The 57,671-nt window shown below is 59.2% G+C and carries 37 protein-coding genes and 10 pseudogenes (1 of these 47 only partly in view); 30 read left to right on the plus strand and 17 right to left on the minus strand.

Features of this window, described 5'->3' with window-relative positions; all coding sequences use genetic code 11:
- Positions 1–67 precede the first annotated feature (67 nt).
- Positions 68–289 (minus strand): annotated as a pseudogene (locus AC5V87_RS07795) (transposase); the annotation flags it as partial.
- Positions 290–547: 258 nt separating this feature from the next.
- Between AC5V87_RS07795 and AC5V87_RS07800 the strand changes: the two are divergent.
- Positions 548–1,765 (plus strand): IS110 family RNA-guided transposase, encoded by a 1,218-nt coding sequence (locus tag AC5V87_RS07800; RefSeq protein ID WP_495371849.1) that lies wholly within the window; start codon positions 548–550, stop codon positions 1,763–1,765.
- A gap of 308 nt (positions 1,766–2,073) precedes the next feature.
- Here AC5V87_RS07800 and AC5V87_RS07805 read toward each other — a convergent pair.
- Positions 2,074–3,075 (minus strand): annotated as a pseudogene (locus AC5V87_RS07805) (IS256 family transposase); the annotation flags it as partial.
- A 935-nt stretch (positions 3,076–4,010) separates the two neighbouring features.
- Here AC5V87_RS07805 and AC5V87_RS07810 point away from each other — a divergent pair.
- Entirely contained in the window at positions 4,011–5,033 is a 1,023-nt protein-coding gene (locus tag AC5V87_RS07810) for a reverse transcriptase domain-containing protein (protein ID WP_495370532.1), read from the plus strand.
- A 133-nt stretch (positions 5,034–5,166) separates the two neighbouring features.
- Here the strand turns inward: AC5V87_RS07810 and AC5V87_RS07815 are convergent.
- Positions 5,167–5,930 (minus strand): IS5 family transposase gene (locus tag AC5V87_RS07815; protein ID WP_495370533.1). Its coding sequence is split into 2 segments (ribosomal slippage): positions 5,167–5,592 and positions 5,595–5,930, totalling 762 coding nucleotides; the frame shifts between segments, so codons are not numbered across the junction.
- Between the two features lie 996 nt (positions 5,931–6,926).
- Here AC5V87_RS07815 and AC5V87_RS07820 point away from each other — a divergent pair.
- Positions 6,927–7,010, plus strand: a pseudogene (locus AC5V87_RS07820) (SEC-C metal-binding domain-containing protein); the annotation flags it as partial.
- A 171-nt stretch (positions 7,011–7,181) separates the two neighbouring features.
- Here AC5V87_RS07820 and AC5V87_RS07825 read toward each other — a convergent pair.
- The 3 genes from AC5V87_RS07825 to AC5V87_RS07835 form a co-directional block, all read right to left on the minus strand.
- A complete protein-coding gene (locus AC5V87_RS07825; protein WP_495370534.1) occupies positions 7,182–7,547 on the minus strand; it encodes a hypothetical protein in 366 nt (121 codons plus the stop codon).
- 237 nt (positions 7,548–7,784) lie between these two features.
- Positions 7,785–9,452, minus strand: coding sequence for an MFS transporter (locus AC5V87_RS07830; RefSeq protein ID WP_495371850.1), 1,668 nt, complete (start codon positions 9,450–9,452; stop codon positions 7,785–7,787).
- Positions 9,453–10,061: 609 nt separating this feature from the next.
- The gene (locus AC5V87_RS07835; protein WP_456840653.1) at positions 10,062–10,535 is read right to left on the minus strand and encodes an Lrp/AsnC family transcriptional regulator; all 474 of its coding nucleotides are present in this window, start codon (positions 10,533–10,535) and stop codon (positions 10,062–10,064) included.
- 566 nt (positions 10,536–11,101) lie between these two features.
- Between AC5V87_RS07835 and AC5V87_RS07840 the strand changes: the two genes are divergently transcribed.
- The 14 genes from AC5V87_RS07840 (at position 11,102) to leuB (ending at position 30,000) form a co-directional block, all read left to right on the plus strand.
- A complete protein-coding gene (locus tag AC5V87_RS07840; protein WP_495370535.1) occupies positions 11,102–12,505 on the plus strand; it encodes an aspartate aminotransferase family protein in 1,404 nt (467 codons plus the stop codon).
- Between the two features lie 229 nt (positions 12,506–12,734).
- Complete coding sequence (locus AC5V87_RS07845) at positions 12,735–14,174, plus strand: aldehyde dehydrogenase family protein (RefSeq protein WP_495370536.1); 1,440 nt, start codon at positions 12,735–12,737, stop codon at positions 14,172–14,174.
- Between the two features lie 240 nt (positions 14,175–14,414).
- Positions 14,415–15,698 carry a methylaspartate ammonia-lyase gene (locus AC5V87_RS07850; RefSeq protein WP_495370537.1) on the plus strand — a complete coding sequence of 428 codons (1,284 nt, stop codon included), beginning with the start codon at positions 14,415–14,417 and terminating at the stop codon, positions 15,696–15,698.
- Positions 15,695–16,828, plus strand: a complete 1,134-nt coding sequence (locus AC5V87_RS07855; protein WP_495370538.1) for a CaiB/BaiF CoA transferase family protein — start codon at positions 15,695–15,697, stop codon at positions 16,826–16,828. The genes AC5V87_RS07850 and AC5V87_RS07855 overlap by 4 nt, the downstream gene beginning before the upstream one ends.
- Before the next feature lie 95 nt (positions 16,829–16,923).
- Positions 16,924–17,184: an aminopeptidase P family N-terminal domain-containing protein gene (locus tag AC5V87_RS07860; protein ID WP_495370539.1), complete on the plus strand. Its 261-nt coding sequence runs from the start codon at positions 16,924–16,926 to the stop codon at positions 17,182–17,184.
- 2 nt (positions 17,185–17,186) lie between these two features.
- A complete protein-coding gene (locus AC5V87_RS07865) occupies positions 17,187–17,957 on the plus strand; it encodes a M24 family metallopeptidase (RefSeq protein WP_495370540.1) in 771 nt (256 codons plus the stop codon).
- A gap of 199 nt (positions 17,958–18,156) precedes the next feature.
- Complete coding sequence (locus AC5V87_RS07870) at positions 18,157–18,663, plus strand: aspartate/glutamate racemase family protein (RefSeq protein ID WP_495370541.1); 507 nt, start codon at positions 18,157–18,159, stop codon at positions 18,661–18,663.
- 456 nt (positions 18,664–19,119) lie between these two features.
- The gene (locus AC5V87_RS07875; protein WP_495371851.1) at positions 19,120–19,776 is read left to right on the plus strand and encodes a M20/M25/M40 family metallo-hydrolase; all 657 of its coding nucleotides are present in this window, start codon (positions 19,120–19,122) and stop codon (positions 19,774–19,776) included.
- Between the two features lie 24 nt (positions 19,777–19,800).
- Complete coding sequence (locus AC5V87_RS07880) at positions 19,801–20,478, plus strand: peptidase dimerization domain-containing protein (RefSeq protein WP_495370542.1); 678 nt, start codon at positions 19,801–19,803, stop codon at positions 20,476–20,478.
- A gap of 302 nt (positions 20,479–20,780) precedes the next feature.
- Positions 20,781–21,974 (plus strand): M24 family metallopeptidase, encoded by a 1,194-nt coding sequence (locus AC5V87_RS07885; protein ID WP_495370543.1) that lies wholly within the window; start codon positions 20,781–20,783, stop codon positions 21,972–21,974.
- An 812-nt stretch (positions 21,975–22,786) separates the two neighbouring features.
- A complete protein-coding gene (pyc, locus tag AC5V87_RS07890) occupies positions 22,787–26,269 on the plus strand; it encodes a pyruvate carboxylase (RefSeq protein ID WP_495370544.1) in 3,483 nt (1,160 codons plus the stop codon).
- Positions 26,270–26,447: 178 nt separating this feature from the next.
- Positions 26,448–26,969 (plus strand): DUF1993 domain-containing protein, encoded by a 522-nt coding sequence (locus AC5V87_RS07895; RefSeq protein ID WP_495370545.1) that lies wholly within the window; start codon positions 26,448–26,450, stop codon positions 26,967–26,969.
- 538 nt (positions 26,970–27,507) lie between these two features.
- Positions 27,508–28,464 (plus strand): bifunctional methylenetetrahydrofolate dehydrogenase/methenyltetrahydrofolate cyclohydrolase FolD, encoded by a 957-nt coding sequence (gene folD / locus AC5V87_RS07900; protein ID WP_495370546.1) that lies wholly within the window; start codon positions 27,508–27,510, stop codon positions 28,462–28,464.
- 423 nt (positions 28,465–28,887) lie between these two features.
- Positions 28,888–30,000 (plus strand): 3-isopropylmalate dehydrogenase, encoded by a 1,113-nt coding sequence (leuB, locus tag AC5V87_RS07905; protein ID WP_495370547.1) that lies wholly within the window; start codon positions 28,888–28,890, stop codon positions 29,998–30,000.
- A 222-nt stretch (positions 30,001–30,222) separates the two neighbouring features.
- Here the strand turns inward: leuB and AC5V87_RS07910 are convergent, their stop codons facing one another.
- Entirely contained in the window at positions 30,223–30,522 is a 300-nt protein-coding gene (locus tag AC5V87_RS07910; protein ID WP_495370548.1) for a hypothetical protein, read from the minus strand.
- 129 nt (positions 30,523–30,651) lie between these two features.
- On the opposite strand from AC5V87_RS07910, the gene AC5V87_RS07915 reads away from it, so the two are divergent.
- The 4 genes from AC5V87_RS07915 (at position 30,652) to AC5V87_RS07930 (ending at position 35,893) form a co-directional block, all read left to right on the plus strand.
- The gene (locus AC5V87_RS07915; protein WP_495370549.1) at positions 30,652–33,159 is read left to right on the plus strand and encodes a GcvT family protein; all 2,508 of its coding nucleotides are present in this window, start codon (positions 30,652–30,654) and stop codon (positions 33,157–33,159) included.
- A gap of 57 nt (positions 33,160–33,216) precedes the next feature.
- Positions 33,217–34,080, plus strand: coding sequence for a formyltetrahydrofolate deformylase (gene purU / locus AC5V87_RS07920; protein WP_495370550.1), 864 nt, complete (start codon positions 33,217–33,219; stop codon positions 34,078–34,080).
- Between the two features lie 128 nt (positions 34,081–34,208).
- The gene (locus AC5V87_RS07925) at positions 34,209–34,958 is read left to right on the plus strand and encodes an electron transfer flavoprotein subunit beta/FixA family protein (protein WP_495370551.1); all 750 of its coding nucleotides are present in this window, start codon (positions 34,209–34,211) and stop codon (positions 34,956–34,958) included.
- Positions 34,958–35,893, plus strand: a complete 936-nt coding sequence (locus AC5V87_RS07930) for an electron transfer flavoprotein subunit alpha/FixB family protein (protein ID WP_495370552.1) — start codon at positions 34,958–34,960, stop codon at positions 35,891–35,893. Before AC5V87_RS07925 ends, AC5V87_RS07930 begins: the two co-directional genes overlap by 1 nt.
- Before the next feature lie 523 nt (positions 35,894–36,416).
- Here the strand turns inward: AC5V87_RS07930 and AC5V87_RS07935 are convergent.
- Positions 36,417–37,334 (minus strand): DMT family transporter, encoded by a 918-nt coding sequence (locus AC5V87_RS07935; protein ID WP_495370553.1) that lies wholly within the window; start codon positions 37,332–37,334, stop codon positions 36,417–36,419.
- Positions 37,335–38,068: 734 nt separating this feature from the next.
- Between AC5V87_RS07935 and AC5V87_RS07940 the strand changes: the two are divergent.
- A pseudogene (locus AC5V87_RS07940) lies at positions 38,069–38,434 on the plus strand (M20/M25/M40 family metallo-hydrolase); the annotation flags it as partial.
- Positions 38,435–38,841: 407 nt separating this feature from the next.
- On the opposite strand, the gene AC5V87_RS07945 reads toward AC5V87_RS07940, so the two are convergent.
- Together AC5V87_RS07945 and AC5V87_RS07950 are read right to left on the minus strand one after the other, a co-directional pair.
- A complete protein-coding gene (locus AC5V87_RS07945; protein WP_495370554.1) occupies positions 38,842–39,582 on the minus strand; it encodes an amidase family protein in 741 nt (246 codons plus the stop codon).
- Positions 39,583–39,723: 141 nt separating this feature from the next.
- Positions 39,724–40,005: a hypothetical protein gene (locus AC5V87_RS07950; RefSeq protein ID WP_495370555.1), complete on the minus strand. Its 282-nt coding sequence runs from the start codon at positions 40,003–40,005 to the stop codon at positions 39,724–39,726.
- A 753-nt stretch (positions 40,006–40,758) separates the two neighbouring features.
- Here AC5V87_RS07950 and AC5V87_RS07955 point away from each other — a divergent pair.
- Complete coding sequence (locus tag AC5V87_RS07955; RefSeq protein WP_495370556.1) at positions 40,759–41,637, plus strand: Crp/Fnr family transcriptional regulator; 879 nt, start codon at positions 40,759–40,761, stop codon at positions 41,635–41,637.
- A gap of 583 nt (positions 41,638–42,220) precedes the next feature.
- A pseudogene (locus AC5V87_RS07960) lies at positions 42,221–42,382 on the plus strand (transposase); the annotation flags it as partial.
- Between the two features lie 96 nt (positions 42,383–42,478).
- Here AC5V87_RS07960 and tnpC read toward each other — a convergent pair.
- From tnpC to AC5V87_RS07975, 3 genes and pseudogenes are all read right to left on the minus strand, one after another.
- Positions 42,479–44,067, minus strand: a pseudogene (gene tnpC / locus AC5V87_RS07965) (IS66 family transposase).
- Positions 44,068–44,139: 72 nt separating this feature from the next.
- On the minus strand, positions 44,140–44,493 hold the full coding sequence (gene tnpB / locus AC5V87_RS07970) for an IS66 family insertion sequence element accessory protein TnpB (protein ID WP_495370557.1): 354 nt from the start codon (positions 44,491–44,493) through the stop codon (positions 44,140–44,142).
- Complete coding sequence (locus AC5V87_RS07975; protein ID WP_495370558.1) at positions 44,490–44,801, minus strand: transposase; 312 nt, start codon at positions 44,799–44,801, stop codon at positions 44,490–44,492. Before AC5V87_RS07975 ends, tnpB begins: the two co-directional genes overlap by 4 nt.
- Before the next feature lie 359 nt (positions 44,802–45,160).
- Here AC5V87_RS07975 and AC5V87_RS07980 point away from each other — a divergent pair.
- From AC5V87_RS07980 to AC5V87_RS08000, 5 genes and pseudogenes are all read left to right on the plus strand, one after another.
- Positions 45,161–46,007 (plus strand): annotated as a pseudogene (locus AC5V87_RS07980) (IS630 family transposase); the annotation flags it as partial.
- Between the two features lie 201 nt (positions 46,008–46,208).
- Positions 46,209–47,723, plus strand: a complete 1,515-nt coding sequence (gene istA, locus AC5V87_RS07985; RefSeq protein WP_495367624.1) for an IS21 family transposase — start codon at positions 46,209–46,211, stop codon at positions 47,721–47,723.
- The gene (istB, locus tag AC5V87_RS07990; RefSeq protein ID WP_495367623.1) at positions 47,720–48,532 is read left to right on the plus strand and encodes an IS21-like element helper ATPase IstB; all 813 of its coding nucleotides are present in this window, start codon (positions 47,720–47,722) and stop codon (positions 48,530–48,532) included. The genes istA and istB overlap by 4 nt, the downstream gene beginning before the upstream one ends.
- A gap of 128 nt (positions 48,533–48,660) precedes the next feature.
- Positions 48,661–48,923: pseudogene (locus AC5V87_RS07995) on the plus strand (IS630 family transposase); the annotation flags it as partial.
- A gap of 429 nt (positions 48,924–49,352) precedes the next feature.
- Positions 49,353–50,864, plus strand: coding sequence for a porin (locus tag AC5V87_RS08000; protein ID WP_495370559.1), 1,512 nt, complete (start codon positions 49,353–49,355; stop codon positions 50,862–50,864).
- An 895-nt stretch (positions 50,865–51,759) separates the two neighbouring features.
- On the opposite strand, the pseudogene AC5V87_RS08005 reads toward AC5V87_RS08000, so the two are convergent.
- The 4 genes and pseudogenes from AC5V87_RS08005 to AC5V87_RS08020 form a co-directional block, all read right to left on the minus strand.
- A pseudogene (locus AC5V87_RS08005) lies at positions 51,760–52,245 on the minus strand (IS5/IS1182 family transposase); the annotation flags it as partial.
- A 289-nt stretch (positions 52,246–52,534) separates the two neighbouring features.
- On the minus strand, positions 52,535–53,587 hold the full coding sequence (locus tag AC5V87_RS08010) for an IS110 family RNA-guided transposase (protein WP_456840445.1): 1,053 nt from the start codon (positions 53,585–53,587) through the stop codon (positions 52,535–52,537).
- 14 nt (positions 53,588–53,601) lie between these two features.
- Positions 53,602–54,507 (minus strand): annotated as a pseudogene (locus AC5V87_RS08015) (IS5 family transposase); the annotation flags it as partial.
- A gap of 699 nt (positions 54,508–55,206) precedes the next feature.
- Positions 55,207–56,376 (minus strand): M24 family metallopeptidase, encoded by a 1,170-nt coding sequence (locus AC5V87_RS08020; protein ID WP_495370560.1) that lies wholly within the window; start codon positions 56,374–56,376, stop codon positions 55,207–55,209.
- Between the two features lie 833 nt (positions 56,377–57,209).
- Here AC5V87_RS08020 and AC5V87_RS08025 point away from each other — a divergent pair.
- Positions 57,210–57,671, plus strand: partial view of a DUF2817 domain-containing protein gene (locus AC5V87_RS08025; protein ID WP_495370561.1) — the 5' portion only. It continues 651 nt past the right edge of the window; the window shows 462 of its 1,113 coding nt (coding positions 1–462); its start codon is at positions 57,210–57,212; its stop codon lies beyond the right edge, outside the window.

Consider the following 57,671-nt stretch of genomic DNA (forward strand, 5'->3'; position numbering starts at 1 on the left):
ACGTACTCCCATGGCGTGGTGTAGCTGACGGCAGGTCACCGCCGATTTTCCGGCGGGTCGGAAGGCATCAGCCTGCCACGGCGGGCAAGCCGACGATGGGATCATCGCTCAACGGCGCGATGGTTTCCAGCGTCATGTAGCGGGCCCGCTGAACCGCCCACTCGTCGTTCTGCTCGAGCAGGATCGCGCCGACCAGGCGAACGATGGCGTCTTCATTTGGGAAGATGCCAACCACCTCGGTCCGCCGCTTGATCTCGCCGTTGAGGCGCTCGATCGGATTGTGTAACCGGTATGAGATGTCTCGGTGCCAACGTTCCCGCTGCGGTGTTCTACATCGTGGCGTATGGTGCGACCATCGGGACAGAGGCACCGGGAGCACGAAGTGCGGGCAGGCCGATGTTATTCGATGAGCCGAGAGCTCGAGTTAGTAGCTGGCCGCCTCTGCGACTCGCCCGGTTGCGCTGGGAGCGCGAATCCGTAGTTGTCGTGTCGCCCGCAGCTCCCGTCATATGTCTGACAGGAGGTGCGAATGCGACGGGTGATTGGCATCGACGTCCACCGAACTTTCGGCGAGGTGGTGTTTTGGGAGGACGGCAGGCTCCGACATGCGGGCCGCATCGATATGACGCGGACTGCGCTGGAGGGATTTGGCAAGACCCTGCTGGCCAGTGCTGAGGTGGTGGTCGAAGCGACTGCCAACAGCATGGCGGTGTCGCGGGTTCTGGCGCCGTTCGTGGCACGGGTGATTATCGCCAATCCGCTGCAGGCGAAGGCGATCGCCCAGGCTCACGTTAAGACCGACAAGATCGATGCCGGCACGCTCGCCAGTCTGCAGGCGGCCGGGTACCTGCCGCAGATCTGGACGCCTGACGCGGAGACCGAACGCAAGCGTCGGCTGGTGGCGCGGCGCTACCAGGTCGTGCGGCATCGCACGCGGCTCAAGAACGAGGTGCATTCGATCCTGCACGCGCACCTAATCCCGAAGTGTCCGCATGCCGATCTTTTCAACGCCCGCGGCCGGGCGTGGTTGGGGGCCCAACAGCTGCCGCACGATGAGCGCGCGGCCATCGATCGGCATGTCCGTGAGCTTGACCGGCTGGCGGAAGACCTGGCTCTGCTCGACCGTGAGATCGCGCAGGACGCCATCGACGATCTCGCGGTCAACAGATTGATGACGATCACCGGCGTCAATCTGGCGGTCGCCGCCGGCATCGTGGCGGCGATCGGCGACATCAGCCGGTTCAACAGCCCGCAGAAGCTGGTGAGCTATTTCGGGCTGAACCCGCGGGTGCGGCAGTCGGGACTGGGAGCCGCCCATCACGGTCGCATCAGCAAGATCGGCCGCAGTCACGCGCGCGCCATGCTGGTCGAGGCCGCCTGGGCCGCGGCCAAGGCGCCCGGTCCACTGCATGCTTTTTTCGTGCGGATTCGCGCCCGGCGTGGCCATCAGGTCGCCGCGGTGGCCGTGGCTCGCAAGCTCACGGTGCTCTGCTGGCATTTGTTGACGAAGGGCGAGGATTACCTGTGGGCGCGTCCGGCGCTGGTCGCCAACAAGACCCGCGCAATGCAACTTCAAGCTGGACATCCGCAACAGAAGGGCAGCCGGCGCGGACCAGCCTATGCCTACAACATCGCGGCGCTGCGCAACCGTGAGATGTTGATTGCCGCCCAGGCGGAGCGAAACTACGAACGAATGGTGTCGCAATGGAAACCGCGGCGGCCAAAACCCGGCGCGCGGGCGCCTCAGCTCGGCAGGACAAAATAGGCAGTCCGGTGACGCTTTCAGCCGATGCGTCACGCTTCGCCACGAGGTCGCCCGCGCCCGACAACCATAACCGCCGCTGACGGCAAGTGCCAGCCAGGAATGCAGTCCCGTTCCACGCCAGCATGCCGCCGTGCTCGGGCCGGTCAAGGCCAAGCCGTGCGGTGGCCGCAAACGCGGCCAGCCTTGACCGACCCTGCGCGCGGCGGCCGCGAGATCGGTGGCCGGGACGGAAGAATGCCCCCGCCGCGGCCGAACAAAAGAATGGACGCGATTTCCCCAATCGTCATCGGGGCGATCATTAAAAATCGCTTGTCCATCTCATCCGTCGAATGCAGCTTGGCACGGTGCTGAGGTGGGAAGCTCATATAGGCGAGCACGTCTGGCTCGGCCTCATCCATGAAGACGGCGAGCTTTGGCAGTTTGGGACGGAGCTGGTCGGCGACCTTGCGCCACTGAGCCCTGGCCGCTTCGGCATCGTCCTGGGCAAAGGCGGTGGCGATGAAGGCGGAGACGACGCGTCTTCCGCTCTTGCCGGCATGGGCCAGGACGTTGCGCATGAAGTGGACGCGGCAGCGCTGCCAGGCGGTGTTGAGCACCTTGCTGACGGCGGCCTTGATGCCCTCATGCGCATCGGAGATCACGAGCTTGAGGCCACGAAGCCCGCGCCGAGCGAGCTTGCGCAAGAACGCGGTCCAGAACGTCTCGGCCTCCGAGGGACCGATGTCCATGCCGAGAACTTCACGCCGGCCGTCGCTATTGACGCCGACCGCGATGATCACCGCGACCGAGACGATCCGGCCATTCTGGCGCACCTTCACGTAGGTGGCGTCGATCCACAGATACAGCCAGTCACCCTCGATCGGGCGGGCGAGGAAGGCCTTCACCTTGTCGTCGATCTCGGCACATAGTCGGCTCACCTGGCTCTTGGAGATGCCAGTCATGCCCATGGCCTGGACCAGATCATCGACGGATCGGGTCGAGACGCCCTGCACATAGGCTTCCTGCACCACCGCGGTGAGCGCCTTTTCGGCCATCCGACGCGGCTCCAGGAAGCCCGGGAAGTAGCTTCCTTTGCGCAGCTTGGGAATGCGCAGCTCGACCGCGCCGGCGCGCGTCTCCCAGGTCCGGTCACGGTAGCCGTTACGCTGGGCAAGGCGCTCGGCATTCTTCTCGCCGTAGGCCGCTCCGGTCAGCCCGGCGACCTCCAGCTCCATCAATCGCTGGGCGGCAAAGCCAATCATCTCGCGAAGCAGATCGGCGTCTGGGGCCTTCTCCACGAGCGCGCGAAGGTTCATCATCTCGTCGGTCATCGGTGGTTCCTCGAATCAGGTTGGTGTCAGCAACCCGACCCTACCGGCGAATTGCCGGTGACCACCGCAAAGCCGTCCACCCGCTACGGCGCTATCTGAGGGCGCGCGTGCGGACGGCTTCGCTCTACCGAGCTACACCATCACTGGGGAGTACGTCATGCCAAGCTGATGATTGCTTGTGGGTGCAAGTCCCATCCGGCCAAAGCCGTAGCAGGCAAGCCGGGACCGAGTCTTGCGGGCGTCGCGGCAACGCTGGGGTCCGAGGTGTAGACAGGAGTCGTGCGGGGTGCGGGAATGAGCCTCGAAAGGTGGATGTTCGCGGAGGCCGAGTGTGTTCCCTAAGCACGAAGGCTGCATGAGCATCGTCGATACGCGAGACGATGCCGCTCCGTCGGGGTCGATGGCCGCATCACGCACGGAAGGTAATCATCGGAACATGAGAGGCCCGACCGGATCCGCTGGATTGGTCTCCAGCGGGGGACAGCGGCAAGGCACTGCCAGAGCCGTTGTTCGAGCTGAGGTCGGGAGTCGGACTGGTCCATACTACCTGTGAAGTCGTCGAAGGTAACGAGACGCATGGAGGGAAGGGACCAGCCCGAGGGGAGCCTGCGCGAGGAGGCCAGGGTCCGGACACAGAGCCGGGTTACCTTGCCGCCGAACCTCAAGCGGGTGAACGCGGCAGCCAAGCAGGCTGCCCAAACCCGGTTCACGGCTCTGCTGCACCATGTCGATGAAGCCGCTCTGCTTCGGGCGTTTCGACGACAGAAGCGGCAGGCCAGCGCGGGGGTCGATGGGGTGACGGTGGCGAAGTACGAAGAGGGGCTGACGGATAACCTCCGCGACCTCTGCGGACGAGTCCACACCGGTCGTTACCGGCCACAGCCGGTGCGGCGCGTCTACATCCCCAAAGCCGATGGCGGCAAGCGGCCTCTCGCGTGCCGGCGCTCGAGGACAAGATTGTCCAAAGCGCGGTGGCCGAGGTGCTGAGCGCCGTCTACGAGGCCGACTTCCTCGGGTTCTCCTATGGCTTCCGGCCGGGGCGGAATCCTCACATGGCGCTTGATGCTCTGCATACGGCGATCATGAGCCAGCACGTGAACTGGGTGCTCGATGCCGACATACGTAGCTTCTTCGACTCGGTCGACCACGAGTGGCTGTTGCGGATGGTGGCGCACAGGATCGCCGATCCTCGCATCTTGCAGCTCATCGGACTGTGGCTGCGAGCCGGCGTTCTTGAGAGCGGCGAGAAGCAAGAGACGGACAGGGGCACGCCGCAAGGGGCGGGCATCAGCCCGCTCCTTGCCAACATCTTCCTGCACTACATCCTCGATCTCTGGACCCAGAAATGGCGTCATCGCCACGCACGCGGTCGTATCGTGATCGTGCGCTACGCGGACGACTTCGTCATGGGCTTCGAGAGCAAGGCCGATGCGCAGGAAATGCTCTTGGCCCTCAAGGCGCGGCTGGCCGGCTTCGGCCTGATGCTTCATGAGGACAAGACGCGGCTGATCGAGTTTGGCCGGTTCGCGGCCCCCTCGCGTCAGCGGCGGGGCGAGCGGCGGCCAGAGACCTTCGCCTTCCTCGGCTTTACCCACTACTGCGGGCGGACCCGAGATGGCCGGTTCATCGTGAAGCACAAGACGGAAGGGAAACGCCTGACGCGCAAGCTGACGGCGTTGCGCCAGGAGGCCTGGCGGTTCATGCACGCGCCACTGGCCACGCAGTACGAGTGGTTCGCCGCCGTTCTGCGCGGGCACTACGGCTACTATGGCAGGCCGCACAACTATCCAGCGCTCAACGGCTTCTACCGCGAAGTGCGTCGAACCTGGCTGCGTTGTCTGAGACGGCGCAGCCAGAAAAGTCGGCGCATGAGCTGGCCGGAGTTCGAGACCCTGACGGCACGCTTCCGCCTGCCAACTCCACGCATCACTCGCACATGGGCGCAGGCGCGGATATGACGCGGGTTACCCTCGGGAAGAGCCGGGTGCGGGAAAGCCGCCTGCCCGGATCTGTGAGGGCAAAGCCAAATGGCCGAGCTACTCGACCACGACCGTCCCTTTTGTCTCGTTAGGCGCTAGGCGGTGTGGACACTTATCGCATCCATAAGACGATGGCTGCGAGGGTGACGACGGCGAGGTAGTTTCGTGCGGTTTTTTCGAAGCGGGTTGCGACGCGGCGGAATTGCTTGAGCTTTGAGAAGCAGCATTCGATGAGATGGCGCTGGGCATAGACATGCTTGTCGAGCGGATGCTTGAGGGCTCGTGACGGGTTGTTGGGAATGACAGCGAGCGCCCCTTTGGCTGCGATGGCTTGGCGCAGGTGATCGGCGTCATAAGCCGTATCGGCCATGAAAACCTCGGCAGGCAATCCCTCGATCAATTCGGCGGCTTGCGGTGCATCGCCCTTCTGGCCTGCGGTGATCGTGAACCGTACAGGACATCCCAAGCCGCGAACGGCCATATGTATCTTGGTGCTCAGGCCGCCGCGCGAACGGCCAATCGCCTGATCTTCAGACCCCCTTTTTTGGCCCCGGCAGCATGCTGATGGGCTCGAACAATGGTGGAATCGACAATCAGGTATTCGAAGTCCGGATCGTCGGACATCGCCTCGAAGATCCGCCACCAGACGCCTTTGGCACTCCATCGGCTGAAGCGCCGGAACACGCTGTTCCAGTCCCCAAACACTTCCGGAAGATCACGCCAGGGAGAGCCCGTACGAACGATCCACAGCACACCTTCCACGAACATCCGATTGTCGCGCCCAGTCGAGCCCTTCTGGTCAGGCCGACCTATGATCAGCGGCGCCATCCGCTCCCAAGCCGCGTCGCTCAACACCAGCCGATCCATCACACCCAAGACTGCCTCCCGAAAAGCAGCTTTGAATCTGATTTGCTCCTAAAAGGGAATCCTTAGAGTCCACACCGCCTAGACCGTGAGACAATGCCGTCTCAAAATTCCGAAGCCAACCCTATTGAGACGGTTTTTGGGTCTCAGGTGAATGTCTCGTGAGGGTCGACCCATGTGAGACCTTGGGGAAAAGGCGGGAAGAGTAGGGAACAACAAGGGGGAGGGAACTCGCGCATGGTACGATGGCTGCAACCGAGGCGAGGCGCTGGAAATGTCGAGCCAATTCGGAGGGGGCTCCCAATGACGAAGACGGCCATCACTCCTGCTGACCTGCAGGTGCACTTTGAAGAGCAGCTTGGATTTCTGAAGCGGTCGGCCGCTGCGTTCGATCAAGGTTACGAAGACGAAGCCAAAAGGTTGGCCGTCACCCTGCGCGTCCTTCTTCACGAGACGGCCCAATCGCACTCGCTGTTGGGACAACTCGGACGTCGGCATGGTGCGTTCGTTGATACCGCCCTGCCTGCCGATGCGGCGAACCTCATGACACACGGTGGTCTCGTATTCATCGCTATGGGGCCTCCTGAGACGCGGTATGTGGCCATGCTCGATGATGTGCCTATCGCGTCCTCGGCGCCCTTCGATCAATGGTGGGCTGCTCCTGTGTTCATAGACCGAGATGGGAACAGCCTCACCCGCAAGCAACTCATCCTCATCGCCGCCAACCAAGATGGGGGCGCGCACATCGACCCTGCCTTAGATGACACCTACGCGGAGCTATCGAAGCAGAACTCAATGAATTGGACAGTGGTGGAGAACGGCCAGCAACGGCCGATGGGCGGACCTGAGCGCGCCGCCATCAGGCAGATCACGCATGAGGTTCTCAAGACATTGAAGCCCGCCTACGTGAAGATGCCGGCGCACGCGGGGTCAATCTTCGTCGGCGGCATGTCCCTGCGGCAGGGCGCGCACCCACCACAAGGATCGCCACCCGCGGCTTCAACCGGTAGGAAAATCGGACGAAACGAACCTTGTCCATGTGGCAGCGGGAAGAAGTACAAAAGGTGCCACGGTTCGTTCGCAGCCGCGTGAAACGCGTTGTTTTTCGTCTCAGCAGAAAGGCAAACAATAAAGTCAGCCATTGCCGGTGGTCCCAAAGGGTGGTACGAGCCACTTCGGCAGTTGGCGATTTTATTCTGATTTTTAAACGGAAGGATGTGTGGCGGGCGCCTCGTTCCAGGCGCGCCACTTACCTCGTTGAAATCAAACGACTTTGCCGTTCTTCTTTTCTTCCGGATCGGGCGTGGTTTGCAGTTGGTTTGCAAATTTTGTTCGCGGTGAGTTCTCGAAATTGAAGATCGCTTGCTCGGCCAAGCCGCGGGTCCGCGCAAGATAGCGCTCCAATATTCGGTGCACCGTCTTCAACGAATGTCCGGTGATCGTTGCGATTTGCTGAGGAGTACAACCGGCGTCCGACAACGGCGTCACCCCGGTTCCCCGCAAATCATGGAAGTGCAGTTCCACGGGATGATCTAACCCGGGCAACGTCACAGACTGCATCAAGTACGCACCAAACCGACACTCTCCCTCGCTAAAGCCGTCCGCGATGCCGTCGGCGCCGGTGTTCACAATCCATGTTAAGGACCGAGCAGCGGCGCCGGGCACGTTCACAGATGGCTAGCTTGTACCGGGATGTTGATTGAACATAACGGCGAACCGGGCGTACCCGGTGTCCGACGTCTGAGCGCACGCTCGTCGTCGCATCAGTTTCTCTCGCTGCCGAGAGCCTTGCAACCGAGAGTTTCGCCTCGGTTGGACCGTAGATGTCCTGGCTCCAGCGGAGGGCTAACGCTATCTGCCGCCACGTTAGGGATTATCGAGCGGCATTTCGGACGCAGTGCGGTCGGGCACGTCTTCCTTCCATCGCACTGATCCGAATGGGCGCTCCAGCATGCGGCGGACGCGTACCGGGTCAGGACCAACATGGAAAGCCGAAGCGCGCCGATCCAGCGCGCGCTCCGACTGAGTCGAGCGATTGCGCTGGCGCAAATAGTCTAGCCAAGTCGGGCAGTGATAGCGCTCGGTCCATAGTTCTGGGTCGGCGATGTCACGCGCAATCGACCAACCATAGGCCCCGTTGCGTTGCCGCAATAGCTGCACATTCTGCATGACATTGTGAAAGGCCCGCGCATTCTCTTGCGAGACGCGATATTCGATCTCGACTACCAGCGGGCCACTCCGCGGGGTGAGCGCTAGCCGTATTTCGGGATCGGCGAGCGACTCGGCATCCTGGTCACTTGCCCTGATGGGGGGCATTCGAAGCCAGAGTCCTAGGAGTGGAGAGAGTAGCATGAGCGTCGAGGAAGCCAGCAGCGCGACCTCAACACCAGCGCCATCCGTGAGGCGCCCCCAGCCCCAGCTGCCGATCGCAATCCCTCCCGAGATTGCAGCCTGATAGGCCGCAAGCGATCGGCCAGCCACCCAACGCGGGGCGGAGAGCTGTACGGCAATGTTGAACAGCGTCATCGTCGTCGTCCACACCGCTCCTGCCAACAGCAGAGCGGCCGCGGTGATGATCGGCTTATCGCTCAGCGCGACCGCAGCGATGGCGCTCCCCATCGACAGGGCGCAGGCACGCACCGCTGCCTCGCCGCTCATTCGTTTACGCACCTCGCCTATGAAGAGCGCTCCCACAACCGCTCCAAGGCCGAAGGCGCCAAGTATGAGGCCATAGGTCTGCGCACCTCCATGCAAGAGATCGCGCGCGATAAGCGGCATCAGCGCTGAAATTGAACCGCCTATCATACCGGTTAAGAACGTGCGCGTCAGCACGATCTTGATCGACGGCGAGTTGGTAATATAGCGTACGCCTGAGACAATGGCGCGGCTCAGTTGTTCGCGCGGCAGCCGCGACGGCTCGGCGACACGCTTCCAAAGGAACAGTGCGCCCAGCAGTGGCAGATAGAAGCATGCGTTCAGCGCGAAGGCGGCAACGGCGCCCGCAGTCGCAACCACAATTCCGCCGATTGCAGGCCCAAAGCTGCGCGCTATATTGTAACTGATCCCGTTGAGCGCAACCGCGGCTGGCAGCGTGGCGGGCGGCACCTGCTCGCTGACAGAGGATTGCCAGGCCGGCCCCCTCAATGCCATGCCGCTGCCCATCACAAAGCAAAGCACCAACAACACAAATGGCGTGGTGAAACCTGACCATTCGACTATGGCTAGCGCGATTGCGCCGAAAAGCTCAATCGAGAGCGCCACCAGAGCCACGATCCGTCGGTCGTGCATGTCAGCAATAGCGCCAGCCGGCATCGCAATCAGCATGATCGGCAGCAGGAGCGCCGTCTGCACCAGCGCGACCTGGTCCGCGGACGACGTCATCTGAGTCATTGACCAGGCCGCTCCGACACCTTGCATCAGGATGCCGAGATTGGCGAGCAGGCTCGCGAACCAGACGCGTCGATAAGTCGGAAAGCGTAATGGTGCGATAATCCCGTCGGAGCTGAATGTCTGTGTCCTGGATGGATCGATCATTCCCTTCGACATCGCCCGTTCCTGTCTGATTTCCGCATCCGATCTGCTCGGTCGAGCTTGACCGCGACCAACGGCGCAAGTGCCGTCCAAACGCCGCTTACAGATTTCGCGTTTGAGAGCAGCGCCAAGTTCTCAAGCAAATCTGGTGAGGTACTTATCTCATCGCGCGAGCGACATCGACCTCCCGCTCCAAGTATCGAGGACACCGAGTATTCCAAGCTGCTTGAGCAGAGTAGGGCTATTGCCCGCCAGAGCCGCCATAATGTCCCGTGGTCAGAGCAGAATTGTTGCGGCCAAATATGGGTGCATCTGGAGCGTTGGGCGCCTGAGTTGAAAGAAGCTTGTGCCGATGGCATAACGTTGTGACCGTGACATTGAGGTTCACGGTGAGTCTATCTGAATCGCAGTCCGTGTGTCGCATCGAACGGGATCCGGTGTCGCTCGTTGAAGCTCGCTGCTAGCCACGAATCTGACGAAACGTTTCAAAGCATCGACATCAGCGGAAAGTACAGCAGCGAGATTGCTGATTTTTCGCGTTCTGCGCCAGGGAGCGGTGAAAAAGTGCACCAGCGCGCCACTTTGTGGGCAAGATGCGCGGAATATACTTGCTCAATCATCTGCAGACTCAATTGGAATTGCAAAGCCGACCTTGACACGGTCCACAATAACCATCGTTTTAAAACCCTTGATGTTTGGATTTTCATAGAAGAAGCGGCGGGTGAACTGCTCATAATCGTCCATGGTGCGCGCTGTGACGTACAAAACAAAATCAGCATCGCCGGTGACGTAAAATCCGTTTACGACCTCAGCTGACGATTTGATGGCCTTCTTGAATCTGTCGATTATGTCTGTGCGCTCCCGCTCGAGGCTCACTAGCACAAGCATCTGAAGAGGCCTTCCTACAGCTTTTGGCGAGACGATCGAAACGTCGGCTTCAATGATGCCTTCTGAACGAAGCCGCTTAAGGCGTCGTTGACACGCAGTGGCAGAAAGTCCCGCCATCTCGCCGATCACCTCGGATGTCAAACGGTTGTTTTTTTGCACGATCTCGAGGATGCGGGCGTCTGTTCGATCATATTGCATAACTTCTCCAACCTTCGGGTGAATCGCCGCGCGAACTGCCTGTACGATGCAGGAAATATTCTGAACGACAGGAGATACGACGCAAATATGTGCGTTACATCAGTATCCTGATTGCATAGGCATTTCAACAAAAGGGGCGCATCGGATTTAATAGATGGTCTTTCAAACTATTCAGCAGCCGGTGCCCGCGCCGCCTGAACGAGTAGCGCTGCGCGGACGAAGCGTTGTGGTGGCTGTCGTGCTTGTTGGAGAAAGTGAAGACTCGGTCGAAAGGGAAGGAACGTTCGGCGGGCGAGATGCCAATTTTCTCCGCGGTGATCAGCGTAATTTCAGTGATCGGCGAAGAGTCGGTTGCCGGACGCGTGGCCCTGGCTACGTGGGGCGACGCCGGCCGGTCCACGCGGCCGAACTTGCGTAAATGCAGGCGTGCAGGTGACCGTCGCCTGAAAGTCCATTTGCTTTCATCTATCTAGGTAGATGCAAGCGGTTAGTCTCAACGTGTGGTCTCGTTGAGAGAAAATAGTCTGCTTTGCGAACCTCGCAGCTTGAACAGAGAGTGGTGCACAATGGCAATCAATATCAAACAAATCAGCGAAAAAGACAAAAGCAGCGTCTTGCATCCCTTCACGCATCTCAAGGAATTTGCGACCGGTAAGCTTGGCGAGCCGACGATCATCGAAACTGGTAAGGGTATCCGTATTCAGGACGCCAATGGCAATCAGCTCATCGACGGCTTTGCCGGCATGTACTGCGTCAATGTAGGTTATGGGCGAACCGAAGTAGCTGAAGCCATCTCGCGTCAGGCTTACCGCCTCGCGTACTACCATTGCTACGCAGCGCACACCACCGACGAGCTCGCGATCCTCTCCGATCGTCTCGTCAAGATGGCTCCAGGCAAGATGAGTAAGGTGTTCTACGGCATGTCCGGGTCGGATGCCAATGAGACGCAGGCCAAGCTCGTCTGGTACTACAACAATCTTCGAGGTAAGCCCAACAAGAAGAAGATCATCGCGCGAGAGCGTGGCTATCACGGTTGCAGCGTGCTTTCCGGTTCGATGACCGGTATGAGCTTCTACCATGACTATATGGATCTCCCGCTGCCGCAGATCGTGCGCACGGGCGCTCCGCATTACTATTGGGGCTGCAATCCTGAGGAGACCGAGCGCGAGTTCTCGGCCCGTCGCGCCGGTGAGCTCGACCAACTCATCGAACGTCTTGGTCCGGACAATGTGGGCGCTTTTATCGCCGAGCCGGTGCTTGGTACCGGAGGTATCACTCCGCCCCCGGTGGGCTACTGGGAGGCGATCCAGGCCGTGCTCAAGAAGCACGACGTTCTTTTGATCGCCGACGAGGTGATCACGGGCTTCGGCCGCACTGGCTCGATGTTTGGCTCGGAGCACTACGGAATCGTGCCGGATCTGATAACGATCGCGAAGGGGCTGACTTCGGGCTACTTCCCGCTCTCAGCCGCGATCGTCGGTGACAAAGTCTACAAAGTGTTGGAAGACGGTGCTGACCAAGTCGGCGCATTTTCGCACGGCTACACCTATTCGGGCCACCCCATCGGTGCCGCAACTGCAAACGCCGTTCTTGACATCGTGGAACGAGAGAACCTTCCTGCCAATGCGCGCGAAGTCGGCGCCTATTTCCAAGCCCAGCTCAAGGAGAAGTTCGCGCAGTTGCCCATCGTTGGTGAAGTGCGCGGGGTCGGACTGATGGGAGCCATCGAGTTCGTGGCCGATCGCGATAAGAAGAGGCGGTTTGATGCGTCTCTCAAGATCGGTGCTCGCGTTTCCAAGGCAGCGCGCGATCGGGGGCTTATTGCCCGCCCCATGCCTCATGGTGACATCCTTGGCTTTGCCCCGCCGCTCGTCACCACCAAGGCGGAAGTTGATGACATTGTTTCGATTACTGAAAGTGCCGTGCGCTCAGTGATGGATGAGCTCGTGCGAGGCGGTGAGAAAGTCTAGAAAATGAGTGACCGCATACTTCGGTCACTCCTTTCCTGGGTCGCCTGCACTGAAAGCTGATATGCGCCCCGCATCCGGATATCGGACGCATACATGCCCAGGTCGTGGGCTGCTCGGTCATACAATCGGCTTAAGAGCGCGGATTGCAACGATGACTATCCTCCAAGCGGTAACTTGACCGTAAAACGAAAAACGACACAAACCCTGAACGGCAGAGCGGCAACGACGTATGTCCGATAGCATAGACTACAAACTCTTTATCAACGGTGCGTGGCGCTTAGGCAGTAACGGCGCTGATCTGCCCCTTCTCAATCCTTCCAACGGGCATGAGTTCGGGCGTGTTGCTGTTGCCTCAGCGACGGATCTCGACGATGCGTTGACGTCCGCACACGCGGGTCTGCTGCAGTGGTCGAGTACGCCGGCCGAAGAACGGGGGGCGCTTCTCATTCGCGCAGCCAGGATCCTAAAAGGAAGAATCGACGTTGCGGCAGCCGCACTTTCGACCGAACAAGGCAAGACCGTTGCCGAAGCGAAGGGGGAATATGCCCGCGCAGTCGAAATGCTCGAATGGAATGGTACGCACGCTGCGAAAACGTCAGCTCCATATTCGATAGACGAGAAAAGGATCATCGTACCAGAACCGATTGGTGTGGTTGCCGCATTCACGCCTTGGAACTACCCGGCAGTCCTTAACGCCCGAAAGCTTGGCGCGTCTATCGCGGCCGGCTGCTCGGTCATCCTGAAAGCGGCAGAGGAGACTCCAAGCGCCGGTGTCTATATGGTCGAAGCCTTACAGGAGGCGGGGATTCCGCCGGGTGTTGTGAGTCTGGTCTTCGGAAATCCACCTATGATCTCTGAACACCTTCTTGCTTCGCCTTCTGTTCGAGGCGTGTCGTTCACCGGCTCTACCCCTGTCGGCAAACAACTCGCGAAAATTGCCGCAGGAAATCTACAGCGATGCGTTCTGGAACTTGGCGGCCACTCGCCGGTCGTGGTTTTTGAAGACGCGGATCTTTCGAAGGCCGCTTGGGCGATATCGGAATACAAGTTTGAGTGCGCAGGCCAAAGCTGCAACGCGCCTAGTCGTATTCTAGTAGCGAGATCGATTTACAAGGAGTTTCTGGCGAGGCTTGTGCGCGCGGCAGAAAAGATCAGAGTTGGCGCTCCGGACGATCCTGAGACGGACATGGGGCCCATGGCGAATGCGAGACGCATTGAAGCCATGGAACGCCTGACGAAGGATGCTGTCGATCGCGGAGCGAAGATTGAAACCGGTGGTGCACGCATTGGTCGAGCGGGGTTTTATTGGGCTCCCACCATTCTAAGCAACGTGCACCCTGCGTCAAAGGTGCTTCGTGAAGAACCGTTTGGACCGATTCTTACTGTTGCCGCGTTTGACACAATTGAAGAAGCGATTGCAGAGGCGAATGATACCGAATATGGCCTTGCTTCGTATTTCTTCACCGAATCTCCGGAAATCCAGAAGCAAATGATCCGCAGACTTGTAGCTGGGGCTGTAAGCATGAACCACCTCAAGGGTGTGTCTGCCGATGCACCAAATGCCGGAGTCAAGCAAAGCGGCTATGGGTACGAAGGTGGTGTGGAAGGCGTGAGGGCCTTCCAGAACCTGAAGCTCGTCAACGGTGTTAAAGCTGCTTCTCTCGCATGAGGGGACAAAATCCAGACGACACACGACCTGGCCGTGAGCTTGGCCCTAAGTAGCAATCAAAGTGTTCTTCAGGCAAGAGTGGCTCGGACGATTAAGATGTTTATCGGATTCGTCCATGCGCGGAAGCCAAGGCTGCTCGTAAATTCCACGGCCGATGTGGGATGGCTAGTGGAATGCCGTGTGCGACCATGAGGCCTGGGCTCTTCGGGATATGGCGGAACGCTTAGATTTGAGTGCGCAATGAAAAACTCTCCTACGATAAAAGACGTGATTCTGGCTCCCGGGAACGGAAGCTTCTTCTATGACGATCAAGCTGCAATACGCGCCGGCGTTTCTCAGGATGGGTTTCGCTATCTGGGCGCACCTCTGACGCAGGGTTTCACGACCATCCGCATGCCCTCGCGTTCGCTCAGCATCGGCCTCGTCCTGTCAGACGATACGATCGTGTGGGGCGATATGATGAACGTACAATATTCTGGCGCAGGCGGTCGCGACCCGGTTTTTCAGGTCGACAAGATCGAAGCGCTCACGAGATCTGTGGTGATTCCGCGGCTTCTCACTTGTGACGCCTCCAATTTCATTGGTGCCTGCGATCGTGTTCTCGCATTCCATGAGCACAAGCGCCTGCCGCTCGCCATTGAATATGGAGTGAGCCAAGCGTTGCTTCGGGCCGCTGCGCATATTGCGCGGACAACACTGGCCGAAGTGATCTGCTCAGAGTATGATCTGCCATTGCCTGAGAAGCCGGTCCCGATTTACGCTCAGAGCGGGGATGCCAGGGAAATTAACGTCGATAAGATGATCCTCAAGTCGGTGGATGTGCTTCCGCACGGCTTGATCAACTCACGTGAGAAGTTCGGCCCTTCCGGCGAGAGGTTTCGCGACTTCGTCAAATGGGTCGTTCAGCGCACAAGGGAAATCGGCCCGCCGGGGTATCATCCTGTTCTGCATTTCGACGTGTACGGGTGGATCGGGCTCGAGATTGGTATGCAGGCGCAGAAGATTGCGGATTTCATCGCGCGCGTTGCCGATGACGTGCCGGGATACCGAATTAATATCGAATGCCCGGCGGACTATGGATCAACAGAAGCTCAGCTTGAAGAGTACGCCAAGATCGTGGCACTCCTCGATAGGCGGGGCACCGAAGCGCGGGTGGTTGTCGACGAGCAATGCAATACGCTTGACGACATCCGACTCTTCGCCGAAGCGAAAGCAGCTCATCTAGTTCAGATCAAGATGCCTGACGTGGGCTCGATAGCTGACTCTGCCAGGGCCGTGCTGGTCTGCAAGAGAAATGGCGTTGGGGCCTACGTCGGTGGGAGCTGCACGGAAACCGACTTGTCAGCAAGAGCCGCAGTCAATATTGCGGTGGCGACGCAGGCTGACATGATGCTCGCAAGACCCGGGATGGGCGTTGACGAGGGAATTTCAATCGTCGGGAACGAACAGAGCAGACTACTTTCCATTCTTGCCTACCGCCGGTCGCAGAACTCCCGTCAGAATGTCGGGGGGGCGTCCGTATGAGAAAGGCACTCGAAGGCATCACCGTCGTTGCTGTCGAGCAGGCTGTAGCGGCGCCTTATGCGTCTTCCCGCCTCGCCGACGCTGGTGCGCGCGTCATTAAAGTCGAACGTCCGGAGGGAGACTTTGCGCGGAATTACGACAAACTCGTTCAGGGCCAAAGTGCATATTTCGTTTGGTTAAATCGCGGAAAAGAAAGCATCTGCCTCGACCTCACGGTCGAGCAAGACCGTTCGGTTCTCGAGGCTATGGTTGCACAGGCTGATGTCTTCATTCAAAATCTGAAGCCCGGCAGCATCACAAAGCTCGGATTCGGATCGGCGGATCTGCGGAAGCGCCATCCCCGTTTGATAACCTGTGACATCTCCGGATTCGGTGACGGCGGTGCTTTGTCGCATTTGAAAGCGTATGACTTGATCGTCCAAGCTGAGACCGGACTCTGTGCGATCACGGGAACAGCGGAGGGCCCGGCGCGCGTCGGGGTTTCTGTATGTGATATTTCGGCTGGCATGACCGCTCTCAATGCCATCTTGCAGGCACTACTTCTGAGAGAGCGAACTGGGGAAGGCACGGCTATTCAGGTGTCGCTGTTTGACGCCATCGCAGACTGGATGAATGTTCCGGTGCTTCAATTTGATTACGGCGGCTATCACACTTCGCGTGCGGGCGTGAATCATCCGTCTCTGGCGCCATATGGGGCGTACCGCTGTGCGGACGGCAAGGACGTCATCTTCTCCGTTCAAAACGATCGCGAATGGGTTAAGTTTTGCACCGAATTCCTGAAGCGACCGGAACTCATTCGCCACCCCGATTTCAGTGACAACATGGACCGGATCCGCAACAGGGCCATTTTGGACGAAATCGTGGTAGATCGGTTCGCGCACATGTCGAGCCACGAAGCGATGCGTGAGCTGGAAGCCGCTGGACTCGCGTACGGACGGTTGAACCAGATAGAAGACGTAGCCAAGCACCCGCATCTGCGTCGAATATTGCTGTCCACGCCGGCAGGCGATGTGCACGTGATCGCGCCGGGCGCAATTTTCGAGGGAGAAACAGCTCCGGTATTGCGACCCGTTCCCGCTCGGGGAGCTCATTCCGAGATATTGCGCAGGGAGTTTAGGCCCTCCTCTTAATGGCGGGGGAGCCTGCTCGTTAGTCCTTTCTCCACGCACCGCAGGCGTTTCCTAGGTCAGAGTATCTTCGCCGCATTGCCTTACTTAAATCAGAAATGGCGCGGCGCAACATTGATGCCTTTGTCATTAAAAGCTGGGCCAATATCACTTACCTGACCGGTAACTTCACCCGCATGCTTGCCATGCACGCGCTTGTGGTTTCAACTCGCGAAGAGGAGCCGGCTCTCATAGTACGTCGCATGTGTGCGCCCGGAGCCTTTCATCAATCGGAAAGCTATGTCGGCAAGCATGATAGGGATGGCTTTGACGCGGTGATCGATTTTATCCACGATCTTGGCGTTGCGAGCCGCGGATAGGCTTGGAACTGGGCAACCTGACGGCGCAGGCGGCGGAAAAGTTCAAAGCGCGATTGCCGAATGCAACAATCGTAGACTGCACGAAGGCCGTAGACTGGATCCGTGGCGTTAAGTCCGATCTGGAGGTAGAGGTAATGCGGCAAGCTGCTGCGCTTGCTGACGCCGCTGTCATTCGGGTGGCCGAAGTAATTCGGCCTGGCGTACTGGAAGCCGACGCCGCGGCCGAGATCATGGCGGCGCAGGTCCGGGGTGCGGAAGGCGTGCCACCTGCGACTGGATTGCGGCCGCTCTTGATGAAATCCTCGCCGCGCGTCTGTACGCCCCACATTCTATGGAGCGAGGACGTTTTTCGTGACGGCTCGCAGATCGATATGGAAGTAAGTGGTAACCGCCACCAGTACATGTGTGAGCTCATGCGGAGCTTTTCGATTGGCGCTCCATCCGACCGCCTGCTTCGCCTACATGAGGCGCATGCTGCCGGTATTGAAGCCGCGCTGAACGTCATCCGGCCTGGACGCACGTGCAGCGACGTCGCCGAAGTCGTCTATCGCACGATCGAAAAACATGGATTCAAGAAGGAGTCGCGCTGCGGCTACGCTATTGGTATTGAGAGTCAGACTTCGGCCTGGATAGAGCCGACAGCAAGCTTCGGAATTGGCGACATGACAGAGCTAAAGCCGAACATGACCTTCCACTTGATGATCGGCAACTGGGTAGAAGAGGAATTTGGTTACGAGATCAGTGAAACGATCTGCGTGACCGATCCGGCGTAGAAGTGTTGACGCGTGCACCACGGCAGCTTTTCCAACTTTAGTTGGACGCAATCAAAGAAGGTTGCCGACTGACATCAAGGATCAACGGCGGGATTCAAATGGTCGAAAAGACATTGCAAGCGTATAAAGGTGGTGGGCGCGACTACCCAGAGAGTGACCAAGATCGGTCACAAGCAAGTATGTCGAGTGTGCCCGCAAGTTGCAAAATCAAGGTGTCACGGCAACCATAGCCAACTGTGGCTTTGCGCATTTGTATCAAGCGGAGGTGGCTGCGGCAGTTTCAGTCCCCGTTGCCCTCTCCAGCCTACTGCTCGTGTCGTTTGTCTCCAAAACTCTTCCTCGGGGAGGCAAAGTCGGAATCGTCACCTACGATGCAAACAAGCTAAGAGAGGACCATTTTGTCGCCGCAGGGTGGTCATCTGCGGAGCTACAGGTCCCTGTCGTGGGAATCGAAGGAAGCAAGTCCTGGCACCGCTTAAGTCAAACCGCTCCTGATGCGGACCCAGCTGAGCTCATCGAGGACGTATTGAGTGCGGCAAGTCGTCTCTTGAAGTCCGCACCGGGCGTGGCCGCGTTGGTATTCGAGTGCACCGGCTTTCCGATCGCCGCGGAAGCGGTACGGCGTGAAACAGGCCTGCCGGTCGTTGACTGTACCGTTTTGGCAAGGATGCTGATTGAAGTAAGCCCCTCACGTAAGACCGGCTAGCGCCTCGATCGGCCAGGAGAGAGCGCGTCCAAGTCCTCGTTAGTCCTGCAAGATGCCGCGGGTTGAGAAACTCGCTGCTCGATGCAGAACCCGGATGTTTCGCCCCACAGAAAGTGCTCATTCGTCAGCGGCGCCTAGATCGGGCGATTTGATAGCGCGCAATGGTCGATGATACGAAGATAAAGCCGTCCACGTTCAGCGTAGCGCCTCACTGGACGTCGAGACCGGACGAGCCCCTTGCTGTCTGCGAAACGCCGAGCCGATCAATGACAGCTACCGAAAAGCATCCTCGGCTGCCGCCATCACGAAGAGTATCGGCAAACTTGATATTTTGAACACGTGTTTTCGGTGTATCGCGAAGGTTATCATTTTTTTCTTAAGACAGTCCCAAAACGATCAGGATGGTCGATGATGAGACCAACTAGCATTCACTCCGTCAGTACCGAATTGTCCAAGGTGTTTGAGCACATCGATGTGAACAAAGATCAATTCATCAATCGTCTGCTCGATTACCTGCGACATCCCAGTATCAGTGCTCAGAACATCGGCCTCGGCGAGGTTGCCGAGCTGCTCGTGAGCATGCTGCGGCGCGTGGGCTTCGAAGCGCAGAGTTTTCCGACACCCGGGCATCCGATGGTGATGGGGCGCTGGGAACGTGCACCGGGAGCGCCCACCGTCCTGCTGTACGGCCACTACGACGTCCAACCACCTGACCCGATCGAGGCCTGGATCAGCCCGCCATTCGAGCCGACCATTCGCGATGGGCGAATATATGCGCGCGGTGCTGGAGACAACAAAGGACAGCATTTCGCTCAAATTCTGGCCGTGGAATCGTATTTGGCGATGCATGGCCGCTTGCCTTGCAACGTGATCATTCTTCTGGAAGGAGAAGAAGAGAACGGAAGTCCAAACATCGCAGAGTTTGTTCGGGCACACCGCGACCTGCTCAAAGCGGATTTGGTCGTAACAGCTGATGGGCTACTGCACGAGTCGGGCCGTCCGGTCATTACGCATGGGGTTCGCGGGATCGTATCCTTCGAGTTGCGGGCTCGTGCGGCCAATCAGGATGTGCATTCCGGCAACTTCGGCGGCGTTGTGCCCAATGCGATCTGAACGCTGGTCCACTTGCTGGGGACAATGAAGAATTCAGGGGGCGAGATTACGATTGATGGCTTTTACGGTGATGTCGTTGCTCCAACTGACCTTGAGCGCCGCGCGGCAGCACGGTTACCCCTGGATCCAGACGACGTTAAGCGCACGCTGGGCCTTTCAAGGCTGGACAATCCGGCAGATCGGCCATTGGCGGACAGGCTAATGTTTCATCCAACATTGACCATCAACGGATTCCACGGCGGCTATGGAGGACCTGGTCCGAAAACGGTGTTGCCGCACGAGGCGATAGTCAAATGTGATGCTCGCCTCGTCGATCGACAAACGCCTGACGATGTTCTCGCCAAAATAGAAGCGCACGTGAAACGCCATGCGCCGGAGGTCGAGCTCGTTCGTCTCGAAGGCATGCTGCCGTCCAAGACGCCGCTCGATTCTCCGTTTTCAGAACGTGTTCAGCGTGCAGTACGTACTGCGCACGGCGTCGAGCCGCTCATTTATCCCTCGCTCGGCGGCAGCTTGCCGGACTGCGTCTTCACGAAAATTCTGAGCGCGCACTCGTTCATCGTGCCGTATGCGAACGCCGACGAGGCCAATCACGCGCCGAACGAAAACATTAAGATAGACTGCTTTATCAAGGGAATACGTACTGGAGCGGCTCTCCTGGACGAGTTGGGCAGGTCTGTGGGCTCACATACGTCGAGTTAGTCTCCTCTTCCAAGCTACGGCAAAGTCAAGCTTGACCGCGCCGGCAAGCTGCTCGTACGGCGGGCGTCCCCCCTCGAAGGAGCGCTGAAATGTTGGCCGTCAATCTGATCCGCCGATTGCTTGGAAACGAACTTGTTCCCTTCATCCATGGCCCTGTTTCAGGGCGTAATGGCCGATCTCAACGGCCGATCTATGCTGCATGAACAACATCCTGGTGCATTCATTGTGAATAGCGAAGAGAGCACCCGCCGTTCATCCGGACGGAATAGCTCGAAACGAACTGGCCCGTAAGGAATTGCAAAATGCCGCTCGCGTTTCCCAACGTGGAATATCTCGAACGGCTGACCGCATTGCGTCGGCGGATGGCCGAGATGGGATTATCCCTGCTTGTGGTGATCGATCCGGCCCATATGAACTACATTTCAGGATTCGATTCCTGGAGCTATCAAAACACACAAGTTCTGCTGGTGCCAGGCAACGATCTGGAACCGGTTTGGATCGGGCGCGGCGTCGATGCTGGCGGGGCACGCCAGACGACGTGGCTTTCGCCCGACAATATTGTCGCTTATGCCGACTTCTATTCGGATTCGCATTCAAATCACGCAATGGAAGCCGTGGCAGAGGAGATCAAAAAGCGTGGCTGGAACAGCGGCCGGATCGGGTATGAAGGCGATACCTACTACTTCAGCCCTCGAGCCTTTTTCGTGCTGGAAAAGGCAATTCCCGAGGCCGAGTGGGTGGATGTCGGCCTTTTGATCAATCAGCTCAAGACGATCAAGACAGCGCGTGAGATCGAGTTCATGCGCCGGGCCGGGAAGATTGTCGACCAAGTGATGAGCGTGGCTATCGAATGCCTTCACCCTGGAATGCGAGAGAATGACCTCGCAGGGCGGATCATGCAGGCGCAGGCCCAAGGCACTAAACACTTTGGTGGTTCATGGCCGAGCTCCGTTCCGCTTGTTCTCACCGGCCCGCGTGCGGCTTATCCGCATTTGCCCTGGACGGACGGCATTATACCAAACGAGACCAGCATAGCGTTCGAATTGGCGGGCTGCTATTTGCGCTACAACGCGGCGCTGGCCCGTACAGTCAGTCTCGGCAAGCCCAGTGCCGGTCTGGTCAGACTTGGAGATACCGTTCGGGAAGGTCTTCAGGCTGCGATGTCGGCTATGAAGCCGGGCGTGACGTGTCACGACGTGTGGGCGGCCTGGCAGGCCGTTCTGGAGCGGGAAGGTTTCGAAAAGCACTCGCGCATTGGCTATTCCTTAGGGCTGAATTATCCCCCGACCTGGCGCGATCACACGGCAAGCTTGCGTTCAGGAGAACAGGTTGAGCTTAGAGAATGCATGTGTTTCCACGTTCTCTGCGGAATGTGGGCTGGAGACGGTACAAAGAAGGGAGAGGAAAACTACACTCTCAGCGAGACGGTTCTAGTGACACCAACTGGCATTGAGACGCTGACGAATTTTGAAAGAAAGCTCTTCGTGAAGGACTAGAAGTAAAATAGTGGCGGCAGGAACGATCGATTTAGCCATCCTTTACGGATTGTATCGGCGCTCCGAGGAACATCTTGGTAGGCGAAAATAGAGAGTACCGCCGATTAGGGTGGGCAAGCTGATGCGCTTTTAGCACGAGACATCCGGAGACTGTTTTCGCTTCGTCGAGGCGAGCATGAGTGCGGCGCTGAGACAAACCTACGGGCACGAGTAGAATGCAGCCGGTGAAATGTGCCTTCAGCGAATTACAAACCGCGACTGAATCCACCCTTTTCTAGCGAGCCAGTTGGTCGCGGGGCTCCCGCACAACGGTCCCTGAAGGCAACCAGCGCAGCGCTCTTAGACCACAAGCCGCATGCTTGTATGTTCGCGTAGGGTGCGCTCCATTTTTTCGCCCAACCCGTCGGGAAGTCAGCGCCACGTTGTAAGCGAGGCGCGCCTATTCTGCGTGCGGGAAAGAAAGGCAGCTGAATTTCTGCGCTGATCGTCTCCGCTTCGCAGCGATGACACGCATCATCCAGTTAAAACATGATAATGCGGTCTAAATAATTGTGTAAGCGTGGCGCCGTCACGAAGTGTCGCATGGGCTGCAACAGGTTAGTTCGGCCTTAAATGGGACCAACGGCTGCCAACGACGTGATTGGGTCAAAGAGTCCGTGCCTGCTGGATTTTTGTAGACGAATGCCTCCGCACAGGAAGCACGTGAAGTTCGGTGGCTCTCGCCCAAGTGCAGAGTTTCGTTCACGCGAATTCCGACTGGATGGATAACTCGAGCCCGATGTAGTGCAAAGTTAATCGAGAGCGTACCCACCATGAACAAGCCTGCTTCCCCTAAAGAAACGGTCATCACCAAACTGCTCGTTGCGAACCGCTCGGAGATCGCGATTCGCATCTTCCGAGCCGCGAGCGAATTGGGGTTGCGAACATTCGCAGTCTATGCGGAGCAGGACAAGCTGTCGCTACACCGGTTTAAGGCCGATGAGGCCTACCAGATCGGAAGAGGCAAGGGGCCGATCGAAGCATATCTCTCCATCGACGAAATTCTGAGAGTCGCGAAAGAAGGAGGCGTCGACGCGATTCACCCAGGCTATGGCTTTCTCTCGGAGAGTCCGGAGTTCGCGGAGGCCTGTGCCCGGGAGGGTATCGTCTTTATTGGTCCGTCGCCGAAGACTATGCGCACCCTGGGTAACAAGATCGCTGCACGCAATCTCGCGATTTCTTGTGGCGTACCGGTCATGCCAGCGAGCGAGCCCTTACCGGATGATGCTGATGGAATCATTTCCGCAGCTAGATCTATCGGTTATCCAGTAATGATCAAAGCCTCATGGGGCGGGGGCGGTCGTGGCATGCGACCAATCGAAAGTGAGGATCGCCTCGTCGAAGCTGTACTGAGCGCGAAACGGGAGGCGCGCGCGGCGTTCGGCAAAGACGAAGTCTACCTCGAGAAGCTTGTGCGGCAGGCGCGTCATGTCGAGGTACAAATTCTGGGCGATCGCCACGGTAATGTCGTGCATCTGTTTGAGCGCGACTGTTCGATTCAGCGGCGCAATCAGAAAATTGTAGAAAGGGCCCCCGCTCCCTATCTCGATCCCACGAGCCGTGAGGCACTCTGCGCGGCCGCGCTCAAGATTGCCGGGGCGACACAATATGTCGGCGCCGGCACGGTCGAATTTCTAATGAACGCCGAGACCGGCCAATTCTACTTCATCGAGGTCAATCCGCGTATTCAGGTCGAGCACACAGTGACCGAGGTGGTGACGGGCCTTGACATCGTGAAGGCGCAGATCAGGATCGCCGATGGCGGACACATCGGACAGGTCGCAGAGACCGGAATTCCGCCGCAAGCTGACATCCGCTTGTTCGGTCACGCGATGCAGTGCCGGATAACGACCGAAAATCCAGAGAACAACTTTATTCCCGATTACGGACGCATCACCGCCTACCGCGGCGCCATGGGATTTGGCATCCGGGTTGACGGAGGAACGGCCTATTCCGGCGCCGTGGTCACGCGATTTTACGATCCGATGCTGGAAAAGGTCACCGCATGGGCTCCAACTCCCGACGAGGTCATCGACCGGATGGCGCGAGCGCTGACAGAGTATCGCATCCGCGGCGTAACGACCAATCTCGCATTTCTGCACAATGTGATCAGCCATCCGCGCTTCCGCACCAACGAGTATACGACGCGCTTCATCGACGACACGCCCGCGTTGTTCGATTTCAGTGCACGCCAGGATCGAGCAACCAGGCTGTTGACCTGGATCGCAGATGTTACCGTGAACGGCCATCCCGAAACCCGGGGTCGGCCAAGGCCGGCCGCCAGTGCTCCGACACCGCGCGTTCCGCAGTTCTCAAATTCACCGGCCGCTGGAACCCGCCAGCTTTTGGAGCGGATCGGTCCAAAAGCGTTCGCCGAGTGGATGAAGGCGGAAAAGCGCGTGTTAATGACCGATACAACGATGCGCGATGCGCATCAGTCGTTGCTCGCGACGCGGATGCGCACGAAGGATATCGTCACGATCGCCCCCGGCTATGCAACCGGAATGCCGCAGCTTTTCTCACTAGAGTGTTGGGGGGGCGCAACTTTTGACGTGGCAATGCGATTTCTCGCGGAAGATCCTTGGGAGCGATTGCGCGAGATCAGAGCGAGAGTCCCAAACATACTCACACAGATGCTGCTCCGGGGCGCAAATGGCGTTGGGTACACTAACTACCCCGACAACGTCGTCCGTCATTTCGTCCATCGCGCCGCGAAGGCCGGCATGGACCTGTTCCGGATCTTCGACTGCTTGAACTGGGTCGAGAATATGCGGCTCTCGATTGACGCGGTGATCGAGAGCGGAAAGCTGGCCGAGGGCGCGATCTGCTACACTGGCGATATCTTCGATCCCGCCCGCTGCAAATATGACCTTAAATATTACGTCGCGTTGGCCAAGGAGCTGGAAGCGACCGGGATCCACATTCTCGGCCTGAAGGACATGGCAGGCCTGTTAAAGCCCGCCGCGGCGCGTGCCCTGATCTCCGCACTAAAGCAGGAGGTCGGCCTACCGATCCATCTCCATACCCACGACACCTCAGGGATCGCGTCAGCCACGATTCTTGCCGCCGTAGAGGCCGGGGTAGATGCGGTAGACGCTGCAATGGACGCGCTGAGCGGAACGACCTCGCAGCCGACCCTTGGATCGATCGTGGAAGCGCTGGCGCGCACAGAACGCGACACCGGTCTGGATTCAGATGCAATCCGTCGCATTAGCTTCTATTGGGAGGCAGTACGGGCCCAATATGCGGCCTTCGAGAGTGATCTCAAAGGTGGTGCTTCGGAAGTCTACTTGCATGAAATGCCGGGCGGCCAATTCACGAATCTGAAGGAGCAGGCCCGTTCGCTGGGCCTTGAGATGCGCTGGCACGACCTTGCAAGAGCGTACCGTGCGGCGAACGAGATGTTCGGTGACATCGTCAAAGTAACTCCCTCGTCCAAGGTGGTCGGGGATATGGCGTTGTTGATGGTATCGCAGGGATTAACGTCAGAAGATGTCATGGCCGAAGACCGCGACATCGCCTTTCCGGCATCCGTGGTGGACATGCTCCGGGGCGATCTCGGACAGCCGCCGGGAGGATGGCCGACGGCGCTGCAAAAAAAGGCGTTGAAGGGCATCGCCCCGATCACGGTGCGGCCTGCGTCGCTCCTGCCCGATGAGAATTTGGCCGCCCGGCGCGAGGAAGCGGAGAAAGCCTGCGGTCGTGCGCTCGATGAAGCGGAGCTCTCCGCGTATCTGATGTATCCGAAGGTCTTCGTCGACTTCGTGGGCGTTCAGCGCAAGTATGGGCCAGTCTCTGTGCTGCCGACGCCGGTGTTCTTCTATGGTATGAAGATCGGCGACGAGGTGACGCTAGAAATCGAGCGGGGTAAGACGCTCGTGGTACAGCTCACGGCGATCGGCGAGACGCGCGATGACGGGCAGGTCGAGCTGTTTTTCGAGTTGAATGGCCAGTCACGGGTTATCACCGTTCCTGATCGCGCTGCGGCTGCCGGTGGCCAACCGCGTCGGAAGGCGGAGAGCGGCAATGCCGCCCACATCGCCGCGCCCATGCCCGGTGTCGTGTCGACTGTCAATATCGTCAAGGACCAGAGGGTCGCCGCCGGAGATGTCCTGTTTACGCTTGAGGCCATGAAGATGGAGACCGTGCTGCATGCGCCGCACGACGGAACCGTAGTCGAACTACTTGTCGGTCCTGGTGCACAGGTTGACTCGAAGGATCTGTTGCTCGAGCTGAGGCCGCTGCCCGCTGCCTGAACCTGCTCCTTCTCTGAATGCTGGCCAGGTAAGTGTCTCGTCAGTCATTCTCAATACTAGGAGCTTTCTCTCTCAGCTAAGCTGGTTGCTAGCGGCTTAGTACCTGGCACCAATGACCAGACAGAGTGTGGGTTAAGATTGACTACTTTAAGATGCTGTGAAAGAGGAGTTTGGTGCCATGGCCTTTACGCTCTACGACGCAAGTGTTGCGAACTACCTGCAGATTCTCGGGGCGCTCGGCGGTGTTCTCGAGAAGGGCGCCGCGCATTTTCGCGAGGTGGGTGTCGATCTTGCCGAGATCATCGAAGCGCGACTTGCACCCGACATGCTGCCGCTGACCTACCAAATCGCTTCAGTCACCCATCACTCGCGTGGTGCGATCGAGGCTGCGAAGAACGGCGTGTTCGTTCCGCCGAAAGTTCCGCCCGGGATCGACTATGCAGGCCTGCAGGCTCAGGTGAAGGGCGCGCACGACGAACTTGCAGCGCTGACACCGGAGGCCGTGAACGGCCTCATCGGCCGTGAGGTCACGTTCAAGTTCAGCGATCGCGCGCTGCCGTTCTCGGTGGAGGGTTTCCTGATGTCGTTCTCGCTGCCGAACTTCTTCTTCCACGCCACCACGGCCTACGACATCCTGCGCCACAAAGGCGTGCCGCTCGGCAAGCGCGATTTCATGGGGCGGCTGAAGCTGAAGACGTGAGTTGGTTGTCGGGATGCACTGCGCACAATGAAGCGCGTCCGATGATCGGCAGGCGCTCTGCGGCCGCGCAACGCGTCTTGCGTTAGAGAAGTCTCGCGCTCGACTTCACAAATCCAGCTGAACTTACTCACCGCGCCCGCGGCGGAATGGACGCCAAAGCTGAGGCGGCGTTTTGACCTCCAAGAGGTGACACATCGGACTCGCGATGCTGTGCGCGGTTCGTCCCAAATCAGCCGGAATCCGTTGGAGGGCGCGCCCGCAACGCGGGATTTCATCGCCCATTCGCCGCTTACCGCATCAATCAAGCAAGGATTCAGGTTACATATAGCACATCCGGCGAAGCACTATATGCGCGCTCGGTGCTGGGACGGGACCCGCACCGGGCGCGCTGTATCGTTGTTTCGCGTACTGGCGAGACTGTGAGAACGAAGAGGACATGGAGCCCAGTTGCTGGTGAAGTGACCCCTTTTCTTTCCACGCAATTGGGTCGGACGACGTGTCTCGCCAAGCCTATCTCGCTCTCCCTCAGGAATTCATCATGAATGCTGTCCGAATTGATGGAAAGGTCATCGCAGAAAGTCTTCGAGCTCGCGTCGCGCGCGACGTGGCCCTGCTACAGGCCAATTGCAACGTGACCCCCGGCTTGGCCGTCGTGCTCGTCGGAAAGGATCCTGCCAGTTCCGTTTACGTGAAGACAAAAGCCAAGCAAGCGCAGGCCGTAGGCTTCAAGTCTAAGCAATTTTTATTGCCGAGCGATGTCGGTCAAGCTGAGCTGCTGGAATTGATCGAGCAGCTTAACGCGGACGACTCCATCGATGGTATTCTGGTTCAGCTTCCGTTGCCGGCGCACATTGACCGTTGGCGCGTGCTGGAGGCCATCGATCCAGCGAAGGACGTGGATGGGTTTCATCCCTACAATGTCGGAAGGTTGGCAGCGGGTCGACCTGCCCTTGCGCCTTGCACTCCGCTCGGGGTTGTTCATCTCATCAACACGGTTGTCAGTGACTTGAACGGTCTTGACGTCGTCGTAGTTGGTCGCTCGAACATTGTCGGAAAACCTCTCGCAACTCTCCTCGGCGACGCCGGATGCACCGTGACAGGTGCGCAGCTCCAGACCAGAAACCTGCCGGAAATTTGCCGAAGGGCCGACATCGTGATCGCTGCGGCCGGTTGCGCTGGGCTGGTTCGAGGCGACTGGCTCAAGCCAGGCGCAATTGTCATTGACGTCGGCATCAATCGCGCTGTTGATTCGACCGGGACTACCAAGATAGTTGGAGATGTGGCGTTTGCTGAAGCGAGTAAGCACGCAAGCTATATCACGCCGGTCCCTGGCGGTGTCGGACCAATGACGGTCGCTTACTTGCTTGCGAATACCCTAAGTGCCGCAATTTCCCGACGAAATCTGTCGCTGGCGATGGGTGCCGAGGACCGCCACGTTTGTCCACCGCGCGTGCCGAGCCGGATCCTTCAGGTTGATCTACAGCATGAGGGTTAGAAGCCATCTGGAGGTTGCCGCCATCTGGCGGATACCTAGTGCAATTGCTGTGCCCTTGGTGTTGAACGGGTGCTGCTGCCCATCGGCGACGCGGCAGTGCCGGCGTAGCGGTCGGTTCCTCACAAGCAGGAGAATGGACAACTGTTCGTCATCGACGGTTCGGCGTGGCTGGACACCAACAACGCTTCGCATTTTGCAATCGAAAACAATCGCGCGCACAGCGGTCAAATAGCCGAATCGGCAGGTATGTGACCACGCTTGACCTGATTTTAATGAGCTTGCCGGCCTACGATGGCTGCGGCCGCCGGCCCGTCGATCTAAGTCACTCCCGTGCCTGTTGTCTCAATCTGGCAAGATCAAAACGACGCGTCTTGCTCCGGGCAAAAATCTTTCTAGCACTCCAGCTTACACAAGGACCAGATTATGACGACCCACAGACTTTTGCTACTCCCCGGTGACGGTATCGGCCCGGAGGTGATGGGCGAGGTGAAGCGGCTGATCGACTGGCTCAACGCGGCAGGCATTGCGAAGTTCGAGACCGATACGGGGCTCGTCGGCGGCGCCGCCTACGACGCGCACAAAGTCTCGATCTCCGAAGGCGACATGGCCAAGGTGCAGGACGCAGATGTGGTCATTTTCGGCGCGGTCGGTGGCCCGAAATGGGATGCCGTACCTTACGAGGTGCGCCCCGAAGCCGGCCTGTTGCGGCTGCGCAAGGATCTCGCCCTTTTCGCCAATCTGCGTCCCGCCGTGTGCTATCCGGCGCTTACGAACGTCTCGACCCTGAAGCGCGAAGCCGTTGAAGGGCTCGACATCATGATCGTGCGCGAGCTTACGGGCGGCGTCTATTTCGGCGAGCCCAAGACCATCACCGATCTCGGCAACGGCCAGAAGCGCGCCGTCGACACCCAGGTCTACGACACCTATGAGATCGAGCGCATCGGCCGCGTCGCCTTCGAGCTTGCCCGGAAGCGCAAGAACAAGGTGACCTCGATGGAGAAGCGCAACGTCATGAAGTCGGGCGTGCTCTGGAACGAGGTCATGACCCAGGTCCACAAGCGCGAATATCCCGACGTCACGCTCGAGCATCAGCTCGCCGATTCCGGCGGCATGATGCTGGTGAAGTGGCCGAAGCAGTTCGACGTCATCGTCACCGACAATCTGTTCGGCGACATGCTGTCCGATATCGCGGCGATGCTGACCGGCTCGCTCGGCATGCTGCCCTCGGCCTCGCTCGGCGAAGTCGACGTCAAGAGCAAGAAGCGCAAGGCGCTGTACGAGCCCGTGCACGGATCGGCGCCAGACATCGCCGGCAAGGGCCTCGCCAATCCCATTGCGATGATCTCGTCCTTCGGCATGGCGCTGCGCTATTCCTTCGATATGGGCGATCTCGCCGACAAGGTCGACGCCGCGATCGCCGCGGTGCTGGCGAGCGGCCTGCGCACCGCCGACATCAAGTCGGAGGGCACGACCGCCGCCTCGACCACGCAGATGGGCGAAGCGATCCTGAAGGAATTGCAGAAGCTGCACGCATGAGGGCTGCGTCCCTCATTTCTTAGCACGGAGCGCCCATCGACTTTTTCTGGATGTCGAGAGCCCGTGCTTCGCGCCATGCTACAAGCAGGAAATGCGCGCGGCCGCACGACCCGGACCGTTTCTATATTTCCACCTGGGCATCGCAATTGAGCACTTAAAACCTTTAAGCTTTGGAGATTGAGTGCAGTATTTCGGCGCTGGCAGCCGCGATATTAAACAAATTCAGATCAGCCCGCCGATAATATGCCAGGGCATAAAGCTTCCGGCTGACGACGTTACGGAACGAGCGGCGTAGGAGGGGATCGAAATTTGTATGCTTCCGTACACGTCGCGCATGATGCGGTGGTCAACGACCTCGGGCGCAAAAACGACGCCAGGGTGCCCCGTTCTGCGCGAATAGCTCATCGTATCCGCAGCGGAAACGGTGCCAATGTCGAGTGTAGAGTGGCGCGCCAACCCACCAATCTCGCTACTCAACATCCTGATCAGGGTTGGCAAGGCGCTGCTGCTGTCATCCTGCATCGCACTGCCCGATGGTGGGCGCGTGTTCAGCCAAACGAACTTGACGCCAACTCGAACGCACCGACATTCATGGCGTGATCCAGGTCTGCATCTCGCTTATCCCCCTGCCAGTCATTTTTGAGTCCTCGAATGCAAAGCAAGCTGCCCTCCCATGCGGAATACGTCATCGTCGGCGGTGGCGTCATCGGTCTATCGACTGCTTTTCATCTTACGCGCCTTGGGCATCGCGACGTTCTCCTGCTTGAGCGCGACCAACTCACCTGCGGCACCACATGGCACGCGGCGGGATTGGTAACTCAGCTTCGAGCCAACGAGAACATGGCGAAGTTGGCCCAGTACACCGCGGGGTTGTTCCATGAGCTTGAAAGCCTGACGGGGCAGTCCACAGGCTTCCGGCAATCCGGGTCTATCACCATCGCGGCCACGCCTGCGCGACTTGAGGAGTTGAGGCGAGGCGCGTCAATGGGGCGCTCCTTTGGTCTTGAGGTCGAGATGATCGACGCTGCCGAAGCCAAACGACGTGTGCCTTTGCTCGATGTGGCCGATGTCATTGGCGCTGCATGGATCCCCTCCGATGGCATGACCAGCCCGGTGGATACGGCACGCGCTTTCGCGGCCGGAGCTCGGCAGGGCGGAGCCAAAATCCTGGAGCGCACTCCAGTGACCCGCATCATTGTCGAAAAGGGGCGCGTCGCCGGCGTCGAGACCACGGAAGGCGTCGTGCGCGCCGAGAAGGTCGTCATCTGCACGGGAATGTGGACACGGACCGTGGCTGCCGAGCTCAATTGGACGGTGCCGCTGCAAGCGGCAGAGCATTTTTATGTGGTGACACAAGTGATCGCCGATTTGCCTTCTGATCTTCCGACCATTCGCGATATGGATGCGCATTTCTACGCAAAGCCAGACGCAGGCAAATTGCTGGTCGGGTTTTTCGAGACCCGTGGCAAACCCTGGGGCATGGATGGAATTCCGCACGATTTCAGCTTTGATTCCCTCCCAGATGATTTTGAGCACATCGAGCCTTATCTCATCAATGCCATGCGGCGCATGCCAGCGCTGGAGAACGTTGGACTGCAACTAAACTTCAATGGGCCGGAGAGTTTTACGCCTGATAATCGGTTCCTGTTAGGACCTGCACCGGACATCGCGAACCTCTATGTCGCTGCGGGGTTCAATTCGTGCGGCATCGAATCTTCTGGTGGGGCTGGCAAAGTGATGGCCGAGTGGATGTCGACGGCCGTCCCCGCCAGTGACTATTGGGAAATGGACGTGCGGCGAGCCATGCCGTTCCAACGCAATCGCCGATATCTGCGCGATCGAACCGGTGAGGCTGTTGGTAATCTTTGGGCCCTGCATTGGCCTCACAAGTCTCCCAAGACGGCGCGGAACGTGCGCGTATCACCGCTGCACGATCGGCTTGCGGCGGCGGGCGCGAACTTCGGCGAGGCAGCGGGATGGGAAAGGGCGCAATGGTTTGGTGCGCCTGGGGCGCCGACCAGCACTCATGGCACATTTGGTCGCGACGATTGGTTTAGGGCAAGCCGTGCGGAACACGAGGCCACCCGGTCTGGGGTCACACTGTTTGATCAGACGTCCTTCGCGCATCTGCTGGTGCAGGGGCGCGATGCCCTCGCCTTGCTTCAACGCCTGTCGACCAACAACGTCGACGTTCCCGTAGGCCGCATCGTGTACACGCCATGGCTCAACCAGCGAGGCGGCATGGAGTCCGACGTCACAATCGCACGAACGGGAGACGACGAGTTTCTGGTGGTTACTGCGGCCGTGCAGCGCATCCGGGATCTCGCATGGCTGCGAACGCATGCCAGAGGTTCAGGTCACGTCTCCGTTGCCGACGTCTCGTCGGGATACGCGTGCCTCTCAGTCATGGGGCCGCGATCGCGCGAGTTGCTCATGCGCGTGAGTCCTGCAGATTTTTCCGATGCAGCATTTCCTTTCGCGACGGCCCAGGAAATCGAGATTGGCTATGGCCTTGCCTTTGCGTTCCGCATGACGTTCGTCGGAGAGCTCGGATGGGAGCTGCACATTCCTGTCGAGCAGGCACTGGGTATCTACGATGCGCTTATCGCGGCGGGCCGCGATCTCGATCTGCACCACGCCGGCTACGTGGCCCTGAATACGTTGCGCCTGGAGGCGGGTTACCGAGATTGGGGCTCGGACGTCAGTGATGAAGACTCGCCGCTCGAGTCGGGATTGGGGTTCACAATCGCCTGGAAAAAGGACGAGGATTTCATCGGACGGGCCGTCCTCGAGACCCAGCGCCCGCAAGTTCCACGCCGGCGTCTTGTTCAACTAGCTGCCCCGAGGGCGGTGCCGCTCATGTTCGGAACTGAGCCCGTCTGGCGCAATGGATCGCTCGTCGGCTATCTGCGGTCCGCGGGCTTCGGCCATACGCTTGGCTGCGGCGTTGGCATGGGCTATCTGCATTCCGAAAGCGGGGTGAGTGCCGAATGGCTGGCTCAGGGAAACTTTGAGATCGAGATCGCGGGCGAAAGGCACGCAGCGATCGCATCTCTTCGTCCCTTCTACGATTTGAACCGCACGCGCGTGAAGGGCGAGTGGCGGAAAGCCGAAGACCTCATTGCGCCGGAGCTGCTGGTAGCACGCTCCAGGGAATGATCACTATCGTCGCTTCTTAACTCCGCTTACGAAGGGCCGCCGCTGGGCGTGTTTGTCATGTCTGATCGTTCGATGATCCTCGTGTTGTCCTGCCCTGACCGCCCAGGCATTGTTTCGGCTGTCTCAAGTCGTCTGTTCGAGGCCGGCTGCAACATACTTGACGCACAGCAGTTCGACGATACGGAGACAGGTCAATTTTTTATGCGCGTCGTCTTCGATCGCGGTGAGCAAGCGAAATCAGAGCCGGAAATCAGTGCATCAATTGCGGAGCTCGCGGACCGACTCGCGATGAGGTTTACTTTGCGACAGAGCTCCGCAAAAAAGCGTGTGATGCTGCTGGTCTCAAAATTCGATCATTGCCTGGCCGATCTACTCTATCGCTGGCGCATTGGCGAACTGCCGATGGAATTAACGGGTATCGTTTCCAACCACGCTCGCGAGCATCTGTCTTCGACCGATTTAGTCGACCTCCCATTTCACCACCTACCCGTCACCAAGCAGACAAAAATGGAACAAGAAACGCGCATTTGGGAGCTTGTGCAAGAAACCCATACAGACGTCGTGGTCCTTGCGCGATATATGCAGATTCTATCGGACGGTTTCTCCGCCAAGTTGTCCGGGCGCTGCATTAATATCCATCACTCTTTCTTGCCAGGCTTCAAGGGGGCCAAGCCGTACCATCAGGCCCACGAGCGGGGGGTCAAGCTGATCGGCGCGACAGCACATTATGTGACCTCCGATCTCGATGAGGGCCCCATTATCGAGCAGGATGTTGAGCGGATCTCACATCGCGACACGCCGGAGGATCTCGTCCGCAAAGGTCGCGACATAGAACGCCGCGTACTCGCCCGAGCCGTACGACATCATCTCGAGGATCGGGTGGTGCTGAATGGAAGAAAAACTGTAGTCTTCGGTGCCTGAGCAGGACCGACTCGCAGGAGCAGAGTTCCAGCGGGCGCGTGAGACGCAGTCCTAAGCGCGTAGGCGCTCATCGTAAGAGCAGCTAGCAAATCCTTCTCATCAAGCAGATTCAAAGTGAAAGAGGATCGATGAAGGTTGTAGTTCCGGTAAAGCGGGTGGTCGATTACAACGTCAAGGTCCGCGTCAAGGGCGATGGATCGGGCGTTGAGCTCGCCAACGTCAAAATGTCCATGAACCCGTTCGACGAGATCGCGGTCGAGGAAGCGCTGCGCCTGAAGGAAGGCGGTAAGGCGACCGAAGTCGTGGTGGTCTCCATCGGACCGGCGCAGGCGTCGGAGACGATCCGTACCGGTCTCGCCATGGGCGCCGATCGCGGCATCCTGGTCAAGGTCGAGGGCAATGTCGAGCCGCTCGCCGTCGCCAAGATCCTCAAGAAGGTTGCTGAAGAAGAGCAGCCGGGCCTGATCATCCTCGGCAAGCAGGCGATCGACGACGACAGCAACCAGACCGGCCAGATGCTGGCCGCGCTGCTCGGCTGGTCGCAGGCGACCTTCGCCTCGAAGCTCGAGGTCGAAGGTTCGGATTTCAAGGTCACCCGCGAAGTCGACGGCGGGCTGCAGACCGTGAAGCTGAAGGGACCGGCGATCGTCACGACCGACCTTCGTCTCAACGAGCCGCGTTATGCCTCGCTGCCCAACATCATGAAGGCGAAGAAGAAGCCGATCGCGGAGAAGGCCGTCGCCGATTACGGCGTCGACGTCACCGCGCGTCTCGAGGTTCTCAAGACGACTGAACCGGCAGGCCGCAAGGCGGGCGTCAAGGTCAAGGACGTCGCCGAGCTGGTATCGAAACTCAAGAACGAAGCCGGGGTGCTCTGATGACGACGCTTCTGATTGCCGAACACGACAATGCGTCGTTGAAGGATGCAAGCAATAAGGCCCTGACCGCGGCTGCCGCGCTCGGCGCGGATGTCGAGGTGCTGGTGGCAGGCCAGAACGCCAAGGCGGCCGCGGACGCCGCTGCCAAGCTCGCCGGCGTCAAGAAGGTGCTGCTCGCCGATGGCGAGACCTATGCGCACGATCTCGCCGAGCCGCTGGCCGCGCTGATCGTCTCGCTGGCCCCGTCCTATGACGCGATCGTCGCGCCCGCGACCTCGCGCTTCAAGAACGTGATGCCGCGCGTCGCAGCCCTGCTCGACGTCATGCAGGTCTCGGAGATCATCAAGGTGGTCGCGCCCGACACCTTTGAGCGTCCGATCTATGCCGGCAACGCCATCCAGACCGTGAAGTCGAAGGACGCCAAGAAGGTCATCACGGTCCGCACCTCCACCTTCGCCGCGGCGGGCGAAGGCGGCAGCGCGCCGGTTGAGAGCGTTCAGGCGGCGGCCGATCCCGGCCTGTCGACCTTCATCGGCGAGGAAGTCGCCAAGAGCGACCGACCGGAGCTGACCTCGGCCAAGATCATCGTCTCCGGTGGCCGTGCCATGCAGAGCCGTGAGAACTTCGCCAAGTACATCGAGCCGCTGGCCGACAAGCTCGGCGCCGGCGTCGGTGCTTCCCGTGCGGCGGTCGACGCCGGCTATGCGCCGAACGACTGGCAGGTTGGCCAGACCGGCAAGGTCGTGGCCCCCGAGCTTTACGTCGCGGTCGGCATTTCCGGCGCGATCCAGCATCTGGCCGGCATGAAGGACTCCAAGGTGATCGTCGCGATCAACAAGGACGAGGACGCTCCGATCTTCCAGGTGGCCGATTACGGCCTGGTCGCCGATCTGTACCAGGCGGTTCCGGAGCTGACGGCCGAACTCGAAAGATAGGAAGATTATCGTAGGCAATAGCCATCTCCGTGTCTTTTGGCTCTCCGAGGCTATGCGCCGCTTACCAGTGGATGAGGCGCGCGACAGATTGGTTGATCGGGCGTTTCTGATCGTAAAGGTGGTCCTCGATGTGCCCTGAGTTCGACGATCCGCTGCGCGTACCGTTCATGGAAGCAGCCGGGCTCCTGAACGGGCGAACGGAGCTGTTCGCGGTCTATTCAGGCGCGCTGACTTCTCGGTCCGGCTGTCCGCGCTGCGCGGGACCGACACCCAGCAGCCATACGAACACGACGAGATCTATATTGTAGTGGCAGGCACCGGCGTGTTCCGCCGCGGAGTGGACCCGCGTGCCGTTTGGCCCGGGCGACTTCCTGTTCGTACCGGCGCGCGTACCCCACGCATTCGAGACGTTTTGCGCGGCCTTCAAAGACTTGGGTCTTCTTTTTCGGCCCTCAGGGCGGCTATTTGACGGCCGGCCCAGCGGTTGGAGGCACCCTCGGCTACCTGAGAGAGGAGCCGGTCCTCATCCCGGCGTCCCCACGGCCGGCTCCGCGCGGCCAAGCTTTCGCTCACGTAGAAAAATGTAGAGCCCTGCCGCGGTGATGATGGCAGCGCCCGCAAGCGTTGCCACCGATGGCACATCCCCGAAAACGGCAAAACCGAAGATCACGGCCCAGAAGATCTGGGAATACTGATAAGGTACCACAGCGCTCGCCGGCGCGAGCTTCAGCGAGCGGCTCACGCACAAGAGCGCGCAGACTGAGATCATCCCTGCCGCGGCGAATAGCAGGAGGCTTCGCGGCGTCGGAGCTACCCAGCTGATAGGAGCGAGCACCGCGCCCAGGAGGAACGTCCCGACAAATTGCGAGGTGACGATCACGACATCGGGCGTCCCTCTCAACCGCCGTGTGATCAGCATCAACCCGGCAAAAGAAAGGCTTCCGCAGAGAGCGATCAGTCCCGGCCAGCTGAAGCTCTGTGCTGAGGGGGCGAGTGCGATCAGGACGCCGGCAAAGCCGACTAGAATAGCACTCCAGCGCCGCCAACCGACCTGCTCTCGCAGCACGATCGCTGACAAGGCGGTCACGAAAATCGGACACGCGAGATAATAGGTCACGACGTCGGCTAGCGGCAGATATACAGTTGCGAGAAAGAACGAGGCGACTTCGGTCGTTGAAAGTGCAACACGAAGAAATTGGAGGCCCGGCCGCTCGAGCTTTGTGAAATTCTCCTTATTGCGCCAGATCATGGGAGCGAGCACGAGGAGTGCGGTGCATGCTCGCAACCACAGCAACTGACCAACCGAATAGGTTGAGACGATCAGTTTTCCGATCGCATCGCCACAGGAGAACACGAATACTGCCAGGAGCATCAGGCCGATGCCAGCCAAACGCCCGGATTGTTCGTCGCGATGCGGCGAGAGTCTCGTAACCACAAGCATGATGCGCCCGTTCTTCCATTTTCTGTTGATTAGTCCGCCTACAGCCCGACGCCGCTCCGGCGATCAGTTGGCCCGGTGCCTGGCCAGCCCCGCGGTCAAGCAAGCCGATCCAGGATTAAAGCAGCGGGAGACTCGCGATGGCATCTCGCAAGGCTCCGAATAGCTGGCATACCGAGTCGGATACGACTAATCTGGCAACCCCGCTCGCAGGGACGCTGCGTCCTCTCCGGCGGTTGCGAAGCTTTACTGCGATCCAAGCCCTCGGCTTAGATGGACAGAGTGGTGCCGGAAGTTGGCCGGATCCGGTTCGTACTGGCATATGAACCCGCAGCTAACGAGGGAGATGAGGGCGATCGAAGTAACCGCGAAGGCGTCGACGACGATCTCCGATCGCCACATGTGCTTGGTCAATGACGCTAAAAGCATCGCGCATTGCGCGCCAAGCGCAGGATTACTGCTGGTTTGCCCATCATATTGGTCAAATTAGGATCTGACGCTCGATAAAGTTTACCCGAGGTTGCCACTTTCCAGTGATCGAGCAACAAAACGCGCGAAAGACAAGCAGAGTAAGCGCGGGCATCTTGCCGTCGCGTGGACTGTAGCGCATGGCTACCGCGTTCCCGTGGTTCTCGATGGAAAGCAGTTCAGGCGTCTAATGCGAAGCGAGTGCCTGCTGGCTAGATATAACAGAGCAAGCGCCTCTATTTTGGGAATGATTGGGAGGTCGGCAGTCTATGCGCAGCGTTGAAGTGTTCCGGGAATTGCAGAGCGAGGCAACCGCGTGGCGGCGATATCTCCACCAGAACCCCGAGCTCGACTACCAGCTACACAACACCGCGGGGTTCGTAGCTGAGACCGGTATCGTAGCGTTGATACAGGGCGAGGGCGGAGAAGGCCCGACTATCGGCTTGAGAGCGGACATGGACGCTCTCGCGATTCTCGAAGAGTCAAACAAGCCATGGTCGTCGAAAAAGCCTGGAAAAATGCACGGGTGCGGCCATGACGGACACACAGCTATGCTGCTGGGCGCCGCAAAGTATCTTGCCTCTACGCTTAAGTTCAAGGGATCTGTTGCCCTGATCTTTCAGCCGGCGGAGGAAGTGCTGCCATCCGGATCGAATTTATCAAACATCGCGTACTGCGCGGAATAGCCAGCCGGCAGCGCGGTGGTTAGCGGACCCCCGATCCGGCGCGACGGTTACACTCAGCAAGCCTATCCATGAGGTAGTCAGACTTGCCTGGCGATTTGCTTCTTGACGGACTTAGCCGATACGGCGCTGAGCGCGACCTGCCGGGGGTACGATCAGCACACCTCCTGGCCTGTCGGCAATCATGAAGCGAGGATGGCGAACGGCGCCAACTGACCGCGCCTTGATAAAGAGCTGAACGGCAGCGCACGCGCGTAAACCCCGTGGCCGCTGAAACTGTGCCACCGGAAAGCGCACTGCTGCAAAATAGAGCTACGTAGAGATTGCGTCAGAGCCAAAGTTCGGATCCGAAATGAACTTCAGCGGCGCAACGCGCTTTCGAGGAATCTCCCGGCGGCGAGTCCTTTGGCATCCTCGCCGACGCGCGATGATTCGCACTCCGACAGGCAAGTGGTTCTCTGCAATATGAGCAGGCACGTTGACGCATGGCGCTCCTCTATCCAGAGACTGTTGAAGCGCGCGCCACCGGTCGAATCCAAACCCCTCGGTGCCGTGCCAGGCGCGGAATAGGTCAGGATCACGTCGAGATCGGATAGTGCACTGTCGAATGGCGCGCGCGCGTTGTTTGCGATGTGCGACGGCGCACTGTAAGCCGTTCGCGGAATGTCCGCGGTGTCATCCATCCTGGCACGCAGCTTCGGTGCAATCGCGTCGTGATGCGTCTGGTATTCCCAGACGAGAGCGCGGTGCAGCTCGAAGTCCCAGATGTTAGATTGAACCTGCCAAGTTTCCGCAAAGATAGCGGGTAGCTCGAGGATCTGGACGTCGGCGCCGGCGCGCTGCGCCGCTGAAGTCGCTTTCCGTAATGCCGTTTCGGAGTCTGCTTCCGCTAGGCCGGCAAAATCCTGCATAACTACGCCAATGCGTAGCCACTCCGCGCTGGCCGCAAACAGCTCGATTGTATCGAGCGTCCAAGAATAACATTTTACACCGACGGTCGGCAGCAGCCGATAAGACGGTTTGATTGCCGCCACGCCACAGAAGGAAGCGGGGCGGATCACCGAGCCAGCGGTTTGCGTGCCTACCGCGAGTGGAATCATGCCCGCGGCCACAGCCGCCGCTGAGCCTGCCGAGGAGCCGCCGGTGTTTGATTATGATTGTGCGGATTGAGTGTGACAGTGGGGTCGTGCCCGGCAAAAGCACACGTTGTGGTCTTGCCGACGATGGTTGCACCCGCGCTCTTAAGCAGCATCACCACTGAAGCATCTGCTCGCGGCTGCCAACCTTATAGATCGACGAGCCCATTCCGTGAGAAGATCCGAGGTATCGATGAGGTCCTTGATGCCGACAGCAATGCCGCGCAGAGGCCCCTCATCTCCGGCCCGCGGGTTCTTCGCGTTGCAGACAAAGGCGCCGAGGTTCTTTTCGTGCGCCTCGATGGCCGCGAGTGACTGCAAGAGCGCAGCATCCGGCGAGAGTTTGCCCTCATCGATGCGGCGCTTGAGACCGGAAAGCGACATCATGACGGAGGCTCCCTTTTCGGAGATTGTCGGATTGCAGGAACTCGTTTGCCGACGGAGCATCTGAAAACCCTTTTTCGGAGGCATTCACGTCTACACACATCATCAGCAAACAATCGAAAATTGAAGTGTATTGAGGGAGCGATGGCTGCAACAATCGGCCGGCGATCGAACAAATCCTGCGAAATGAGGGCGCGCCTTGATCATCTAGAGCGCATTGAGCGGCAACGGCTACAGTCGTCTAAGCGGATGGTGCTAGCGTTTCGCGCCGAGAGCAGTCCTGCCGTCGTGCTGTACAGACTGGCATATTTGTAGCGAAAACCACGTCATTCGCGCGGAAATCGCTCGACCTGACTGACGGCTAGAGCCTTCTACCTGACCTTGTCAAGTAATCGCGCGCGCAGGCCGACATACATTGTCTCGCCACTAGAGGGAAACGGATGGACGCGCGCCACGTCCCACCAGGGGGGACTGCCCAGCGGCCGCAGGGAAGACGGTTTGATACGTTGACCACAACCCAGTTGCTACCGGCAGCGTTCACATTCGCCGCTGCATGTGGACGGTCCCGGTATCGGATGTGCCCAGAGCTGCCGACTTTCAACACGGTGCCGCAGCATAGGAGTGCAGGTATGCGCAATGTGAGGGCTCGCCGGAATGAAACGATGAGGGCCGTTCCATCGCAGGATTTAGTCGCCGAATGGGGGCTCATTGCACGAATCGGCGACGACGCATTGCTAAAATAAGAATAAACAGTTCGTGAAGGTGTTTGACCCAGCAGAATCGTCTTGGGGAAAGGCCGACCGCAGCATGACCGAGCACGTACCCGCCGTCGGCGAAGCGCTTGAAATCCCCAGCGCTGCAGCAATCACGCGGACCTCCGATGCCCATCGGATGCTTCAGTGGTCCGGTGCAGTCCGCCCCAGAACGCGCTTTCTTAAAAACGAAATTCTGGCGAGAATTTCCCTTCAGGATCTCGCGGCGATAGGGGAATTCCTTGACCCGGTCGTTCTAAAAGAACGCATGGTGCTGCAAGAACCCAAAAGGCCGCTCGATTACGTCTATTTTCTAGAGTCGGGACTTGTTTCCCTCAGGATTGTCTCCTCGGGCAGCGTTCTTGAAACAGCGGTGATAGGACGCGGCGGAGCTATCGGCGCCTCGCTCTTATTCGGACCGCACCTTGCGACGCATCAATCTGTTGTGCTCTTCCCGGGAACTGCGCACAGAATTCGCGTTGAAGATCTGCGACGCGTGATGCGCGAGCACTCTGAAATCCGAGAACATCTTCTTCGGTACGTCCATGCACTAAGCTTGCATTGTGCTCAGAGTGGACTGTGTGCCGTACGGCACGATCGAGAGAAACGGCTCGCATGCTGGCTATGTTTGGCAAGTGATGCACTTGATGCTGATGTGCTTCCGGTTACGCATGATTACCTCTCTACCGTCTTGGCATTGCGCCGCGCCGGGGTCACGGAGACTCTAATCCGTTTCGAAGAACAAGGATTAATTCGCAAAACTCGTGGCGTGTTGCGGATTGAGGAACGCGCGTGCCTCGAGCAAGCTGCATGCAGTTGTTACAAGCTTATTTCACGAGCTTACACCGCGACCGAGGCCGTGATGTCACCCATCGATCCATAGCACGAGGTACGAGCGGCGCGGCAGCTTGCTCAGCAGTCTCTACGATCAAATGTCATCGAGTTCAATTTGACATCCGAGGATCTGGCGCTGTTGCACGCCTCTCGTCTGCTCTTCGTCGCGTCGTTCAAAGGTGCGCCTCGACCGCAGGGCGCGCCGATTGCGGCAATTCAAGTCTCCATTCCAAACAAGCGCCTAGACTCTGTCTTCCCGTCGAGGGCGGTTGATGGCGCTTTCCTGCCGCCTGCCAGGCTCGTGGTGTCAGGATCATCGGTTCTAAATTTCATCACTAGGGGAAGAAGTGCCAAAAATCATCCTCGCTTGTTGTAAGTCGCTGCACTCAATTCCTGCCAATCTCAATCAATACGAAGAGAAAGGGTGAAATATTCAAAGGCGATGGAACTCGATTTCCTCCCATGTGGATGTTGGGCGAGAGTTGGTAATTCTTCCGCGTGCGGGAGCAGGTCGGAAGGCGAGTAAAGTAAGACATGAACGGTCATGCCGTAAGCGGCGTGTCTCCCGCACCTCGTTGCTGTTGAGCAGATAGGCAAAATGAGTTCCGTCTTGAAGAGGACGGTTTGCATAGATGATCGAGCGTGTTGTCGACGCATCGCAGCTACGGGTCCGGCGGCGCTGGAGCGACGAGGTCAAGAGACGGATTGTCTCGGAATCCTTTGTGCCGGGCGCGATCGTCTCGGACGTCGCGCGGCGCCATGATCTGTCGCCGCAGCATTTGGCGGCCTGGCGCAAGGCGGTGCGCGACGGGTTTTTGAAGATGCCGGAAGGCACAGAGCCGGTGGCGATGGAGCCGGCTGGATCGGTCGCGATCCAGGAAGCGAGTTCATCAAGCGGCGAGGCTGTTAGCTTGCTCGGCGCTCCACGCCCAGGGCATGAGTTCGTCCAGACGCGAGGCCGGCCAGAGGTTGACGAGTCTGGTGAGGACGTTGGTCAAATAGGCCTGCGGCTCGACGCCGCAGAGCTTGCAGGTCTCGATCAGCGAAGCGATGCAGGCCCAATTCTCCGCGCCCTCATCATGCCCAGCGAACAGCGCATTCTTGCGATTAAGGACAAGAGGACGGATGCTCCGCTCGACAATATTTGTGTCGAGCTCGATGCGGCCGTCGTCGAGGAATCGCGTCAGGCCACCCCAGTGGTTCAAAGCGTAACGGATGTGCTCGGCGATTGTCGCTTTGCCCGAGACGCGGGTGAGTTGCTGCTCGAACCAGGCCTTGAGCGCCGCGACCTGCGGCTTGCTGCGCTCCTGGCGGACGGCACGGCGCTCATCGGCGCTGCGGCCCCTGATCGTCTTCTCGACGGCATAGAGAGCGGCGATACGCTCGAGAGCTTCACTGGCGATCGGGGCAGGACCGTCCTGGACAACGTCGAAGAAGCGCCGCCGCAGATGAGCCCAGCAGAAGGCGAGCGTGATCGCCGCGTCAGGCGCGGTGTTGGCAATGGTCTTGTAGACGGTATAGCCGTCGCATTGCACGATGCCGCGATAACCGTCGAGCAGCTTCAGCGCGTGGACGGCGCCGCGACCGGGCGCGTAAGTGTAGGCCACTACCGGCGGATCGGCTCCGTCCCACGGCCGATCGTCGCGTGCGATCGCCCAGAAGAAGCCCTTCTTGGTGCGGCCGCGGCCGGGATTGAGCACTGGCGCTGTGGTCTCGTCGACCGCGATGTTGCGCGCGGTCAGAATGGTCTCGCGCAGCCTGAGCCAGAGCGGACGAAGCTCCGCGGCCGCATAGCCGACCCAGAACGCCAGAACCGAGCGCTTGATGTCGATGCCCTGCGCCAGCAGCATCTGAGCCTGCCGATAGAGCGGCAGGTGCCAGGCATATTTGGCGACCAGCACATGGGCGACCATCGCCTCGGTCGGCAAGCCGCCCTTGATCAGTCGCTCCGGTGCCGGCGCCCTGAACCACGCCATCTGTGCAGGCCCGACAGGCGTATTTGGGACGGTGGGTGACGATCACGCGGAACTGCGCCGGGACGACGTCGAGCCGCCGTGAGGTCTCCTCACCGATCACATGCAGAGGCGCGCGGCAGCACGGGCAGCAGGTCACTTCCGGGGCAATCGTGATGGGCCGGAAGCGCACCACGGCTGGCGCGACGCCGTTCAGCGCGCTGGCGTGCGCCTGCCGTGTCTTTCCGGTCCTGAGCCGCCTCGTCGCTGGCAATGGCCTGCTCGATGTCTTCGATCGCCAGCTGCAACTGCTCAGGATCGAGCTTCTCCGAGCGGCGACCGAACTGCGCGCGTTGCAGCTGGCGCAAGAGATGCTGAAGGCGATCCATTTGCGACGGCGCCTGGTCGCGTTCGGCGATCGCAGTGTCGCACTTTGCGATCGCAGCGTCGCGCTCCGCGCGTGCCGCGGCAACCAGCGCCTGCAGCGCCTCAATATCGGTCGGAAGCTGATCCGTAGTCTCGCTCACGCCCGGCACTCAAGCTGATTCGTGGGCCGTTGTGGAATATTGCAGCCAACGTGATCCAATTGGTCACAGGGTTTATGACGTTGCGCTCGGCTGAGCAATGTCGCGGGCATGCAGGCGCGACCAGTCCAGGCCGTCCATCAGCGCGGTGAGCTGTGAGGCAGACAAACGCATCACGCCATCGCTGATCGGTGGCCAGCGGAACGCGCTATGCTCCAGCCGCTTCCACAGCAGCACGAGCCCGGACCCGTCCCAGGCAAAAATCTTCAAACGATCCGCGCGCTTTGAACGGAAGACGAAAATCGTTTTCGCGAATGGATCATCATGAAGTTGCTCGCGCACCAGCGCGGCCAGACCATCCGCACCTTTACGGAAGTCCACCGGCCGCGTCGCGATCATGATCCTTACGCCCGCCGAAGCCGCGATCATGTCGTCGCCCTCACGGCCCGCAGCACGTCGCGCAGCCACCCCGGATCGACCCCGGCCGCTGCCCGAACCACCGCATCACCAATCTCGATGCTGATCGTTGTTGCGTTCCGCGTTGCCGCTTCCGCGGTCGTCCCAGCGGCGGGGTGCAGCTCCGATACCACCGGAACAAAGAATGGCCCATCCTCCGCCGGCAAGCTCAGCACACCGGCACGCGCGGCCTTGCGCCAAACGAAGAGATGTTGCGGCCCGAGGCCGTGCCGGCGCGCCACCTCGGACGCAACAGCGCCCGGCGCATATGACTCCGCCACGATCCGCCCCTTGACCGCGTCGCTCCACCGTCGCCGACGCCCCGCTCCAACCTGGATATCCACCCGGCTCCGTGGCTCCGAAGCGTCGACCATATCGTCAACCATATATGCGAACCTAACTGTATATGACGCTCGCATGTTGCCGATCCGCTCACGCCAAACAAGGTGCGGGACACACGCCGCTTACGTCATGCCAGCACTCTGATCGGGTACTCTGTGTCAGCGAGCCGTGTCAGCCCGTAAAGCCGGCATCCATTAATTAGGTCCGACGCTCCGATCGTTCTCTCTAGGTTAGTCATCTGGAACGCAAATTCGTCGCATTAGTTGTTTGCTCGAATCTCTTAGAGAGGAGAGTGCTCGTGGCGAATGCATGCGTGCGAGGCCGGCCGATCGCGCCGTTAGTGCTCAGTCCGCAGGAGCGGGCGTACTTAGAGAGGCAAGTTCGTCGTCGTCGTGTAGCCCGATCGCAATCTGAGCGATGCCGCGCCATCCTGCGGTGTGCAGATGGTCTGCCAAGCAAGTCTGTAGCTGCCGCACTTGGCATCCATGAGCACACCGTTGGTAAGTGGCGCCGCAGATTTTTGAAGGATCGCTGTGATGGCCTGCTTGACGAAGCTCGTCCTGGCCGCGCTCGAACCATCGACGACGATCAGGTAGCGGAGGTAATCGAGCGGACGTTGCGTACGACGCCGCGCGACGCGACACACTGGTCGATCCGCTCGATGGCTGCGGAAACTGGCTTTTCTCACACCACGATCCGCCGAATGTGGACAGCGTTCGGCTTGCAGCCGCACCGCAGCCAGACATTTAAACTGTCGAGCGATCCGCTATTCGTCGATAAGGTGCGCGATATTGTCGGACTTTACCTGTCCCCACCAAACCGAGCCCGTTGTCCTCAGCTTAGATGAGAAAAGCCAGATTCAGGCCCTCGATCGCGAGCAGCCGGTCCTGCCGATGATGCCCGGCATACCGGAGCGTCGTGCGCACAGCTATGTGCGGCATGGTACGACCACGCTGTTTGCCGCCCTCGATGTCGCTTCCGGCTTTGTTATTGGCAAATGCTACAAGCGCCATCGGGCAGTCGAGTCCTTAAAGGTCTTGAAGGAGATCGATGCTCAAATCCCTGAGGGGCTCGCTATCCATATCGTCATGGACAACTACGCCACCCACAAGACACCCAGGATTAAAGCCTCGCTCGCTCGCCGGCGGCTGTCGCGCGGCGATCAGGATGGAAGGCAGCGTCATTCAAGGTGAGAGAGTTTCGCTGGGCTCGTGACGTAGGGAGGGCGTAGCCCGACCGGAGTTACGAGCCCAGCGTCGGCGCGATCCCGAGGAGGACCGCGCCGACTGGTGATCGCGGCCGGCGGGGTTATGCAAGTGGTTCTTCCGCCAAGAGGAATCACTCGCTTGCCCGGCCGACACATCACAGATCACCAGATGAGGCTCTACATGAAGTACCGTCAGACCGATAGCCCGCCAGTGGCGGCGGCCAAGGCGTCATTCAGTGCGTCGACCGCCTATCGGATCGAGAGAGATCCCCGATTTCCATCGCAAAGGAAGGCGCCCCGCGGCCGGCGACGACCGGACCCGTTGAGCGACGTGTTCGAGACCGAGATCGTCCCGATCCTGAAGGCGGCCCCTGGCTTACGCCCGGTGGCGGTGTTCGAGGAGATGCTACGGCGTCATCCGGATCTCGGCAGCGGTATCCGTCGTACCCTGGAACGTCGGATCCGTGCATGGCGGGCGGTCCACGGCGAGGAGCAGGAGGTGATCTTCCGCCAAACCCACGAGCCTGGCCAGCTCGGCCTCTCCGACTTCACCGACATGGGCGAGTTGGGTGTGACGATCGCGGGTGCTCCGTTGGATCATCGTCTCTATCACTTCCGTTTGGCCTATTGCGGGTTCGAGCACGCCCACGTCGTGCTTGGCGGCGAGAGCTTCGTTGCCCTGGCCGAAGGCCTGCAGAATGCCCTCTGGTCGCTGGGTGGGGCGCCGCGGGAGCATCGGACCGACAGTCTGTCGGCCGCATTCTGCAATCTCGATCGTGATGCACGGGACGATCTGACGCAGCGATACGAGGCCCTTTGTGCCCACTACGGCATGCGGCCTTCCCGCAACAATCGAGGCGTTGCTCACGAGAATGGTTCGATCGAAGGCCCCCACGGTCATCTCAAGCGAGCAATCGCGGACGCCTTGCTGCTGCGCGGAACTGTCGACTTCGACGATCTTGCCACCTATCGCGGCTTCATCGACGAGATCGTCAGCCGCCGCAATGCCCGCAAGGCCAAGCGGATCGATAGCGAGCGCATGGAGTTGCAGGAGCTGCCCGATCGCCGCACCTCGGACTACGAAGAGGTGATCGTCCGCGTGACATCGTCCGGCGGCTTCACCCTGCGCAAGGTGTTCTACACGGTGCCATCGCGCCTGATCGGTCACCGGCTGCGGGTGCGCCTTTACGACGATCGTCTCGACGTGTTCGTCGGCGGCACCCATCTCGTCACCCTGCCGCGTGGGCGGCCGCATCCCAATGGCAAGTACGACCAGGTCGTCGATTATCGGCACGTGATCCATTCCCTGCGGCGCAAGCCGATGGCGCTTCTCAATCTGGTCTACCGAGATCGGCTGTTCCCGCGCGATGCCTATCGGAAGACCTTCGATCGCTTGCGCGAACGCTTGCCGGACAAAAAAGCCTGCCGGATCATGGTCGATCTTCTCGCGCTCTCTCATGAGCGCGGCTGCGAGGCCGAACTCGCCGATCAGCTCACCGCCGACCTCGACGCCGGCCGACTGCCCGACCTCAACCGGCTACGTGCTCACTTCGCCCCCGATCCCGCCAACCTGCCGAACGTCGTGGTGCAGCTCGTGCCGCTTGCGACCTACGAATGCCTCATCGGTACCGCCGAGACCGGAGGTGCCGCATGACCGTAACGAACACGGTTGATGCCGCGCGCCTCAATCTGTTGCTCAATGAGCTCCGGCTGCCTGCCATCAAGGTGCTGTGGGCGCAATTTGCCGAACAGTCCGACAAGGAAGGCTGGCCGGCCGGCCGCTTCCTCGCGACCATCGCCGAGCACGAGATCGCCGAACGCGGCCGCCGTCGGATCGAACGACACCTTGTCGAAGCACGTTTGCCCGCCGGAAAGACCTTCGACAGCTTCGACTTCGAAGCCGTGCCGATGATCTCGAAGGCGCAGGTGATGGCGCTCGCCGCCGGTGACAGCTGGCTGGGCAAGGGCGCCAATTTGCTGTTGTTCGGGCCGCCCGGCGGCGGAAAGAGCCACTTGGCGGCAGCGATCGGCCTGGCCCTCATCGAGAACGGATGGCGCGTCCTCTTCACCAGGACCACTGATCTCGTGCAGAAGCTCCAGCTGGCGCGACGCGAGCTTAACCTCGAGGCGGCCATCAATCGTCTCGATCGCTTCGATCTCCTGATTCTTGATGATCTCGCTTACGTTACCAAGGATCAGGCCGAGACCAGCGTGCTGTTCGAGCTCATCAGCGCACGCTATGAGCGCCGCGCGATGCTGATCACCGCCAATCAGCCATTCGGCGAATGGAACAGGGTCTTCCCGGACCCCGCCATGACCCTGGCCGCTATCGATCGCCTCGTTCACCACGCCACCATCGTCGAGATGAACGTCGAGAGCTATCGCAGACGGACCGCCCTCGAACGAAAACGCGGTCCCGGACGGCCGCCATCGCACGCGACACCCAAAACCGTCGCTGATTGACGCTGCGCGACAATCAGAGTTCAACAAAACTCTTGCGCGCGACAATCATCGCGGCAATCATCATCAGGCCGCGACACTACCTCGCTATCCTGATTGCCGCGCACTTCCTACCCAGATTGCCGCGCTACAGGCCGCACTATCACGTCCCTTCACGCCGACTTCCGCGTCATGGATCAATCAGATCGAGCGCTGGTTCGCAGAACCCACCAGAAAGCAGATCCAGAGAGGTGTTCACACCTCCGTCAGGCAACTCGAGGCCGATATCCGCAGCTTCATCGAACTGCACAACAACAACCCGAAGCCCTTCAAATGGACAAAGTCCGCAGACCAGATATTGGCTTCCGTCAAACGCTTCTGTCACAAAGCCCAGCAGACTTTATGTGGCGAACTTCTACGGCGCGCACCCAAGCAGCTTAATAAAATCTCCATGTCTCAGCGGGCGGCTCTCGAATTGAATACTCAAAGCGCGCGCTATCATCTTAGCGTGCATTTCAACTTGGGAAATGAATTGACCTGCGTGCGTAACGTACGTTCACTTGCCTCGTCGGTACTAATCGTACGTTTATGACGCGATTAGAACACTGTGGTTGAGAGCGGCGACGCTTTCGTGCGTTTCGTACAAAGTTTTCACGCCGATAACAAACGCAATCTGTCAACGTAACCTTGCGAGCGGCGGAATGGTCCGCACCGCGACGCCAGTGCTCAATCGAGTAGCCGGCGTTCGAGGAAGGCCCTGTCGGTCGAGAATGATTGGGGGGCGAAGATGGCCGAACTCTGGGGTGAGCGGCCAGGCTTCAAGCGAAACATTTGGAGGTCATTTATGAAAATGGCAAAGAGCCTTTTTCTAGGTTCGGCGGCGGCTCTAATCTCGGTGGGTGGGGCACACGCGGCTGATCTCCCGGTCAAGGCTAAAGCGGTTGAGTACGTTAAGATCTGCTCCCTGTATGGCGCCGGGTTCTACTACATTCCGGGCACTGACACGTGTATCAAATTGGGCGGCTACCTGCGCGCTGAAACGACATTCAACACGAGCTACCATTATGCTCCGCCGGACAGTGGTGTGGGTGGTGCGCACAACCGCCTGAGCGAATATTACAGCGCGCGCGTCCGTCAAGACCTCTTCGTCGACACGCGTACAGCCACCGAGTACGGCGTGCTCCGTACGTTCGGCGAGATGGCCTGGACCTATACCGGAGGTGCCTATAGCGGTAACGGCGCGGGCGGCACTACGTATACGACCGGGATTGGCAATCAGGTCGCTCAGGGTACGCCCGGTCTCTATTACGCATTCATTCAGTTCGCTGGCTTCACGTTCGGCAAGGCGACGTCTCAGTTCAGTACTCCTTGGGGCCAATATGCGGCGCAATCTTTCGAGCTAACGGGTTCTGGCGGTTGGGATCCCGTGAACCAGGTCGCCTATACATTTGACTTCGGGCAAGGCATCTCGGCTTCGTTGTCTGCAGAGGATCAGGTTTCCCGCAACCAGCTCGCTGTCTGGAACGTGAGCGCCGCATCAGTTGGAGGGCTTGCCGCCGGTGCGTACGGTGCTAACGATTTCGGAGGCTCGAGGGCTCCAGACCTCATCGGATCCGTTACCGTCGACCAGAGTTGGGGCTATTTCAAAGCCTCGGTCGCTGCCCATAATAACCATGTTGCGTACTATGGCGCGACCGAACTCACGGGCCATCCGGATGACAAATGGGGCGGGGCCGGTCAGCTGGCATTGTCGATCAAGAACGTCCCGACCGGTGCGGGGGACACGATCAACCTGACAGCCGTGTATACGAAGGGTGCAAGCCGATACAACTTCCACGACTATACGAATGCACCCAGCTACGCGATGTACGGAAGCACGGGCCTCGCCGGCGCTTACCAGAGTGTCGGGCTCGCTGGTGTGTCTGACTCGGTGTTCGTGACGGGCTCGGGCCAGGAGCTGACTACGACATTCGGCTTCAACGGCGGCTACACTCACAACTGGAACCCGCAATGGGCCAGCAGCGTCTTCGGGTCCTGGTCTGCTGTGCGCTACAACGGCACGGCCAAGGGGTATATCTGTGGTGCTGTCGTTCCAGGTCTCGCGCTCTCGACTGGTCTTTCTGGCTGCAATCCCGATTTCAACTACGCGGTCGTCGGCACGAGAACGGGCTGGACTCCGGTCAAGGGTCTGACCTTCTCGGCCGAACTCGCATATACGATGCTGGACCAGAAGTACGCGAGCGGAAGCACGGTCACTTTGCCGGTGCAGAACTCGATTGCCAAGCCAGGTACTACGTATGAGCTGAAGGACCAGAATGCGCTCACGCTGCTGGTCCGAGCTCAGCGCAATTTCTAATTCTCTATCAACTAGCGGAAGGAGAAAAGAAGCGCTTCTATTCATCTTAGTGTAAACCTCCAAGAAGGCCTCCGGCATGCCCGCTGGGGGCCTTTTCAATTCCAGCGTTCAAAAGAAATATGGTTTGCGAGAAGTTAACAAGAGTTGCCGGGCAGGAGCGATCGTCACGTTTTGATCACAGATGGTGCGAGCCAGCCAGCAGTTGAGCATTCGCTGGCGGAAACACTCATGGGGAGGCTGCCTTTTGCATCGCTCGCCTTACAAATCAGTTATGTTGTCAGCGACATTGTTGCCGACAAGTTTCGGGCCCTGGATTGCGTGTTTGGGCAGGTGAGTGTTGGATGCTGCGGCCTGCAAGCCTCGAGTTCGTGACGATAATACCGCAATGTGATTTCTTAGATCATGGGCATCGTATTTTGCCGCTTTGCAGCGTGGATCATTAAGCCAAGGACGTCGACTCGAACCGCTAGGGGAAGGAGGACCACTGCTCATCGCCATCAATCGCTGCGGCCACTTCCGGCTAAAACGAGCGACGGCAGCGAAATGGGTTCTCTCTGCAGTCAATCCAGTCTCGAGCAGAGATGACGGATACCCTAGGTGCTGAGAAAGGAGAACGCAGCGCTGCCTTCATCGCAGCTGCTCGGCGTCTGGTACATCGCGGTGCCGTCGCTATCAGGGGTGCCGCGCCTGTCAATGTGCCGGTCGCAATGTCGAGCCTTCTGTTGGCGCCGACGTTGCTCCGCCAATTGCGGCGTTCGCTAAATCTGTCGTGGTCGCCGATTCGAGGCATTGCAATGACGATCTGCGCGGCCTGAATGATCCCGCCGAGCGGGCGAGGGCAGTTATCGGTGGACTCGAAAACGGTCAATGGTTCAAGAATGTGACGAGTCGTCTGTTAAGAAGCCGATTTGAGCGGTGAGCGGTCGCTGGCGGCCGCGATGAGGGTGGTCAGGATGAGGCACCAAAGAGCCCTCAGCCAGGCGAGGACACGGCGGAAGTTGTGACCGACGGCGGAGAGGATGACGTTAGCCGCATCGCCGAGGCGGCCTTTGAGGTAGCATCGGCCGAGGTGACCATCGGTCTTCAGGTGTCCGATGATGGGCTCGATGGCGGAGCGGCGGCGCAGCTCGCGCTTGATGACACCGAAGACGCCGCGCTTCTGGCCGGAGATGAAGACGCGACGAGGATTTTGCGCGTCGTGGCCGCGGTATCCCTTGTCGACATAGGCCCGCTCGATCGCACAGCCGGTGAGTGTCTCGGTGCGGTCGATGACGTCCCGCAAGGTGTGACCATCGTACGGGTTATCGGGTAGCGCCCTGGCGTGCAGCACGAACAGGCCGCCAGGAGCGCGGCGGTTGTTGGTGACGATGGAGGCTTTGACACCGATCTATGGACCACGCCCGCGTTGCAAGAGGAATCGACAAAGGGATGAAGCGGTTTGCGCCAATCTATCCGGCTTCAATTTGGGGCTGTTGCCCCGAGCCATCATGGATATCCGCTCACTTCTGTCCTCAATAACTCGCCGGCCTCAAGAAGGGCCATGGAGTCGAACCAGGCTTCAGAAGTGTCGGTGGAACCGTTTCTCCATTCGTCCTTTCCGTCTCGCAAACCTCGGCGGGTTATTGTGCCTTCTGATCCCGACCTTGCATTTTCCTTTCCGGCCCTGTTTCTTATGCGGTGCGGCCCAGGAGGTTGGCGTCGTAGTCACGGCCCTTTGCGAGCATGCTCCAGGCCATGCGCGCAAGTTTTGCGGCCAGGGCAACAACCAAGACATTGGAGTGGAGCCGCTTCGACGCTGCCTCTAACCAGGCTGCGAAGCCATGCCGAGGCCAACTCTGACGCTGCAGAAGTACGGCTCTGGCACCTTGAATAAACAGCGTTCGCAGGTACCGATTACCGCGCCTCGATATGCGCCCGAGAATGGTTCGATCGCCGGTCGAGATTTGCTTTGGTACCAGACCAAGCCATGCTGCAAAGTCTCGGCCTTTATGGAAGGCATCACCCGTTCCGATGGCGGCGACCATCGCGCTTGAGATGATCGGCCCGACGCCGGGCGCACTCATTAGGCGGCGACAGTGTGGATCTTGATCAGCGAGTTCGTCGATTTCTTTCGTCAATGACGCGACCCGTCGGTCGAGATAGCGCCAGTCCTCGGCCAAGTCCTGAATGAGCTGGATCACGCGAGGCGATAAGTTGTCGTTTGGCGCTGAGAGAATCTGAGGAAGTGCCAGTCGAAGTGCTGCCGCTCCCTGCCGCACTGGTAGCCCTCGCTCAAGCAAAAAGCCCCGGATTTGATTGATGACCGCCGTTCTCTGCGTCACCAATCGACTGCGAACTCTGTGTAGTGCCTGTAAATCAAGTTGTTCGGCTGACTTCACTGGAACGAACCGCATTGTCGGCCGCTGAGCGGCCTCGGCGATCGCTTCAGCATCCCGAAAGTCATTCTTGTGACCCTTGAGGTATGGTTTGACGTACTGCGCCGGCAAGAGCCGTACTTGATGGCCTAATTTCTCGAGCCTGCGCCCCAGATGATGTGCGCCTGCACACGCCTCCATTCCGATCAGACAACGCGGAATATTGCCCAGCGACTGGTCAAGCTGATTTCTCGACCGCTTCTTGCGTAGCGTAATTGCGCCTGTGGCATCGAGACCGACGACGTGGAATGTGTTCTTCCCGAGATCGATGCCGATTGTGACAAGGTTCGTATTCGACATGGCTTGCACTCCTGCTGCTGCCCCCCGCCGGGCTGCACGTTGCCGCTGAGAGCGGGCGTGGTCCATGCCATTAACTCGTAGGGCGCGGCGGCCTTGCCCTTGCCGATGCACTCGACCTCTGGAGCATGGAAGGAATAAAGCTTCCAGCCGCGCTGGCGTTGCTGCTGTGAGCGGATCTGCGAGGCCCGGCCGAGCGGGAGGGCGAAGGCGTTCTCGAGCACGGCCTGACCTTCGATCTTGCGGCGGATATCGCGGATGATCCGGCCCAGCCGGCTGCGCAGGATGCGCAGCTGCCGCTGATGCCGCTTGAATTGCTTGGCGTGGGCGTAGCGTCCCGCCATCATCGCCGCGGTCTTGGCAATGCGAAGATAGGACTGCCGCAGCTTGACCCCGTGCTTCCTCGCCAGGCGGTTGAGCCCCTTGATTGCCGCGTGCAGCAGCTTGGCATCGGTCGGGAAGGTGATGGCCTTCGGCTGCACGGTGGTATCGACCGTGACCCGCTTGAGATCCTGGCTGCGCAACGCGCCGGCTTCGTGCGCCACCCGCAGGCTCTCGGCCAGCAACAGCTCCAGCTTGTCGCCAAGCCGCTTGCGCCAGTGGCTCAGGTCCGAGCGCTCATGCGGGAACGCGTGCTGAAAGAACTCTTCGCCGGTGAAGTACTGGAAATACGGGTCGTGGACCCAGCGCTCGCACACCCCCTCATCGGACAAGCCGTAAATGTGCTTGAGCAGCAGCAGCCCGATCATGAAGCGGGTCGCAATCCCCGGCCGACCGTTCTCGCTGTAGAGCGGCGCGATCTCGCCGTCGATCCAGTCCCAGTCGACCTTGCCGGCGAGCTGAACCAGTTCGTGCTTCATGTTGATGATCTGGTCCAGCCTGGCCCGGAACAGATCGCCCGATCCCGTCGCTTTGGGCTTCTTCGGTCGCATCGCCACCTCCGATGCGAGGACGGAATCATGTCTGGCGATTCGATGGAATCCTCAAAACGAAATTGCAGGGTTCCGATGCCCGAAGCATCAAAACCCTGCAATCCCAAAACAGGCCACAACGAATAATGCGATCCCAGCTCAATCGCTTACCCGCTCTTCACGGACGACTGACGAAGGATTGGTCGCTGGAACGGCCGGATTTCCCCGCGTCGAACTACCACGCGAATCTTGAGCCAGATGTTGCCGCTTGTCACGCGACTGCGCGCGAAGCATCCAGAAGTGGCAGCAATCCTGTTCGAATGTACCGGTTTTGCGGTGGTAGCAACAGCGATCCGTCTCGCTAAGGGGATGCCTGTCTACGATATCACGCCCCTTTGCCGGATGGCCATCCAGTCAGTCTTCTGGAGTTACCGAGACATTGCGTCATTCCAGATCTTCGCGACTTGAATGGATCCCGGGCCAGCCTACCATAAACAGCAGGCACGACGATGTGGCGCGCAAGGAGCAAGAGCAGGCGACGGAAAAATGTGCTAACACCCAACCTCTGAGCTTGTGGCACAGCCGTTTTTGCCCAGGCTCAACTCATTGCCTTCGGCATCGTCTCGGGGAGACGGTTTGGCGTTCACCTACCGCGGTCGCTCTTTGGACCGCGGCGAATCGCAACGCGCACCAAAACGCATTCTTCGGAGCCCGAGACGTCTAGCCAATCACAAAGAGCTCTCTGGGGGCCTTGGTCAGCACTTCAACCCCGGATTCGGTTACACAAATGCTCTCGCTGATCACGTACCCGAAGTCTTCCTCGATCCATGAACCCAAATGCATGTGGAAGGTCATGTTGGGTTTCAGGACGGACAAATTCCCCTTTTGTAGGCTGAGCGTGCGCTCCATCCAATCGATGCCAATCCCGTATCCAGGTCGGGACCGTTTTTTAAAGCCAAGCTTCTCGGTCGCACGATGAATCGAGTGAGCTACATCACTAATGACCGCTCCCGCCCGGACCGCGCGTAGGCCAGCTTCCAAGCCGGCGAGTTGAGCGTCGTGAATGCGACGCAAGCGATCGGAAGGTTTGCCGATACAGTAGGTCCGGCAAATCGGCGCGGTATAGCCATGCCGCACCCCTGCAATTTCCAAGTTTATTTGCGATCCTTGATGGAATACATCCTCGCTCCAGGTGACGTGAGGGGTACCAATCCGCGATGACGCGCACAGGAAAGGAGTTGCAATCCAAGTCCCGGGTTTGCCGTTCGCACCGCGCGCAAGTGCGCCTACGATTTCGGCGATCGCATCCGATTCTCGCATCCCGGGACTGATGACTTCCGCTGCGCGCACTACTCCGGCATCCGCTATGGCTGCCGCTTCCCTCATGACAGCGATCTCGAGATCTGACTTAACGCTCCGTATAGTGGTGATGATGCCTGAGAAATCCACTATACGAGTATTGGCTAACCGTGCCTTAAATTTTTCTGCCGCGCTTACCGTAAGATTGCCCAGCTCAAGTCCAACACCTCCCTTTCCGAGCCCAGCATCCAAGAGAAAATCGATCACTGCATCATAGCCGTTCTTTGAGGGATCCCCCATCAGCTCTTCCGGATAACCAATTACCTTCTCGCGGTCCATGAATGTTTCTTGAAAAGCCGCCGGCACGTCCATCCAACGCAAGATGAAACTTGGTTGCTCTTCGCTAAGTGAGACAACGAGACCTCTCGTGTCATAAGACCTGGCAGTAGACCCAGTGAGGTAAGTAATGTGGGCGTGATCGGTTACTACAAGCGCGCTCAGATCACGTTGAGCCATTTGCTCCTTTACCGCGGCGAGCCTACGTAGATATTCCGCTGGCGGGTAAATCTGTGGACCTTTGCTGATCGGCATAGTGAAAACTCCATCGGATAAGCTTGTAAGTTACAGTGGGACCTTATTCTTGAGAGACTATACAAAAAGCTCAAACATATTTGCGCTGTAATCGCTGTCTTTCAATGACCGAATCTGCGATCTATTGCATGCTCACGCAGTATTCGTGCGCGAGCGCCCCCCCTCCCCCAGAAGATGTCAAACTCTTGGATGCTTAATGTGGCGCTTTAGCAAGTGGCAAGCTCGCCCAAGAACTGTTTGACTCCGCCAGAGCGCGCCTTTCGATTGTTTTATGTGGAATCATTGAGCGATCTGCGCAGGGAGCTTGATGAGACTCGCCTCGAAATGATCACTGTTGGACTCGTCAAGTGTTTCGTGCGAGGAGCGAACGCGCATTACGCCGAACGGTCCAAAGTCCGCTTCAAGTGCGACTGCAATAACGTTGTCGTTTCGCAGATGGCTTGCCGAAGCCTTGCAAAGGGGCGTTGGGCAAGTGACTCCAGTCCACTTATGGTCGTGCTTAAGTCGTGCAGTCGAAGCTGGAGAGCGCGAACTCTGCTTCAAGTGCTTGTCCGCAACCATATTGAAGTTCTAGCCTCTGTTGCTCGATTTCCGCACACGGGCGAGCTTACCGGCGGAGCTTGCCACCCAGCGCAGAATTTCGGCGTTGAGGCTATGTACATTGCAGAAATGCCGCTCTGAGAATCGGTAGCCTCTGAGGGGCGACAACTTGATCGAGCCGCTATTTTGCTCCCGCGCTGTGTGGGATCAAGGTGGGGGGGCGGGAGATCGTTCACCCGTGGATGGGGCGCCGCGAGTATTGACCATCGTCCTCGCGTCGCGAGGCGATGAGCATGGAGGTAAGCACGGTGAGCCTTGATATTGTAAATCAAATCGCGGCGCTCAATTTTTCTGATACCTATCTGGAGGCGAGACAGAAATTCTTGACGGCAGCGCCGAAGTCGCGGGCGTATCACTGCAGCGCAAAGGGGCCATCTGGCGAGGCGTTGTTTACTGACGTGGCGTATTTCGGGGCCTCAGAAGCCAAGAATCTGTTGGTCCTGGTTTCCGGCACCCATGGTCCAGAGGGATACCACGGCTCCGCCGCGCAACTGCTGTTCCTGCAAGCTAGGTGGCACGAGGGGCTTCCACGCTCGAGTGCGGTGCTCTTGATCCACGCGCTGAACTGCTACGGATTTGCCTGGGATCGCAGGTCGACTGCAGAGGGGTGTGACTTAAATCGCAACTTTATCGATTTTTCAAAGCCCGTCCCCGCAAATCCCGGATATGAAGAGTTGGATGAACATCTTGTTCCT

Source organism: Bradyrhizobium sp. SOJA106 (assembly GCF_059448745.1).

What these genes read in the sequence shown, in the direction of transcription:
- AC5V87_RS07830 (WP_495371850.1), bottom strand. Translation starts at nt 9,452, where the DNA reads ATGATCGATCCATCCAGGACACAGACATTCAGCTCCGACGGGATTATC.
- AC5V87_RS07835 (WP_456840653.1), bottom strand. Translation starts at nt 10,535, where the DNA reads ATGCAATATGATCGAACAGACGCCCGCATCCTCGAGATCGTGCAAAAA.
- AC5V87_RS07840 (WP_495370535.1), top strand. Translation starts at nt 11,102, where the DNA reads ATGGCAATCAATATCAAACAAATCAGCGAAAAAGACAAAAGCAGCGTC.
- AC5V87_RS07845 (WP_495370536.1), top strand. Translation starts at nt 12,735, where the DNA reads ATGTCCGATAGCATAGACTACAAACTCTTTATCAACGGTGCGTGGCGC.
- AC5V87_RS07850 (WP_495370537.1), top strand. Translation starts at nt 14,415, where the DNA reads ATGAAAAACTCTCCTACGATAAAAGACGTGATTCTGGCTCCCGGGAAC.
- AC5V87_RS07855 (WP_495370538.1), top strand. Translation starts at nt 15,695, where the DNA reads ATGAGAAAGGCACTCGAAGGCATCACCGTCGTTGCTGTCGAGCAGGCT.
- AC5V87_RS07860 (WP_495370539.1), top strand. Translation starts at nt 16,924, where the DNA reads ATGGCGCGGCGCAACATTGATGCCTTTGTCATTAAAAGCTGGGCCAAT.
- AC5V87_RS07880 (WP_495370542.1), top strand. Translation starts at nt 19,801, where the DNA reads ATGAAGAATTCAGGGGGCGAGATTACGATTGATGGCTTTTACGGTGAT.
- AC5V87_RS07885 (WP_495370543.1), top strand. Translation starts at nt 20,781, where the DNA reads ATGCCGCTCGCGTTTCCCAACGTGGAATATCTCGAACGGCTGACCGCA.
- pyc (WP_495370544.1), top strand. Translation starts at nt 22,787, where the DNA reads ATGAACAAGCCTGCTTCCCCTAAAGAAACGGTCATCACCAAACTGCTC.
- AC5V87_RS07895 (WP_495370545.1), top strand. Translation starts at nt 26,448, where the DNA reads ATGGCCTTTACGCTCTACGACGCAAGTGTTGCGAACTACCTGCAGATT.
- folD (WP_495370546.1), top strand. Translation starts at nt 27,508, where the DNA reads ATGAATGCTGTCCGAATTGATGGAAAGGTCATCGCAGAAAGTCTTCGA.
- leuB (WP_495370547.1), top strand. Translation starts at nt 28,888, where the DNA reads ATGACGACCCACAGACTTTTGCTACTCCCCGGTGACGGTATCGGCCCG.
- AC5V87_RS07910 (WP_495370548.1), bottom strand. Translation starts at nt 30,522, where the DNA reads ATGCAGGATGACAGCAGCAGCGCCTTGCCAACCCTGATCAGGATGTTG.
- AC5V87_RS07915 (WP_495370549.1), top strand. Translation starts at nt 30,652, where the DNA reads ATGCAAAGCAAGCTGCCCTCCCATGCGGAATACGTCATCGTCGGCGGT.
- purU (WP_495370550.1), top strand. Translation starts at nt 33,217, where the DNA reads ATGTCTGATCGTTCGATGATCCTCGTGTTGTCCTGCCCTGACCGCCCA.
- AC5V87_RS07925 (WP_495370551.1), top strand. Translation starts at nt 34,209, where the DNA reads ATGAAGGTTGTAGTTCCGGTAAAGCGGGTGGTCGATTACAACGTCAAG.
- AC5V87_RS07930 (WP_495370552.1), top strand. Translation starts at nt 34,958, where the DNA reads ATGACGACGCTTCTGATTGCCGAACACGACAATGCGTCGTTGAAGGAT.
- AC5V87_RS07935 (WP_495370553.1), bottom strand. Translation starts at nt 37,334, where the DNA reads ATGCTTGTGGTTACGAGACTCTCGCCGCATCGCGACGAACAATCCGGG.
- AC5V87_RS07945 (WP_495370554.1), bottom strand. Translation starts at nt 39,582, where the DNA reads ATGATTCCACTCGCGGTAGGCACGCAAACCGCTGGCTCGGTGATCCGC.
- AC5V87_RS07950 (WP_495370555.1), bottom strand. Translation starts at nt 40,005, where the DNA reads ATGATGTCGCTTTCCGGTCTCAAGCGCCGCATCGATGAGGGCAAACTC.
- tnpB (WP_495370557.1), bottom strand. Translation starts at nt 44,493, where the DNA reads ATGATCGCGGCTTCGGCGGGCGTAAGGATCATGATCGCGACGCGGCCG.
- istB (WP_495367623.1), top strand. Translation starts at nt 47,720, where the DNA reads ATGACCGTAACGAACACGGTTGATGCCGCGCGCCTCAATCTGTTGCTC.
- AC5V87_RS08000 (WP_495370559.1), top strand. Translation starts at nt 49,353, where the DNA reads ATGAAAATGGCAAAGAGCCTTTTTCTAGGTTCGGCGGCGGCTCTAATC.
- AC5V87_RS08020 (WP_495370560.1), bottom strand. Translation starts at nt 56,376, where the DNA reads ATGCCGATCAGCAAAGGTCCACAGATTTACCCGCCAGCGGAATATCTA.